Annotated in this window: 61 protein-coding genes and 4 tRNA genes (1 of these 65 running past the window's edge); 54 read left to right on the top strand and 11 right to left on the bottom strand. The window is 68.2% G+C overall.

Features of this window, described 5'->3' with window-relative positions; genetic code table 11:
• The first annotated feature begins 229 nt into the window (after positions 1–229).
• From D9599_RS15285 to D9599_RS15270, 4 genes are all read left to right on the top strand, one after another.
• Complete coding sequence (locus tag D9599_RS15285; RefSeq protein ID WP_198382132.1) at positions 230–595, top strand: DUF423 domain-containing protein; 366 nt, start codon at positions 230–232, stop codon at positions 593–595.
• A gap of 7 nt (positions 596–602) precedes the next feature.
• Positions 603–1,577, top strand: a complete 975-nt coding sequence (locus tag D9599_RS15280) for an SAM-dependent methyltransferase (protein WP_198382131.1) — start codon at positions 603–605, stop codon at positions 1,575–1,577.
• 98 nt (positions 1,578–1,675) lie between these two features.
• Positions 1,676–2,167, top strand: coding sequence for a hypothetical protein (locus D9599_RS15275; protein WP_198382129.1), 492 nt, complete (start codon positions 1,676–1,678; stop codon positions 2,165–2,167).
• Positions 2,168–2,245: 78 nt separating this feature from the next.
• The gene (locus tag D9599_RS15270; protein WP_232480527.1) at positions 2,246–3,175 is read left to right on the top strand and encodes an NAD(P)-dependent oxidoreductase; all 930 of its coding nucleotides are present in this window, start codon (positions 2,246–2,248) and stop codon (positions 3,173–3,175) included.
• 18 nt (positions 3,176–3,193) lie between these two features.
• On the opposite strand, the gene D9599_RS15265 is transcribed toward D9599_RS15270, so the two are convergent.
• Positions 3,194–4,087 carry a YihY/virulence factor BrkB family protein gene (locus D9599_RS15265; RefSeq protein WP_198382120.1) on the bottom strand — a complete coding sequence of 298 codons (894 nt, stop codon included), beginning with the start codon at positions 4,085–4,087 and terminating at the stop codon, positions 3,194–3,196.
• Positions 4,088–4,289: 202 nt separating this feature from the next.
• On the opposite strand from D9599_RS15265, the gene D9599_RS15260 reads away from it, so the two are divergent.
• The gene (locus tag D9599_RS15260) at positions 4,290–4,805 is read left to right on the top strand and encodes a hypothetical protein (RefSeq protein WP_198382118.1); all 516 of its coding nucleotides are present in this window, start codon (positions 4,290–4,292) and stop codon (positions 4,803–4,805) included.
• A gap of 49 nt (positions 4,806–4,854) precedes the next feature.
• On the opposite strand, the gene D9599_RS15255 is transcribed toward D9599_RS15260, so the two are convergent.
• The 5 genes from D9599_RS15255 to uvrB form a co-directional block, all read right to left on the bottom strand.
• A complete protein-coding gene (locus D9599_RS15255; RefSeq protein WP_198382116.1) occupies positions 4,855–5,763 on the bottom strand; it encodes an SGNH/GDSL hydrolase family protein in 909 nt (302 codons plus the stop codon).
• Positions 5,764–5,985: 222 nt separating this feature from the next.
• Positions 5,986–7,629 (bottom strand): bifunctional 3-(3-hydroxy-phenyl)propionate/3-hydroxycinnamic acid hydroxylase, encoded by a 1,644-nt coding sequence (locus tag D9599_RS15250; protein WP_198382115.1) that lies wholly within the window; start codon positions 7,627–7,629, stop codon positions 5,986–5,988.
• A gap of 23 nt (positions 7,630–7,652) precedes the next feature.
• Entirely contained in the window at positions 7,653–8,483 is an 831-nt protein-coding gene (locus tag D9599_RS15245; protein WP_198382113.1) for a VOC family protein, read from the bottom strand.
• A gap of 70 nt (positions 8,484–8,553) precedes the next feature.
• Positions 8,554–9,345 (bottom strand): IclR family transcriptional regulator, encoded by a 792-nt coding sequence (locus tag D9599_RS15240; RefSeq protein ID WP_198382111.1) that lies wholly within the window; start codon positions 9,343–9,345, stop codon positions 8,554–8,556.
• A 114-nt stretch (positions 9,346–9,459) separates the two neighbouring features.
• Positions 9,460–11,703, bottom strand: coding sequence for an excinuclease ABC subunit UvrB (uvrB, locus tag D9599_RS15235; RefSeq protein WP_198382109.1), 2,244 nt, complete (start codon positions 11,701–11,703; stop codon positions 9,460–9,462).
• 115 nt (positions 11,704–11,818) lie between these two features.
• Here uvrB and D9599_RS15230 point away from each other — a divergent pair.
• Positions 11,819–11,890 (top strand) — tRNA-Thr (locus D9599_RS15230).
• Between the two features lie 642 nt (positions 11,891–12,532).
• On the opposite strand, the gene D9599_RS15225 is transcribed toward D9599_RS15230, so the two are convergent.
• The 3 genes from D9599_RS15225 to D9599_RS31370 all read right to left on the bottom strand — a co-directional run bounded on the left by D9599_RS15225 (position 12,533) and on the right by D9599_RS31370 (position 14,839).
• A complete protein-coding gene (locus D9599_RS15225) occupies positions 12,533–12,799 on the bottom strand; it encodes a hypothetical protein (protein WP_232480526.1) in 267 nt (88 codons plus the stop codon).
• A 145-nt stretch (positions 12,800–12,944) separates the two neighbouring features.
• The gene (locus D9599_RS15220) at positions 12,945–13,709 is read right to left on the bottom strand and encodes a 2-keto-4-pentenoate hydratase (RefSeq protein ID WP_198382108.1); all 765 of its coding nucleotides are present in this window, start codon (positions 13,707–13,709) and stop codon (positions 12,945–12,947) included.
• On the bottom strand, positions 13,706–14,839 hold the full coding sequence (locus D9599_RS31370) for an RNA methyltransferase (RefSeq protein ID WP_232480525.1): 1,134 nt from the start codon (positions 14,837–14,839) through the stop codon (positions 13,706–13,708). Before D9599_RS31370 ends, D9599_RS15220 begins: the two co-directional genes overlap by 4 nt.
• A gap of 194 nt (positions 14,840–15,033) precedes the next feature.
• On the opposite strand from D9599_RS31370, the gene D9599_RS15210 reads away from it, so the two are divergent.
• From D9599_RS15210 to D9599_RS14985, 46 genes are all read left to right on the top strand, one after another.
• Positions 15,034–15,116 (top strand) — tRNA-Tyr (locus D9599_RS15210).
• Positions 15,117–15,187: 71 nt separating this feature from the next.
• Positions 15,188–15,261 (top strand) — tRNA-Gly (locus D9599_RS15205).
• A 138-nt stretch (positions 15,262–15,399) separates the two neighbouring features.
• Entirely contained in the window at positions 15,400–16,587 is a 1,188-nt protein-coding gene (gene tuf, locus D9599_RS15200; RefSeq protein WP_198382097.1) for an elongation factor Tu, read from the top strand.
• A 145-nt stretch (positions 16,588–16,732) separates the two neighbouring features.
• The gene (locus D9599_RS15195; RefSeq protein ID WP_198382106.1) at positions 16,733–17,161 is read left to right on the top strand and encodes an RDD family protein; all 429 of its coding nucleotides are present in this window, start codon (positions 16,733–16,735) and stop codon (positions 17,159–17,161) included.
• A gap of 81 nt (positions 17,162–17,242) precedes the next feature.
• Positions 17,243–17,319 (top strand) — tRNA-Trp (locus tag D9599_RS15190).
• 169 nt (positions 17,320–17,488) lie between these two features.
• Positions 17,489–17,683, top strand: a complete 195-nt coding sequence (gene secE / locus D9599_RS15185) for a preprotein translocase subunit SecE (protein ID WP_198382105.1) — start codon at positions 17,489–17,491, stop codon at positions 17,681–17,683.
• Between the two features lie 89 nt (positions 17,684–17,772).
• Positions 17,773–18,309: a transcription termination/antitermination protein NusG gene (gene nusG, locus D9599_RS15180; RefSeq protein ID WP_043839678.1), complete on the top strand. Its 537-nt coding sequence runs from the start codon at positions 17,773–17,775 to the stop codon at positions 18,307–18,309.
• 105 nt (positions 18,310–18,414) lie between these two features.
• Positions 18,415–19,182, top strand: a complete 768-nt coding sequence (gene allE, locus D9599_RS15175; RefSeq protein ID WP_198382104.1) for a (S)-ureidoglycine aminohydrolase — start codon at positions 18,415–18,417, stop codon at positions 19,180–19,182.
• Positions 19,183–19,378: 196 nt separating this feature from the next.
• On the top strand, positions 19,379–19,813 hold the full coding sequence (gene rplK / locus D9599_RS15170) for a 50S ribosomal protein L11 (RefSeq protein ID WP_043839680.1): 435 nt from the start codon (positions 19,379–19,381) through the stop codon (positions 19,811–19,813).
• Between the two features lie 4 nt (positions 19,814–19,817).
• Positions 19,818–20,513 (top strand): 50S ribosomal protein L1, encoded by a 696-nt coding sequence (gene rplA, locus D9599_RS15165; protein WP_198382102.1) that lies wholly within the window; start codon positions 19,818–19,820, stop codon positions 20,511–20,513.
• 275 nt (positions 20,514–20,788) lie between these two features.
• Positions 20,789–21,325 (top strand): 50S ribosomal protein L10, encoded by a 537-nt coding sequence (rplJ, locus tag D9599_RS15160; protein ID WP_043839682.1) that lies wholly within the window; start codon positions 20,789–20,791, stop codon positions 21,323–21,325.
• A gap of 90 nt (positions 21,326–21,415) precedes the next feature.
• Positions 21,416–21,799 carry a 50S ribosomal protein L7/L12 gene (rplL, locus tag D9599_RS15155; RefSeq protein ID WP_043839683.1) on the top strand — a complete coding sequence of 128 codons (384 nt, stop codon included), beginning with the start codon at positions 21,416–21,418 and terminating at the stop codon, positions 21,797–21,799.
• Positions 21,800–21,994: 195 nt separating this feature from the next.
• A complete protein-coding gene (gene rpoB / locus D9599_RS15150) occupies positions 21,995–26,188 on the top strand; it encodes a DNA-directed RNA polymerase subunit beta (protein WP_198382101.1) in 4,194 nt (1,397 codons plus the stop codon).
• Between the two features lie 99 nt (positions 26,189–26,287).
• Positions 26,288–30,535, top strand: coding sequence for a DNA-directed RNA polymerase subunit beta' (gene rpoC / locus D9599_RS15145; RefSeq protein WP_198382099.1), 4,248 nt, complete (start codon positions 26,288–26,290; stop codon positions 30,533–30,535).
• A gap of 375 nt (positions 30,536–30,910) precedes the next feature.
• Positions 30,911–31,282, top strand: coding sequence for a 30S ribosomal protein S12 (gene rpsL / locus D9599_RS15140; RefSeq protein ID WP_043839686.1), 372 nt, complete (start codon positions 30,911–30,913; stop codon positions 31,280–31,282).
• Positions 31,283–31,293: 11 nt separating this feature from the next.
• Positions 31,294–31,770 (top strand): 30S ribosomal protein S7, encoded by a 477-nt coding sequence (gene rpsG, locus D9599_RS15135; RefSeq protein WP_043839687.1) that lies wholly within the window; start codon positions 31,294–31,296, stop codon positions 31,768–31,770.
• A gap of 95 nt (positions 31,771–31,865) precedes the next feature.
• Entirely contained in the window at positions 31,866–33,053 is a 1,188-nt protein-coding gene (gene tuf, locus D9599_RS15130; RefSeq protein WP_198382097.1) for an elongation factor Tu, read from the top strand.
• Between the two features lies 1 nt (position 33,054).
• The gene (rpsJ, locus tag D9599_RS15125; protein ID WP_043835383.1) at positions 33,055–33,369 is read left to right on the top strand and encodes a 30S ribosomal protein S10; all 315 of its coding nucleotides are present in this window, start codon (positions 33,055–33,057) and stop codon (positions 33,367–33,369) included.
• 20 nt (positions 33,370–33,389) lie between these two features.
• A complete protein-coding gene (gene rplC / locus D9599_RS15120; protein ID WP_198382096.1) occupies positions 33,390–34,076 on the top strand; it encodes a 50S ribosomal protein L3 in 687 nt (228 codons plus the stop codon).
• 10 nt (positions 34,077–34,086) lie between these two features.
• Positions 34,087–34,707 (top strand): 50S ribosomal protein L4, encoded by a 621-nt coding sequence (gene rplD, locus D9599_RS15115; protein ID WP_043835386.1) that lies wholly within the window; start codon positions 34,087–34,089, stop codon positions 34,705–34,707.
• 41 nt (positions 34,708–34,748) lie between these two features.
• A complete protein-coding gene (locus D9599_RS15110) occupies positions 34,749–35,030 on the top strand; it encodes a 50S ribosomal protein L23 (RefSeq protein ID WP_198382148.1) in 282 nt (93 codons plus the stop codon).
• A gap of 3 nt (positions 35,031–35,033) precedes the next feature.
• Entirely contained in the window at positions 35,034–35,870 is an 837-nt protein-coding gene (gene rplB / locus D9599_RS15105) for a 50S ribosomal protein L2 (protein WP_043835388.1), read from the top strand.
• A gap of 5 nt (positions 35,871–35,875) precedes the next feature.
• On the top strand, positions 35,876–36,154 hold the full coding sequence (rpsS, locus tag D9599_RS15100) for a 30S ribosomal protein S19 (RefSeq protein ID WP_043835390.1): 279 nt from the start codon (positions 35,876–35,878) through the stop codon (positions 36,152–36,154).
• A gap of 1 nt (position 36,155) precedes the next feature.
• A complete protein-coding gene (rplV, locus tag D9599_RS15095) occupies positions 36,156–36,554 on the top strand; it encodes a 50S ribosomal protein L22 (protein WP_043835391.1) in 399 nt (132 codons plus the stop codon).
• A 1-nt stretch (position 36,555) separates the two neighbouring features.
• On the top strand, positions 36,556–37,236 hold the full coding sequence (gene rpsC, locus D9599_RS15090) for a 30S ribosomal protein S3 (protein ID WP_198382094.1): 681 nt from the start codon (positions 36,556–36,558) through the stop codon (positions 37,234–37,236).
• Between the two features lie 24 nt (positions 37,237–37,260).
• On the top strand, positions 37,261–37,683 hold the full coding sequence (gene rplP / locus D9599_RS15085; protein WP_043835395.1) for a 50S ribosomal protein L16: 423 nt from the start codon (positions 37,261–37,263) through the stop codon (positions 37,681–37,683).
• Positions 37,684–37,686: 3 nt separating this feature from the next.
• The gene (gene rpmC, locus D9599_RS15080; protein WP_043835397.1) at positions 37,687–37,893 is read left to right on the top strand and encodes a 50S ribosomal protein L29; all 207 of its coding nucleotides are present in this window, start codon (positions 37,687–37,689) and stop codon (positions 37,891–37,893) included.
• An 18-nt stretch (positions 37,894–37,911) separates the two neighbouring features.
• On the top strand, positions 37,912–38,217 hold the full coding sequence (gene rpsQ / locus D9599_RS15075; RefSeq protein WP_043835399.1) for a 30S ribosomal protein S17: 306 nt from the start codon (positions 37,912–37,914) through the stop codon (positions 38,215–38,217).
• Entirely contained in the window at positions 38,214–38,582 is a 369-nt protein-coding gene (gene rplN / locus D9599_RS15070) for a 50S ribosomal protein L14 (RefSeq protein WP_043835401.1), read from the top strand. Before rpsQ ends, rplN begins: the two co-directional genes overlap by 4 nt.
• Positions 38,582–38,896, top strand: a complete 315-nt coding sequence (gene rplX, locus D9599_RS15065; protein WP_198382091.1) for a 50S ribosomal protein L24 — start codon at positions 38,582–38,584, stop codon at positions 38,894–38,896. Before rplN ends, rplX begins: the two co-directional genes overlap by 1 nt.
• Entirely contained in the window at positions 38,893–39,480 is a 588-nt protein-coding gene (gene rplE / locus D9599_RS15060) for a 50S ribosomal protein L5 (protein WP_052402210.1), read from the top strand. The genes rplX and rplE overlap by 4 nt, the downstream gene beginning before the upstream one ends.
• Positions 39,481–39,546: 66 nt before the next feature.
• On the top strand, positions 39,547–39,852 hold the full coding sequence (rpsN, locus tag D9599_RS15055) for a 30S ribosomal protein S14 (RefSeq protein WP_198382090.1): 306 nt from the start codon (positions 39,547–39,549) through the stop codon (positions 39,850–39,852).
• 15 nt (positions 39,853–39,867) lie between these two features.
• Positions 39,868–40,266 carry a 30S ribosomal protein S8 gene (gene rpsH / locus D9599_RS15050; protein ID WP_043835406.1) on the top strand — a complete coding sequence of 133 codons (399 nt, stop codon included), beginning with the start codon at positions 39,868–39,870 and terminating at the stop codon, positions 40,264–40,266.
• Positions 40,267–40,281: 15 nt separating this feature from the next.
• A complete protein-coding gene (rplF, locus tag D9599_RS15045; protein WP_043835408.1) occupies positions 40,282–40,815 on the top strand; it encodes a 50S ribosomal protein L6 in 534 nt (177 codons plus the stop codon).
• Positions 40,815–41,177, top strand: coding sequence for a 50S ribosomal protein L18 (gene rplR, locus D9599_RS15040; RefSeq protein WP_043835410.1), 363 nt, complete (start codon positions 40,815–40,817; stop codon positions 41,175–41,177). Before rplF ends, rplR begins: the two co-directional genes overlap by 1 nt.
• Before the next feature lie 12 nt (positions 41,178–41,189).
• Complete coding sequence (gene rpsE / locus D9599_RS15035; protein WP_198382083.1) at positions 41,190–41,840, top strand: 30S ribosomal protein S5; 651 nt, start codon at positions 41,190–41,192, stop codon at positions 41,838–41,840.
• Positions 41,833–42,021, top strand: coding sequence for a 50S ribosomal protein L30 (gene rpmD, locus D9599_RS15030; protein WP_043835414.1), 189 nt, complete (start codon positions 41,833–41,835; stop codon positions 42,019–42,021). The genes rpsE and rpmD overlap by 8 nt, the downstream gene beginning before the upstream one ends.
• A gap of 3 nt (positions 42,022–42,024) precedes the next feature.
• On the top strand, positions 42,025–42,513 hold the full coding sequence (gene rplO, locus D9599_RS15025; protein ID WP_198382073.1) for a 50S ribosomal protein L15: 489 nt from the start codon (positions 42,025–42,027) through the stop codon (positions 42,511–42,513).
• A 95-nt stretch (positions 42,514–42,608) separates the two neighbouring features.
• Positions 42,609–43,994 (top strand): preprotein translocase subunit SecY, encoded by a 1,386-nt coding sequence (gene secY / locus D9599_RS15020; RefSeq protein ID WP_198382072.1) that lies wholly within the window; start codon positions 42,609–42,611, stop codon positions 43,992–43,994.
• The gene (locus D9599_RS15015) at positions 43,991–44,653 is read left to right on the top strand and encodes an adenylate kinase (protein ID WP_198382071.1); all 663 of its coding nucleotides are present in this window, start codon (positions 43,991–43,993) and stop codon (positions 44,651–44,653) included. Before secY ends, D9599_RS15015 begins: the two co-directional genes overlap by 4 nt.
• 187 nt (positions 44,654–44,840) lie before the next feature.
• Entirely contained in the window at positions 44,841–45,218 is a 378-nt protein-coding gene (rpsM, locus tag D9599_RS15010; protein WP_198382070.1) for a 30S ribosomal protein S13, read from the top strand.
• A gap of 1 nt (position 45,219) precedes the next feature.
• Positions 45,220–45,618, top strand: coding sequence for a 30S ribosomal protein S11 (gene rpsK / locus D9599_RS15005; protein ID WP_043835425.1), 399 nt, complete (start codon positions 45,220–45,222; stop codon positions 45,616–45,618).
• A gap of 19 nt (positions 45,619–45,637) precedes the next feature.
• On the top strand, positions 45,638–46,663 hold the full coding sequence (locus D9599_RS15000) for a DNA-directed RNA polymerase subunit alpha (protein WP_198382063.1): 1,026 nt from the start codon (positions 45,638–45,640) through the stop codon (positions 46,661–46,663).
• Between the two features lie 25 nt (positions 46,664–46,688).
• On the top strand, positions 46,689–47,114 hold the full coding sequence (rplQ, locus tag D9599_RS14995) for a 50S ribosomal protein L17 (RefSeq protein ID WP_198382061.1): 426 nt from the start codon (positions 46,689–46,691) through the stop codon (positions 47,112–47,114).
• A complete protein-coding gene (locus D9599_RS14990; RefSeq protein ID WP_198382059.1) occupies positions 47,111–47,590 on the top strand; it encodes a hypothetical protein in 480 nt (159 codons plus the stop codon). Before rplQ ends, D9599_RS14990 begins: the two co-directional genes overlap by 4 nt.
• 83 nt (positions 47,591–47,673) lie before the next feature.
• Positions 47,674–47,856 (top strand): hypothetical protein, encoded by a 183-nt coding sequence (locus tag D9599_RS14985; RefSeq protein WP_198382056.1) that lies wholly within the window; start codon positions 47,674–47,676, stop codon positions 47,854–47,856.
• A gap of 8 nt (positions 47,857–47,864) precedes the next feature.
• Here the strand turns inward: D9599_RS14985 and D9599_RS14980 are convergent, their stop codons facing one another.
• Positions 47,865–48,833, bottom strand: a complete 969-nt coding sequence (locus D9599_RS14980) for a tripartite tricarboxylate transporter substrate binding protein (RefSeq protein ID WP_198382054.1) — start codon at positions 48,831–48,833, stop codon at positions 47,865–47,867.
• A gap of 138 nt (positions 48,834–48,971) precedes the next feature.
• On the opposite strand from D9599_RS14980, the gene D9599_RS14975 reads away from it, so the two are divergent.
• Together D9599_RS14975 and D9599_RS14970 are read left to right on the top strand one after the other, a co-directional pair.
• Entirely contained in the window at positions 48,972–49,835 is an 864-nt protein-coding gene (locus D9599_RS14975; protein ID WP_198382053.1) for a carbon-nitrogen hydrolase family protein, read from the top strand.
• Positions 49,832–50,659, top strand: coding sequence for an NAD kinase (locus D9599_RS14970; protein ID WP_198382052.1), 828 nt, complete (start codon positions 49,832–49,834; stop codon positions 50,657–50,659). Before D9599_RS14975 ends, D9599_RS14970 begins: the two co-directional genes overlap by 4 nt.
• Here D9599_RS14970 and D9599_RS14965 read toward each other — a convergent pair.
• Positions 50,649–51,060, bottom strand: the 3' end of a protein-coding gene (locus D9599_RS14965) for a methyl-accepting chemotaxis protein (RefSeq protein ID WP_309228635.1). The gene runs 479 nt beyond the window's last position; only the last 412 of its 891 coding nucleotides appear in the window; its start codon lies off the right edge, out of view; it ends in the stop codon at positions 50,649–50,651. The genes D9599_RS14970 and D9599_RS14965 overlap by 11 nt on opposite strands.

The following is a 51,060-nucleotide window of genomic DNA, read 5'->3' as shown; positions in this document are numbered from 1 at the left end:
GGAAAGTCCGGCTGCCCCTGGGAGAGGCCGATCGCGCGCTTGCCCGTCGCCGCCAGCTCGCGCGCGCTGCGTCATCGTGGCGGAGACCGAGGGGCGACCCCGTCCAGGCGGCTCGCGAGCGTGATCGTCGGGAAGGGGCCTCCCTGAGGGAGGGCGCATAGGATTGTGCCAGCCCGCCCCGAGCAACCTGCGGTTCCCCGCCAGCCCTCGCCTCTGCTAACCCGAGCCCATGTCACGCATCCTGATCGCGGCCGGCGCCCTCGCCGGCCTGCTCGCCGTCGCCCTCTCGGCCTGGGCCGCCCACGGGCTCTCGCTCGACCCCGCCCGCACGCGGATGATCGACAACGCCCTTACGCAGCAGGGCTGGCACGCGATGGCGCTGATCGCGGCCGGCATCCTCGCGGATCGCTGGGGCGGCTGGGCGACGGGCGGGGCAGGGATCGCCTTCCTTCTCGGGATGATCCTTTTCTGCGGCGCCGTGTGGAACGTGGCGCTCACCGGGCGCAGCCTTGGCGGCGTCGCACCGACGGGGGGGATGCTGCTCATGCTCGGCTGGCTCCTCCTCGCCGTCGCCGCCCTGCTGCACCGGCCCTGAACACGTGATGACTGAGCGGGTGATCCGCGCCGCCTACCTCGCCGCGGAGGGTTTCGAGGCGGAGCTGGCCGAGGACCTCCGCCGCGCCGGCCGCCGCATCGGGGGGTGGCACGGCCCGCTCGCCCTTTCGCCGGACCCGCCGACGGAGGGGCCCGCCGCAATCCCGTGGTCCCTCGATACCTGGACGGCGCCGCAGGAGATCGAAGTGCCCTCCATCAAGGCCGCCGCGAACGCGCTGCGCGCCATCCAGCGCAACTGGGCGCTGCTGGACGTGGCGCACCACCGCCGCGCCGCCCTCATCCAGGACGCGCTGCCGCCGCTGCGGCCGAAGCCGATCGTCTTTCCCCAGCCCCGGCCGACTTCCCATCTCGGCGCCTGGACGCTGCTGGCGCCGGACCGGCTGCTGGCGAGCCCGACGAAGACGAGCCCCTTCGTCAACGGCGCCCCGGCCTTCACGGAGGACCGCGAGGGCCCGCCGAGCCGCGCCTATCTCAAGCTGTGGGAGGCACTGACCCGCCTCGGCCGCTGGCCCGCGCCAGGGGAGACCTGCCTCGACCTTGGCGCGGTTCCGGGAGGATGGAGCTGGGCGCTGGCGCAACTGGGCGCGCAGGTCACGGCCGTGGACAAGGCGGAAATGGACCCCGGGGTCGCCGCGCTGCCCAATGTGACCGTGCGGCGGGAGAGCGCCTTCGGGCTTGACCCCTATCCCGTCGATTGGCTGTTCTCCGACATCATCTGCTACCCCGCGCGCCTGCTCGGTCTCGTGCGCCGCTGGATGGAGGCGGGGGCGGCGCGGAACATCGTCGTGACGATCAAGTTCCAGGCCGAAACCGATCACGAGACCGCCGCCGCCTTCGCGGCCATCCCCGGCGGGATGCTCTTCCACGGTGCCCACAACAAGCACGAGCTGATGTTCGCTTGGTTGGGCGACGAAGGCGGGAAGGTGTTGTCTCATAAAAAATACGATGACAACGAATTGTAAGGAATTGGCGAGATTTCGGGGTCTAGAAAAAGCCGCCCCGCCCCGCGGGGCCGCGCCCAGCGCGCCGGGCGCGTCACCTCCAACAAGGGAACCGTGCCGTGCAGGTCTCATCGGCCACCGGCGTGCAAGCGGCGGACATGGTCAGGCAGCTGCGGGAAAGAAGCTTTTCGCGCGCTGACAGGGACGGCAATGGAGGGCTGAGCCTGGAGGAGTTCGCCGCCCTGTCGCCGGGCAAGCCCGGCGACAGGGTGTCCGAGCCCTCTCAGGTGAAGGAGGCCGCCAGCTTCTCGGCGGCAGTCTTCGCGCGGGTGGACGCCAACGGCGACGGGTTGATCACCGAGGCGGAAATGGAAGCCATCCAGCCGGGCGCCCCGGTGACGTCGCCAACCCTTTCCTCCGCCACCATGACCGCGCTGCTCTCGGGGCAGGAAGCCCTGGCCAGCCGAGATGGCAACCACACTGTCGCCCCGAAAGAAGGGAACACCACTGCCGGCCCGTCTGGACCAACGGCCAGGCTGGTCGAAGCACTGGATAGGTACCTCTCATTCAGTGCGAGCCAGCCCCCCGCCGGTGATCCGGCAGGTGGCTGATGCAGGGAGCAGCCGGCAAAACGCCGCCCTCCCGTTGGAGGGGCCCCCGGCCCCGGCTACCATCCGGCCGAGTTCACGATGGAGATCCGCCGCATGCGCGCCTGTTTCGTCGATGCCGGGGGCGCCCTGGCGGAGGTTATGGAGCGTCTCCACCGCCCGGCCGACATGCCCGTCACCGTCAACCGCAACCCGGATATCAAGCCGGAGGGGTTGCCGGCCGTGCTCGCCGGGCACGACATCGCCATCATCGACCACACGCACCTGCCGACTGGGATCGCGAAGGCCGTTCCCGGGCTGAAGCACGTCGTCTTTCTGGGCACGGGCGCGCGCAGCTACATGAACCCGGAGGAGCTGGAGGCCGAGTGCGGCATCCAGGTCCACATCATCAAGGGCTACGGCGATACCGCGGTGGCGGAGATGGCCTTCGCGCTGATGTGGGCCTCGGCCAAGGGCTTGGCGGGGATGGACCGCGGCATCCGCGCCGGCGGCTGGCCCCGCACAGACGGAATCGAGCTGACCCGCAAGACCGTGGGCCTCATCGGCTTCGGGGGCATCGGGGCGGAGATGGCCCGGCTCTGCAACGGCGCGGGGATGCGAGTCCTCGCCTGGAACCGCACGCCGCGGGAGGCGAAGGGAGTGGAGTTCACCTCCCTCGACACCCTCCTCGCCGAGAGCCACGTCGTCTCGATGCACCTCCTGCTGAACGACGAGACACGCGGGTTTCTCTCAGAGGAGCTGATCGCAAAGATGCGGCCGGGCGCAATCTTCGTGAACACCGCCCGTGGAGCGCTCACGGACGAGGCCGCGCTGGCCCGCGCGGCGGAGAGCGGCGCCATCCGCCTCGCGCTCGACGTCTATGCCGAGGAGCCGCTGCCGGCCGAGCACGCGCTCTCGAAGGTGGAGAACGCCACCCTCTCGGCCCATTCGGCCTTCCGCACGCCGGAGGCGAGCGATAACCTCATCGAGGCGGCGCTGGAGCACTGCCGGCGGATTGCGCGGGAGGGGTAAGGAAAGCGGCGGCGCCCGTCAGGGCGCGTCGGCCCCGATCGGCGCGGGGGCGCTGCGGAGCGGGAGAGCCCCGCGCCAGCCGCCCTCCCGCGCCGCCCAGGCGCGGGTGAACTCTGCCCCCAGCAGGAAGACCTGCGCGGAGTAGTAGACCCAGATGAGCACCACGACGAGCGCCCCGGCGGCGCCGTAGCTCTCGGCCATGCCACTGCCGCCGATGTACCAGCCGATCACGGTCTTACCGACGGTGAAGAGGAAAGAGGTGATCAGGGCCCCTACCGCCACGTCCCGCCAGGTGAGGTGCCGGTCCGGCAGAATCTTGTAGATCGCCCCGAACAGCACCGCGACGAGCCCGATGCTGACGAAGAAGTTTACGATCTTCAGCAGGATCTCCAGCACGGGCAGGAAGCCGGTGATCCAGCCTCCGAAGGCAGAGAGCACGGCGCTGACGAGAAGGGAGACGAGCAACAGGAAGCCGGTCGCGCCCACGAGGCCGATCGAGAGCGCGCGCGCCCGGACGAGGGCACCGACCGATACCGGCTTGGCCTCCGCCTGCCAGATGACGTTCAGCGCCCCCTGCAGCTCCGCGAAGACGCCGGAGGCGGTGACGAGCAGGATGCCGGTTCCGATCAGGGCGGCGATGCCCTTGCTGCCCGTGTCGTGCGAGCTGCCCTTCATCATCGCTTCGATGGCCTGGCCGCCCTGAACCCCGACGAGGCCCGTGAGCTGGCCCGAAACCGCCTCACTCACCGTGTCCCGCCCGAAGAAGAAGCCGGCGATCGCGACGGAGACGACGAGCAGGGGCGCGATCGAGAAGAGGGTATAGCAGGCGATCGCGGCCCCCCGCGTCATGGCCTCGTGCTCCACGAAGCCCGAGATGGCGTCCTTGATGAGCTTCCAGGCTCTACCGAACATGCACCCGCCCTGCGCTTGCCTGCGCTGCGGCTACAAAGCAGGTGGAGGCGGCGGGTTGCAGCCTCGGCCTGGCCGCGCGCAAGCTTCTTGCGACCGTGGCCGGCAATCACCGGCCATTCGCGCCGGCATTTCCTCCGGCGCAACACCGCGGCCTCTGCCGCGTGCGGGTCGAACCCGCTAATCTCCTGGTCGGAGGATGGGGATGGACATGCGCCTGCCGGGTTCAATCGCGGTGCTCTGCACCGCCGCGTTGCTCCTCGCCGAACCGGCCGCGGCCCAGCTTGGCTCCCCCGGCGGCCCGGGGGCCGGCATGGTCGGGGGCGGAATGGGCGGCGGCATGATGGGTGGCCCGGGAATGGGCATGGGCGGGGGTGGCGCAGCCCGGGAGCGGGCCGTCGCCCCGCCGCCGCCACGCCTCACGGCCACCGGTCCCCGCCTTGAGCCCGGCGCGCTGTTCTGCCGCACGCTGGAGGATCTTCATCGCCGAATCGCGCTGCAATCTGGCGCAGTTGCCCCTAGTGGACCTGCACCGAACTGCCGGACCCTGCCAGGCGTGCTGCCTATCACCGTCGTCAGTCGCGCCGGCCCGGGTGCGACGCAGGTGCAGACCGCGGGCACCCAGCCGGAGACGGGCTGGACCGACGCCTGGCTGCCCGAGCGGGCTGGCGGCGCGGCGACACCCGCACAGGCGGCGCCGGGCGGACGCCGCGGTCCCTGAGCGCCACCCGTTGACCGCCGCCCTGTGGGGGGGGCGGCGGCGCGCGGGTTCAGGCCGCCCGCTTGCGGCGCACCAGCCCGAGGCCGGCCAGGCCGACGCCGAACAGCGCCAGCGAGGCGGGCTCGGGCACGGTGACCGTCGGGAGGGCGAGCGCCTCCTGGTAGAGCCGGTCTCCGACGATGCGGTGAGCGGCATCGGAGGGATGTGCCGAGACGAAATAGAAGTAGCTGTTGGGCGTAGCGCAGACGGTCGCATTCGCGCCGAACCCGCTCTGGCAGGCGTCGGTCGTGTTCGTGATCCCGTAGCGGCCGGGGTTGTTCAGGATGTCGTCGTAGTAGGCGCCCCAGTTGCTCAGGCGGATCACCGCGTCCGAGAATTGCGCCTGCAACTGCGGGACGAGCGCCGTGTAGACGGGGTTGAGGAAGTTGGCGCTGTCCGTGAACGCGGGGATGCCCGCCGGCAGCAACGCGATCTCGAAGTAGCGGGCGCCGAGCGAGTAGAGCGTCGACACCTGGTTCGTCGTGGCCTGCGCGATGGATGCCTGCGTGGCGCGGGTATGGTCGTTCAGGCCGCCGGCGAGGAAGAAGAGGCTTGAGGACGGGTTGAATGATGCCGCCCCCGAGTTCACGAGGCCCTGGAAGCTCGCGACCTGCTGGGTGAGGCTTTGCGGCTGAGTGGCGGGTGCTGTCGGGCCGACATCCACGCGGGCGCCGCTCTGGGCGAAGTTGATGCCGCTCGTGCCGGGACTGGCATTCCGAGGCGTCGTCAGGGGAATGCCGTAGTTCTGCGCGAGATATCCGGTGGCCGTCGAGCCGTTGGTCAGCGGGATGTAAGCGCCCGTGTCGGAATAGCTGTCACCGAACACGTAAAGGCTGGTGAAGGTGGCGGCCTGCGCCATCGAGGTCAGGGCAATGCTGCCCAGAACCGCGAAGGCGGCCGCTTTGATGAACGGTCTCAAGATGGAACGTCTCCCGATGAGGACGGCCACGTTCGTGGTCCGAGGCTTTCTCGCCTAATATTCACCGAGCAAAAAACGCACCAAACAAAAGTGTATGTTGGATCAGAAAGATGGACATTTGATCTACGGCCGTGATGAGTATTTCGTAAAGTTTAACGACATTACATGCTCCTTATCCGTTACGATTGTGCCGCTTTGCGTGGGGATATTGTCGGGCGATGTTCAACCCGGCGCGTTCTCAGAAATAGTGGTCAGAATGCCCGCATGAACTGGTGCCGCCTTGCCGGTGGCCGCCAGCAGGGCCTCCACGGCAAGCACCGCGCTCTTTGAATCGACAAGTGGAATGCTGGCCGCGACGTAGTGGTCCGGCCGTAGCAGCAGGGCACAGCCGGCATAGGGGGCGAGGGCCGCGCGGAAGCCGTTGCCCGCTTCGCCCGCCGGCTCCGACACTGTGCCAGGGGAGTCGGTCGCACCCGGCGTCACGACCAGCCGCACGGCCCCGAGCCGCTCCCAGAGGGGCTGGTTGAGATTTGCCAGGGCGGCCGGATCGTCGGCCCGTGCGAGCAGGGCGAAGCGGTTGCCCAGCACCTCGTCCAGCAGCACCTCGCTGCCATCGGGGCGACGCACCCGCGGTTGGGGCAGAAGCCGGCCGATGAGGGAGGCGCGGCCGCGCCCGTCCGGCAGCAGGAAGCCTTCGTGGAAGCGCGGCGGCGGCTTGTAGCGCATCTGTGCCACGTAATCGCGCGCCGGCGGCCAGATGTTCAGCGCGAGGAAGGCGCCCTGCGTCAGGGCGCCGTGCAGCCAGCTGCGTGGGGCCATCACCTGCCCCATGCGGAGAGCCAGCCGAACCATCTGCCAGATATGGTCCTTGCGCTCCCGCTCGTAGCTGTCGAGCAGGCCCGGGCCGAGCCGTCCTTCCAGCACCGCGGCCATTTTCCAGGCGAGGTTCTGCGCGTCTCGGATTCCGCTGTTCATCCCCTGGCCCGCGAAGGGCGGCGTGAGGTGCGCGGCGTCTCCCGCTAGGAAGACGCGGCCGAAGGACCAGCGCGGCGCGACCCGCGCGTGGAAGCGGTAGACCACCTTTCGCCGGAGCGTCGCCCGCGGGTCGGCGCCGTGGGTGCGGAGAAGGCGCTCCACCATCTCTGGCGCCAGCAGGTCCGCATCGGTCTCGCCCGGCAGCAGCTTGAACTCGAAGCGGCGCGTGCGGTCGGGGCCGGGCAGGGTGATGCAGGGCCGGTGGCGGTCGCAGAAGACTTCGGTGTGCTTCGTGGTGTTCTCGTTGTTTTCGAGATCGAGGATGAGCCAGCGCTCGTCGAAGGTCGTGCCCTCGAGCCCCACGCCCTGGACCTCCCGCACGCGGCTCGCGGCGCCGTCGCAGCCGACCAGGTAGTCGCAGGTCACGTCCTGCCGCGCGCCGTCCGGCCCCTCCAGTGAGAGGGTGACCCGCGCCTCGTCCTGCGCGTAGTCGAGAAGCTTCCAGCCGAAGCGCGCCTCCACATGGGGGAAGCGGCCGAGGGCCTCGCGAAGCTGGCCCTCCAGCACCGGCTGGCGGAAGGCGTTCCGGCGGGGATAGCCGTAGGGCTGGCCTGTGGGCTCCACCCGCGCGAAGCGGGTACGGCGGCGCGTGTAGTAGTGGGAGCCGTAGCCGGCTACGACGCCGCCGAGCACCGTCTCCACCACGCCCGCGGCCTGCATCGTCCGCAGCGATTCGTCGTCGATGGAAACCGCGCGCGGCTCCTGCACGGTCGTTGGATTGCGCTCCACCAGCAGCACCGCGATGCCGAAGCGCCCGAGCAGGTTCACCAGCGTCAGCCCGATCGGGCCCGCGCCGATCACCGCGACGGGGTAATGCCGCACCGCCTCCATCGCCGTTCCCTCCACCTTGCCGGTCAGCTTCTAAGGATTCCGCGGCCCCAGGAATTGAGGCTGTGCTCCTCGTGCGGCCAGTCCATCGGTGCGCGGTCGCGCATCACCTCCAGCTCCGCGCTGATCTCGATCCAGTTGCCGTCCGGATCCTCGATAAAGATGAAGATGTTGTTCCCCGGACCATGCCGGCCAGGGCCCCAGATGATGCGGATGCGGCGATCGCCCATCCGGTCGCACCAGTCCTTGATGAGAGCCCAGTCACCGGCCTCGTAGCTGTGGTGGTCGATGCCCCGGCGGCTGTGGCGGAAGCAGGCGAGGGTGTGGTGCTCGTGGTTCGAGCGCATCCAGCAGGTCTGCACCGCGCCGGTCTCGTTCCGCACGTAGTCGCTCGTCAGGAAACCGAGCGTGCCGGTGTAGAAGGCCTCGATCGCCTCCGGGTCATGGGTGGCGAGAGTCAGGTGCTGCAGGGGCGCACGCAGGCCAGGCCGTCGCACTTCGCCCCCGCTCATCCCAAAGAGGATGAGGTTGCCATCGGGGTCTCGCACCCCGAAGGCCTCGGCGCCGAAGAGGGGACTGGGGGAGGAGAGAATGGCCGCGCCCCGCGTCTCCGCCCGCGCCCGGATGGCGGCCAGCCCCTCCGTGTCGCGGCAGGCGAAGGCGGCGTAGCCGAGCCCCTTGTCCGGCCCCTCGGCAAAGAGAACCTGCCGGCCCGGTCCCTCGGCGATCCAGCCGCCCTCGATAGGCCGTGCGGCCATGTCCATGGCGTCCGCGTAGAAGCCGGCGAGCCGTCCGGGGTCACTGCTCAGCAGTTGCATGTGGTGAAGGTAGGCGCCTGCGCCGACAGCCGTGGACATATGAACCAACTCCTCTCCTGTTCACAGGATTAGAGAATAGCTCAAGCCATAACAAGGCGAATTTCTCTTATTATGATAAAAATGTATGTTCGGGTGCCTCTTGGAGCTTGTGCTCCACCGCTCCTGCCAGCCCACCTTCGATCCCCCGGGCAGCGGCTGTCAGCAGGGGAACCAAGCGGGGGACCGAGGCACTTTCCCGCGCGGCGATCACGTAGCTGAGGCTGCCGAGCGCGCGCCGGCTGTCATCAAGAATGGGCACGGCGACGCCGATACGGCCGGAGTCCAACTCGCCCCGGCTTACCTCATGGCCTGCCCGGCGGATGCGCACGAGGCTGGCGCGGAAGGAAGGCCAGTCGCGCCCAAGGCCGCTGGCGGCAATCTCGGCCCGATGCGCCTCGAAGATGCGCCGCAGGTCGCGCGAGGGGAGCCAGGCGAGGATCGCCTTAGATGTGGCTCCTTTGAACAGGGGCATCGGCCGCCCACGCTCGTAGCTTACGGGGTCACCGGCCATGCGCCCGGCCACCTGATGGATGCAGAGGACCGTCTCCCCGAATAGGCGGCAGAGCAGCACCGTGCTGCCGAGGGGCGCGAAGCGGAGGATCTCCTCCATCACGGGGCGGGCGACCTGCAGCAGCGGATCGGTCAACTGGATCTGGCGGTCGTACTGGATGAAGGCGGGGCCAAGAACGTAGGCACCGCCACCGGCGGACGTCAGCAGCCCGGCTTCGGTCAGAACGGCGACGTAGCGATAGGCGCTGCTAGCAGAGACGCCAAGCGCCGCCGCCGCCCGCTCCACGGTCCAGGCCGGACTCTCCAGCGTGAAGAGCTTCAGAACGCTGATGGTGCGGTCCGGACCCGCCATCGGGAGGCCTCATGAGGAAGGGGAGGCGACCAGGGGTCGCGCCCTCCTCATAGGGCCGGGCGGGTACTTTATGGCAACCCCTTTGGCCTACCCAGGGTCTCGTCCGGCGCGGACCTATCCGGCCCGGCGCCGCGGCGCCCCGCGCGAGGCCGTGCGGGTGCTGCGCTTGTCGGGATCGTAGCCACCGCCCCCCGGACCCAAGGGCTTGGGCTTCCAGTCGCCCTTGGCCCGGCCCTTCGGCGAGCCCGGCGCTGCCGGGGTGCCCCGGGCCGGAGCCCGTGCCTCGGTGCCGGAGGGTGGCGGGGCGTCCAGGCCCAACTCCAGCGCCTCCAGCCGCTTGATCTCGTCGCGCAGCCGGGCGGCGGTCTCGAACTCCAGGTCGGCCGCGGCGGTGCGCATCCGGCGTTCCAGCTCGGCGATGCTGGCGCGTAGGTTGTGGCCGATGAAGTTGGCGCTCGCATCGTCCTCCACCGCCTCCACCGTCACATAGTCCTGCTCGTAGACCGATTGCAGCACGTCCGCGATGTCGCGGCGGATCGTCTGCGGCGTGATGCCGTGCGCCTCGTTGTAGGCCACCTGCTTCGCCCGGCGCCGGTCGGTCTCCTCGATGGCGCGGCGCATGCTGTCGGTCATGCGGTCGGCGTAGAGGATCACGCGGCCCTCGGCGTTGCGCGCTGCGCGGCCGATCGTCTGAATGAGGGAGGTGGTGGAGCGGAGGAAGCCCTCCTTGTCGGCGTCGAGGATGGCGACCATCCGGCACTCCGGGATGTCCAGCCCCTCGCGCAGGAGGTTGATGCCCACCAGCACGTCGAAGACGCCGCGGCGAAGGTCACGGATGATCTCGATCCGCTCCAGCGTGTCCACGTCGGAGTGGAGGTAGCGGACCTTGATGCCCGTCTCCGTCATGTACTCCGTCAGGTCCTCGGCCATGCGCTTGGTCAGCGTCGTGGCCAGCACGCGGCCGCCCTGGGCGATTACGTCGCGGCACTCGGCCAGCAGGTCGTCCACCTGGCGCTCCACGGGGCGGATCTCGACGGGCGGGTCGATGAGGCCGGTCGGGCGGATCACCTGCTCGGCGAAGACGCCGCCGCTGCGCTCCATCTCCCAGGGGCCGGGGGTGGCCGAGACGAAGATGCTGGAGGGCCGGAAGCTCTCCCACTCCTCGAAGCGCAGCGGGCGGTTATCGAGGCAGGAGGGCAGACGGAAGCCAAAATCGGCGAGCACGGACTTCCGGGCGGCGTCACCGCGCGCCATGCCGCCGATCTGCGGCACGGTGACGTGGCTCTCGTCCACGATCAGCAGCGCGCCCTCGGGCAGGTACTCGAAGAGGGTCGGCGGTGGCTGGCCGGGGCCGCGGCCGGAGAGGTAGCGAGAGTAGTTCTCGATGCCCTTACAGACGCCCGTCGTCTCCATCATCTCGATGTCAAAGGTGGTGCGCTGCTCCAGCCGTTGGGCCTCCAGCAGCTTGCCCTCGGCATTCAGGCGGGCGAGCGTCTCGCGCAACTCGATCTTAATGTCGCGGATGGCCTGGATGAGCGTCGGACGCGGCGTGACGTAGTGGCTGTTGGCGTAGATCGCCACGCGCTCCATCTCGCCCGCCACCTCGCCCGTCAGTGGGTCGAACTCGCGCAGCCCGTCCACCTCGTCCCCGAAAAGGGAGATTCGCCAGGCGCGGTCTTCGAGGTGGGAGGGCCAGATATCGACGGTCTCGCCGCGCACGCGGAAGGTGCCGCGCTGGAAGGCGGCGTCGTTGCGGCGGTACTGCAGTTCGACCAGGGCCTTCAGCAGCAGCTCGCGCGCGATGTGCCCGCCCAGTTCCAGCTTCACGGTCATGTTGCCGTAGGTCTCGACCGAGCCGATGCCGTAGATGCAAGAGACCGAGGCCACGATGACCACGTCCCGCCGTTCGAGCAGGGACTGCGTGGCCGAGTGGCGCATGCGGTCGATCTGCTCGTTGATCTGGGCGTCTTTCTCTATGTAGGTGTCGGTGCGAGGGACATAGGCTTCCGGTTGGTAGTAGTCGTAGTAGGAAACGAAGTACTCAACCGCGTTGTCGGGAAAGAAGGACTTCATCTCCCCATAGAGCTGCGCCGCCAGCGTCTTGTTGGGGGCCAGGATGAGCGTGGGGCGCTGCACCGACTCGATCACCTTGGCCATGGTGAAGGTCTTGCCCGAGCCGGTAACGCCGAGCAGCACCTGGTCCCGCTCGTCACGGTCCTTCAGGCCCTGAACGAGATCCGCGATGGCCTGGGGCTGGTCGCCCGCGGGTTCGTAGGGGGAGACGACCTTCAGAGGCTTGCCCCCGGCGGGCACCGGCCGGCGAATGGGGGCGAAGAGGGCAGGTGGCAGGGTATCCATGTCCTATCGAACATAGGACGCCGCCAGCAGATTTTCAGCGGGAATCGAGGGTGCGGCAAAGGAGCGAAGCTGCCCCGAGACACCCGCGCGCGGCTTTGCTATAGGGCGGCCGCGGGCCGGGTTAGCACAGCGGTAGTGCAGCGGTTTTGTAAACCGAAGGTCGGGGGTTCGATCCCCTCACCCGGCACCGCGGGCCTACTGTCAATTGACGCCGAGGGCTGCCTGCCAGCAGGCCGATCGGGGGCTGTCCGGACCGGTCCGTATCCAGCCCCCCTCGGCCACCATGGGCACTAATTTCCGAAAACAGAACGCGGAAGGTTGCGGAAGCCGGCGAAACGGTCCTGCGCCAAGCGCGTGGTAATCTGCGCCGCGACGATACCGGCGAGAAGAACCGAGAAGACAACGAACATCAGGGATATCCTACCTTTGTTCCCCCCTAATCCTCTCGGCTAACATGAATGGTGCGATGCAGCATTTCTAGTCGTTCATGTCGTTTCTATGTGTCGGTGATGTTCCGTGACATGGAACTTAAAGGCCCTGCCGCCTTCAGGAAGCGGTCGCGACGTTCGTCCTGGCTTAGCTGAGTATTCCCGATACTTCCGTATCCTCGGGCAAGAGGGTGACGGTTGCCTCGACCGCGCGAAGGGCTGCGCCTTCCGGGCTCCATGAAAAGCGCCTCGTGGCGGCGCGCATCCCACCAATCAGGTGGGAGCGGCTTTCAGCAGAGCTTCCGCCGCTTCCTGCCGCTGACCCTCTGCCTAGGGAAGCGAGGCGAGGAAATCCCGGCGGCGGCATTCCTCGAGTCGCAGGAGGGGCGCGGCGGGCTTAGTCAGGCATTTCCGACCGTGGCGAAACCGTCCTGGTTGGTAGCCCGCACCACAGCAGCGAACAGGCGCAGCGCTTCTGGCCCGCCCTGGTCAAGCAGCGCCCCCGCCTCGATCTCCGTGGCCAGGAGCTCCGCGTGCTCGGCGAGGGTTTCAGCGGCCCGCCGCAGCGCCTCGCGTGACAGAACGAGCTGAAGCTCCTCAGGCAGGTTGTGCCATGCCCCCGGCGTCACCGGCACGGCATCGGCGGACAGGGTTGAGGAACGGTACATCGAAAGATTCCTTGGCCGACGCCCTCCTGGCCTGGTCATGCCCCATCCGGGTGCTGAGCCAAGTTTCGCTGGATGGAGTTAATGGGTCGTAATGATCGGCCTTTCAGCGAAGCACGAGATCGTCAGATGGGCGTGCGGCCGCCCCTCACACGAAGCGTGCGGAGACCTCGCCGAGAAGGTCGAAGGCGACCACTACCTCACCAGGGCCGTCAAGCCAGATCGGCGGTGTGACGGAGCCCAGGAAGACGACCTGTCCCGCCCGCAACCCGCCGAAAACCTCGGCCAGGGGCGATCCCGCCAACCAGGCGAGCGCGTCCAGCGGATGCCCGAGTAGCTCAGCCCCGAGGCCTGCGGCGCGTTCCACCCCATCCACCAGCAACCGGCCCCGTGCGGCCGGCAGGTCGAGTCCTGGCCAGCCGGAGGCGGGCGCCCCGATGACGCCGCCCGCATGGAAGACTGAATCCGCGATCAGGGAGGGCGCGCCGAGGGCCGCGAAGTCACCGTAGCGGTTGTCCACCACCTCGATCGCCGCGAAGACCTGCTCCACCGCGCCCGCCACCGAGTCCCGGCTGTGCTCGCCGTGGGAGAGGTCGTGCGCGAGGCGGAGGCCGATCTCGCACTCCACGCCCGGGCGGACATAGTCGGCGAAGCGGAAGCGGCCGACCCGGTCCTGGATGCCCTCCGCCGGGCAGAAGCCGGCGCAGGGATGGGCGAGGCCAAGATAGGCGCGCATCGACTCGGTGGTGGCGCCAATTTTGAAGCCGGCGGGCGGCACGGCGCCTATCGCTTCGGCCACTGCGCGCTGCATCGCGTAGCCGGCCGCAACATCCGGCGGTGCTTCCGGCTCGAGGTCGGGGAAGGGCTGCCCCGCCCGTCGGGCCGCCAGGATACGCTCGACGGCCGCGGTCATGCGCGGGCCAGCTCGTAAAGGGCGACGGCGGCAGCGGCGGCGACGTTGAGGCTCTCCACGTCCTCCGCGATCGGCAGGCGCACCATCTCGTCCACGGTCTCGCGCTGGAGCCGGCGCAGGCCGCCGGCCTCGGCGCCGAGCACGAGCCCCACGCGGCGGTCGGCCGGCTTGGCCTCGGCTAGGGTGCGCGTTGCCTCGCCGGCGAGGCCGAGCACCCAGATGCCCCGGTCTTGCATCCCCCGGATGGTGCGGGCGAGGTTCACCTCCCGCACCATCGGCACGAGCTCCAGTGCGCCGGACGCCGCGCGGGCGAGGGCGCCGGTCTCGGGCGGGGCGTGCCGGTCCTGCACCACCACCGCCGCCGCCCCGAAGGCGGCGGCCGAGCGGAGGATGGCGCCGACATTGCGCGGGTCCGTCACCTGGTCGAGCAGCAGCACGGGGCCGGTCGAGGCCTCCAGCACGTCCTCAAGCCCGACGCCGGGCAGGGGTTCCACCAGCATGGCGGCGCCCTGGTGCACGGCATCCTCCGGCAGGAAGCTGTGGAAGCGGACCCGGTCCTCCACCCGCTCCACGCCGAGCTTGCGCGCGGCGAAGGTGCCGGGCGGCAGACGGGCGGCGAGCGCGGCCTCGGCCTCGGCGGTCAGCAGCAGGCGGCGCAGGCGGCGCTTCGGGTTCAGCAGCGCAGCGCCGACGGCGTGCAGTCCGTGCATCCAGAAGGTGTTGGCGGGGGCCCGGTCCTCGGCGGCATCGCGGCGGGGGGCCTCGGCCGCGCGGGGCGGGCGGGGACCGCGGGGCGCCTCGGGCTCGGCGCCCGGGCGGCCAGGGCGCGCGTCGCCGGGCGGGCGGCTCCAGGACTTGCCCGGCGGTTTCGCCCAGGGCTTGCCGCCCGGGGACGGGCTACCCGCCGGGCCGGCACCGGGCTTGGGGAAGGGCGGGCGCCCGCCGCGCCCCTCGGACGGTGCCTCGCTGCCGCTCCAGCCGCGCTTTCCGTCGAAGGCGCGCGGGCGAGGCGGCTGCCCGGAGGCTGAGCGCGCGCTGGGTCCGAAGCCCGGACCCGCATGGGGGCCGGACTGGGGGCCATTGCCCGGGCCGGAGGAGCGTGGGCCATGCGGCCGTCGAGGGGGAGACATGGCCGCATCCTGCAAATCGCGGGGCCTGCCGCAAGGCCAATGCACCGCCGTCTGCCATGCACCGCCCCGGGACAATGCCTTGGCGCGATCCATAATGGCTGAAGGCGCACTCAGATGCGGCCACTCACGTTGACAGGCGCGCCGCTTCTCGGATAGTCCGCCGGCTCCCGCCCGTCAGGGTGGGGACACCCTGTGGAGGGGTGCCCGAGTGGCTAAAGGGGGCGGACTGTAAATCCGCTGGCTTGCGCCTACGTTGGTTCGAATCCAACCCCCTCCATGTGTCCCAGCCCGCCGGAGCGGTGCGCATCTGTGTGACCGGTCTGCTCGGCAGGCCATGGCTCTGGCTCAGCGGGTGTAGCTCAATGGTAGAGTTCCAGCCTTCCAAGCTGGCTGTGCGGGTTCGATTCCCGTCACCCGCTCCAGCCGCCACCAGTGGCGGCCCAGCCTGAAAAAAGCCGCCTTCAGCACCATATTGGTCCCATCTCATCACGGGTGGGTAACACAGCCTGCATGGCAGGCGGGGGGCGCATGCCCCCGGCAGGGACAGGACGGGACGCGACATGGGTAAGGCGAAGTTCGAGCGGACGAAGCCGCACTGCAACATTGGCACGATTGGCCATGTGGACCACGGCAAGACGTCTTTGACGGCGGCGATCACGAAGGTTCTGGCCAAGACGGGCGGTGCGTCGTTCACGGCGTACGACCAGATTGACAAGGCGCCGGAGGAGCGGGCTCGCGGGATCACGATCTCGACGGCGCACGTGGAGTACGAGACGGCGAACCGGCACTACGCGCACGTGGACTGCCCTGGCCACGCTGACTACGTGAAGAACATGATCACGGGTGCGGCGCAGATGGACGGCGCGATCCTGGTGGTGTCGGCGGCTGACGGCCCGATGCCGCAGACGCGCGAGCACATCCTGCTGGCGCGCCAGGTTGGCGTTCCGGCGCTGGTGGTGTTCCTGAACAAGGTGGACATGGCGGACCCCGACCTGCTGGAGCTGGTCGAGATGGAGGTTCGCGAGCTGCTGTCGTCCTACCAGTTCCCGGGCGACGACATTCCGATCATCCACGGCTCGGCGCTGATGGCGCTCGAAGACAAGAACCCCGAGCAGGGCGAGCAGGCGATCCTGAAGCTGATGGAGGCGGTGGACGCCTACATTCCGCAGCCGGAGCGCCCGAAGGACCTGCCGTTCCTGATGCCGATCGAGGACGTGTTCTCGATCTCGGGCCGCGGCACGGTGGTGACGGGGCGCGTTGAGCGCGGGATCGTCAAGGTGGGCGAGGAGGTCGAGATCGTCGGCCTGAAGGACACCGTGAAGACGACGGTGACGGGCGTCGAGATGTTCCGCAAGCTGCTCGACAGCGGCGAGGCGGGCGACAACATCGGGGCCTTGCTGCGCGGCACGAAGCGCGAGGACGTGGAGCGCGGGCAGGTTCTGTCCAAGCCTGGCGCGATCACGCCGCACACGCAGTTCAAGGCCGAGGCCTACATCCTGACGAAGGAGGAGGGCGGTCGCCACACGCCGTTCTTCACGAACTACCGGCCGCAGTTCTACTTCCGCACGACCGACGTGACGGGCGTGGTGCAGCTGCCCGAGGGCGTGGAGATGGTGATGCCGGGCGACAACGTCGCGATGACGGTGGAGCTGATCGCCCCGATCGCCATGGACCAGGGCCTGCGCTTCGCCATCCGCGAGGGTGGCCGCACCGTCGGCGCCGGCGTCGTCGCGAGCATCGAGAAGTAAGACGAATCGCCTCTCGGGGCAGGAAGGGAAGGGCGGGCCTCCGGCAAGGGGGGGGCCGCCCTTTCTGTTTCTGGCGCCCTGGCGCGGGGCTGGACAAGCCCCTCGCCGGCACGGACAACCGGCCGCTCAGGGTGAGGAGAGCGGCATGTCCGGACAGGGCGGCGTGGAACTGGCCGGGTTCTGGCCGCGGGTGGCAGCGCAGATCCTGGACGCCGCCTGGATGATCCCTGTCGGCCTCGTCCTCGTGCTTCTCGGCGATTTCGTGCGCGGGGGGAGGGGGCTCTCGCCGGGTTCGGATGTCCTGCTCCAGCTCATCTCCGCGCTGCTGATCATCCTCTTCTGGGCCAGCCGCCAGGCCACCCCCGGCAAGATGCTCATGCGGCTGCGGGTGATCGATGCGGAAACGGGCGGCACGCCGCCCTGGCCGCGTCTCGTGGCTCGGTATTTTGGCTATATCCTCTCCAGCATTCCGCTCGGGCTGGGCTATCTCTGGATGCTTTGGGATCCGCGCCGGCAGTGCTGGCACGACCGCATCGCCCGGACGCTGGTGGTCCGAGACCCGCTGCCGCGGTAGCGGCGACGCCTTCATTGTCCCGCACCCTCTCGACAGCCGCCGCGCCTTGCCGTAAGGCACGGCCCCTGCGTGGCCTGCCCTAGGGGCGTAGCTCAATTGGCTAGAGCGCCGGTCTCCAAAACCGGAGGTTGGGGGTTCGAGACCCTCCGCCCCTGCCAGCGCACCGAATTCGGGCCGAAAGCCCGGTCCGGCAGCCGGGGCGGGCCGTGCATGACCCGTTTCTGAGCATCCTGCTCGCCGATCACCGCGCTGCGGCGTCCAGCCATCCTCCCCCAGGCTTCATCCCGGGGAGACCGTTCTGGACCCGGCGCCTGGAGGGGCCCCGACGTGGCCGGTTTCAATCCCGCAGGCTACCTGCGCGACGTGCGGCAGGAGATCAGCCGGGTCACCTGGCCGAGCCGGAAGGAGACGCTGATCACCACCGGGCTGGTGCTGGCGCTCTCGGCCCTGGCCGCCATCTTCTTCCTGGTGGCGGACTGGCTGATCCAGCTCATGATGCGGCTGCTGTTCGGATTCGGTTGACCTCGTAAGATTTCGCGCCGCGCCGGAGGCCGGGGGTTATTGCCCCAAGGGCCGGAGGCCAGCGCCACAGGATTGGGAGCGTCGCCGTTATGGCCGACAAGAAGTGGTACGTGGTCCACGTCTACTCGGGCTTCGAGAAGAAGATCGCGAGCCAGATCAAGGAGCAGGCCGCCCAGAAGGGCCTGGCCGACCGGATCGAGGACGTGCTCGTGCCCTCCGAGGACGTGGTGGAAGTGCGCCGCGGCCAGAAGGTGAATACCGAGCGGAAGTTCTTCCCCGGCTACGTGCTGGTGAAGATGGAGATGACGGACGAGGCCTGGCACCTCGTGAAGGACACGCCGAAGGTCACCGGCTTTCTCGGCGCCCGCAACAAGCCCAGCCCGATCCCGGAGCGCGAGGCGATGCGGATGCTCCAGCAGGTCCAGGACAACGCGGAGAAGCCGCGCCGCCCCTCCATCACCTTCGAGGTCGGCGAGAACGTCCGCGTGGCCGACGGCCCCTTCACCAGCTTCAACGGCGTGGTGGAGGAGGTGGACGAGGAGAAGGGCCGCGTGAAGGTTTCCGTCTCCATCTTCGGCCGCGCGACGCCGGTCGAGCTCGAGTACGGGCAGGTCGAGAAGGCCTGATCCCGGGTTCCCGGGCAAGCCAGCCCGGGAAGGTCGCCTGCCGGTGGGTTGACGGCAGCCGGTCGGCATGGTGCGGGAAGGTCGTTCCCGCACCGAGGCCATAGCATGCGCGTTCCGACACCCAATCCCCCGCCGGGCATTATCGGCCACAACCGGTCCATGCTGACGCCCAACTACTGCGTCTTCCCACCGGAGGGGATCATGGACAGCCTGCTGCCGAACTGGCCAGGCTGCATTGCCCGCTTTCAGGCCAGCCGGAGGATGGGGGCGGGCTTCACCCAGGCCCTGCTGATCGTGCCCGCCGGAGCGGGCAGCGCGGACGCGGTGGATGAGGGGGTGCAGGCCTTCCTCTATGTCCGGGCCGGGGCGCTGGAGGTGACGGTTGAGGGGCAGGCCCATTCGCTCGCGCCCGGCGGCTACATCTATGTTCCCCAGGGCGTGCCCTATGGCGTGCGGAACGCCGGTATCGAGGAGGCGCGGGCGATCTGGGTGCGCAAGGCTTACCAGCCCGCCGCCGGTGTTCCCGTGCCGAAGGTGATCGTCGGGCACCGGGACACGGCGCAGCGGGAGGATAGCGGGCCCCGCTGGCGGCTCCTGCTGCTCGGGCTGCGCGAGATGCCCATGGACTTCGAGATGAACATCATGTGCTACGCGCCCGGCGCCCACTTCTGGTGTGTCGAGACGCATGTGATGGAGCACGGCATGGTCATGCTGCAGGGACAGGCCTTGCAGCTCCTCGGGCGGGACTGGCACGAGCTCTGGACCGACGACTTCGTTTGGATGGGCCCTTACGTGCCGCAGCAAATCTATGCCACCGGGAACGAGGTCTGCGAGTACCTACTCTACAAGGACGTGAACCGCGACGTGATCTGACGGGGCGAGGCGCTGGGGCGGGAATTACGCTGGACTCGGGCCCCGCAGCCTCTTATATGCCGCCTCCGCGCCGGCCGGGCTGGGGTTCACCTCGCCCGGCCGCCGCGCGTTTTCAGGAACGCGGGAGGTCCGGCCCCAGCCTATCGGGGCGGGCCGCAGGCACCGCGGGCCTCCGAAGTATAGGAGAGTGCCAGCAATGGCGAAGAAGATCGTCGGCTACATCAAGCTGCAGATCCCGGCGGGCAAGGCCAATCCTTCCCCGCCTGTGGGCCCCGCGCTCGGTCAGCGCGGCCTGAACATCATGCAATTCGTGAAGGAATTCAACGCGGCGACCCAGGGCATGGAGCCCGGGACCCCGACGCCGGTGGTCATCACCGCCTATTCGGACCGCACCTTCTCCTTCATCACCAAGACGCCCCCGAACACCTACTTCCTGCTCAAGGCGGCCAAGCTCGAGAAGGGCAGCCAGACCCCGGGCAAGGGTGGCGCGGTCGGCCGCGTGACGAAGTCCCAGCTTGCCGAGATCGCCAAGGTGAAGATGAAGGACATGAACTGCGTGGACGAAGCCGCCGCGGTTCGGATGCTGGCCGGGTCCGCCCGCGCCATGGGCATGGTTGTGGTGGAGGGCTGAGAAGATGGCCAAGCAGGGCAAGCGTCTCCGCAAGATCAACGAAGGCCTGGACCTCGATAAGTCCCTCGCGCTCGCCGAGGCGATCTCGACGGTGAAGACCGCCGCCAACGCCAAGTTCGACGAGACGATCGAGATCTCGATGAACCTCGGCATCGACCCCCGCCACGCCGACCAGATGGTCCGCGGCGTGGTCGGCCTGCCGAACGGCACGGGCAAGACCGTCCGCGTCGGCGTCTTCGCCCGCGGCCCGAAGGCCGAGGAGGCCCAGGCCGCCGGGGCCGACATCGTCGGCGCCGAGGACCTGATGGCCGCGGTGCAGGAGGGCAAGATTGACTTCGACCGCTGCATCGCGACCCCGGACATGATGGGCCTCGTCGGGCGCCTCGGTAAGATCCTTGGCCCGCGTGGCCTGATGCCGAACCCGAAGCTCGGCACCGTCACCATGGACGTCCGCGGCGCCGTGACGGCGGCCAAGGCCGGCCAGGTGGAGTTCCGCGCCGAGAAGGCCGGTATCGTCCATGCTGGCATCGGCAAGGCGAGCTTCGAGGCGGACAAGCTGCTCGAGAACGCCAAGGCCTTCGTGGACGCCATCCAGCGCGCCCGCCCGGCCGGTGCCAAGGGCACCTACGTAAAGAAGGTGGCCGTGTCCTCCTCCATGGGCCCGGGCATCAAGGTGGATGTGAGCTCGCTCTCCGCCTGAGTGAATTCGCGCCGGTCCTGAGGGCCCGGCGCGGGCAGGGCGGGGAAACCCGTCCGACCTGTCCGAGACCCGATGTGCCCTTCCGGGGGCTTAAAGCGAGAGCGCAACGGGGAGACGGGGTGCCAGAGACGACGTTCCGGGGCCTGTCCCCGGGCTTGGCTTGGCTTCCGGCTTTCATCTGACAGGCGAACCAGGGCGTCCCCGGCCGGGGACGCTCTTGCGTGAACCGGCCGGCGCCCCTCCACCAGGTGCTGGTTATTCGTAGGAGACGGGAATTGGACCGTACGGAGAAGCGTGAGTTCGTCGCCTCCCTCGGTTCGGTGTTCGCCGACACCTCCTTCGTGCTCGTCGCCCGTAACAACGGGCTGACGGTCGCGGCGGTGGATGATCTGCGGCGCCGGATGCGGGCAGCGGGCGCGACGTACAAGGTCACGAAGAACCGGCTGGCCACTCTCGCCCTCGACGGCACCCGCTTCCAGGGCATCGCGCCGCTGCTGAAGGGTCCGACCGCGCTCGCGTGGTCGACGGATCCGGTGGCGGTGGCGAAGACTGCCACGGAGTTCGCCAAGGGTAACGACAAGTTCGTCATCCTGGGCGGGGCGCTCGGCACCCAGACCCTCGACGTCAACGGCGTCAGGGCTCTGTCCGAGCTTCCCTCGCTCGAAACGCTGCGGGCGCAGCTGCTGGGTCTCATCCAGACCCCGGCGACGCGCATCGCGGGCGTGCTGCAGGCTCCGGCCGGGCAGCTGGCGCGGGTGTTCAAGGCCTATTCCGACAAGGATGGGTCGTCAGAGGGCGCGGAAGCCGCCTGAAACGCCATGACCCCCGGCGGGTTGCGGGAGCCGCTTCCGCCAGGGGTTGCAAACTTCAAGCCAAGCCACTAGATCAGGGAACACAAAGACATGGCCGATCTTGCCAAGCTCGTTGACGAGCTCTCGACCCTCACCGTCCTGGAGGCTGCCGAGCTCTCCAAGATGCTCGAGGAGAAGTGGGGCGTTTCTGCCGCCGCTCCCGTCGCCGTGGCTGCCGCCCCGGCCGGCGGTGGTGGCGCCGCCGCTGCCCCTGCCGAGGAGCAGACCGAGTTCACCGTGACGCTTGCCGCCGCCGGCGACAAGAAGATCAACGTGATCAAGGAGATCCGCACCATCACTGGCCTCGGCCTCAAGGAGGCCAAGGACCTCGTCGAGGGCGCTCCGAAGGTCGTCAAGGAGGGTGTCTCCAAGGATGAGGCGGAGAAGATCCGCAAGGTCCTCGAGGAGAACGGTGCGAAGGTTGAGGTCAAGTAAGACCCCAACCACAATCTCCCGGCCTTCCAGGCCGGGGGAACAAGTTGTGTAAAGGGCCGGGCGGGAACCTCTAGGTTTCCGCCCGCGCCTGCTTTTCGCCGGATGGCCCGTGCCGTCCGGTGGCTAACGGGGGATCGGGGGCGCGCGGCGGCGCTCAGGATCGCCTGGCAAGGTTGAAGAGGACGCAGGGCTGGCATGAACGCGATCTCGAAGGGTTTTGAGGGCAAGGGCTTCACCGGGCGCAAGCGCATCCGCAAGTCCTTCGGGCGTCTGCCCGAGGTGGCGCCGATGCCGAACCTCATCGACGTGCAGCGCGCCTCCTACGAGGGGTTCCTGCAGGCCGAGGTGGCGCCGGAGATGCGGGCGAATGCCGGCCTTCAGGAGGTCTTCAAGGGCGTCTTCCCGATCAACGACTTCGCTGGCCGCGGCTCGCTCGAATTCGTGCGCTACGAGTTCGAGGAGGCGAAGTACGACGTGGAGGAGTGCATCCAGCGCGGGCTGACCTATGCCGCCCCGCTGAAGGCCCATCTGCGCCTGATCGTCTGGGACATCGACGAGGACACCGGCAGCCGCTCCATTCGCGACATCAAGGAGCAGGGCGTTTACATGGGCGATATCCCGCTCATGACGGACAACGGCACCTTTATCGTCAATGGCACCGAGCGCGTCATCGTCTCGCAGATGCACCGTTCGCCGGGTGTGTTCTTCGACCACGACAAGGGCAAGACCCACTCCTCGGGCAAGTACCTCTTCGCCGCCCGCGTGATCCCCTATCGCGGCTCCTGGCTCGACTTCGAGTTCGACGCGAAGGACATCTGCTACGTTCGTATCGACCGGAAGCGAAAGCTGCCGGCGACGACGCTCCTCTATGCCCTCGACTCTGCCGAGACCCAGGCCAAGCGCGGCGAGCGCGACACGCCGCTGGAGCCGGGCGAGGTGCGCGGCATGGACTCGCAGGAGATCCTGTCCACCTTCTACAAGCAGGTGATCTTCACCCGCGGCAAGCAGGGCTGGTCGCGTCCCTATGAGCCCGACGCTTTCCGCGGCCTGAAGCTGGCCGAGGATCTGGTGGATGCCGCCACCGGTCAGGTCGTCGCCGCCAAGGACACGAAGCTCAACCCCCGCGCCGCCCGCAAGATTGCGGAGGAGGGCACCAAGGAGGTGCTCGTCTCCCGCGCCGACCTGCTGGGACGCTACGTGGCCGAGGATCTGGTGGACATGTCCACCGGCGAGATCCATGCCGAGGCTGGGGAGGAGCTGACCGAGCCGAAGCTCGCGGCCATCGAGGCCGCGGGCTACGACACGCTGCCCACGCTGGCGATCGACGCCTCCGTCGGACCGTGGATGCGCAACACGCTCGCCGTGGACAAGAACACGAACCGCGACGATGCGCTGATGGACATCTACCGGGTGATGCGCCCGGGCGAGCCGCCGACGCCGGAGACGGCCGAGACCCTCTTCCGTGGCCTCTTCTTCGACGGCGAGCGCTACGACCTCTCGGCCGTGGGCCGCGTGAAGATGAACATGCGCCTCGGCTTCTCCCTCGAGGAGGCGCCGGACACGCAGCGCACGCTCCGCAAGGAGGATATCCTCGCCACTGTCCGCACGCTTCAGGAGCTGAAGGACGGCAAGGGGCAGATCGACGACATCGACAACCTCGGCAACCGCCGGGTGCGCTCCGTCGGCGAGCTGATGGAGAACCAGTACCGCGTCGGCCTGCTCCGCATGGAGCGCGCGATCAAGGAGCGGATGGGGTCGGTCGATATCGACACCGTCATGCCGACCGACCTGATCAACGCGAAGCCGGCCGCCGCGGCGGTGCGCGAGTTCTTCGGCTCCTCGCAGCTCTCGCAGTTCATGGACCAGACCAACCCGCTGTCCGAGGTAACGCACAAGCGCCGTCTCTCGGCGCTTGGCCCGGGTGGCCTGACGCGCGAGCGCGCCGGCTTCGAGGTGCGCGACGTGCATCCGACGCACTACGGCCGCATCTGCCCGATTGAGACGCCGGAAGGGCCGAACATCGGCCTGATCAACTCGCTGGCCACCTTCGCCAAGGTGAACAAGTACGGCTTCATTGAGACGCCGTACCAGATGGTGCGCGACGGCAAGATCACGGGCGAGCCGCGCTATCTCTCCGCCATGGAGGAGGAGCGGCTCGTGGTCGCCCAGGCTGACGCCGAGGTGGACCGCGAGAGCGGCGAGTTCCGCTCGGACCTCGTCTCCGTCCGCCAGGGCGGCGACTTCCGCCTGGTTAAGCCTGAGGAGGTGACGGCGATCGACATCTCCCCGAAGCAGCTCGTCTCCGTCGCTGCGGCGCTTATCCCGTTCCTCGAGAACGACGACGCGAACCGCGCGCTCATGGGCTCGAACATGATGCGGCAGGCCGTGCCGCTGGTGAAGTCGGACGCGCCGCTGGTCGGCACCGGCATGGAGGCTGCGGTTGCGCGGGACTCCGGCGCCAGCATTGTCGCGCGGCGTGACGGCGTGGTGGACAGCATCGACGGCGCCCGCATCGTGGTGCGCGCGACGGCTGAGGACGGCACGACCCAGGGCGTGGACATCTATCGCCTGCGGAAGTTCCAGCGGTCCAACCAGTCCACCTGCATCAACCAGCGTCCGCTGGTGCGAGTGGGCGATCAGGTGCAGGCCGGCGACATCATCGCCGATGGTCCCTCCACGGAGCTGGGCGAGCTTGCCCTGGGCCGGAACGCGCTCGTCGCGTTCATGCCCTGGAACGGTTACAACTTTGAGGACAGCATCCTCATCAGCGAGCGGATCGCGCAGGACGACGTCTTCACCTCCATCCACATCGACGAGTTCGAGGTGGCGGCCCGCGACACGAAGCTCGGTCAGGAGGAGATCACCCGCGACATCCCGAACGTGGGTGAGGAGGCGCTGCGCAACCTCGACGAGGCCGGCATCGTCTATATCGGCGCCGAGGTGCAGCCGGGCGACATCCTGGTCGGCAAGGTGACGCCGAAGGGCGAGAGCCCGATGACGCCGGAGGAGAAGCTTCTCCGCGCCATCTTCGGCGAGAAGGCCTCCGACGTGCGCGATACGTCGCTGCGCCTGCCGCCGGGCGTCTCCGGCACGATCGTGGACGTGCGCGTCTTCTCCCGCCGCGGCGTGGACAAGGACGAGCGTGCCATGGCGATCGAGCGCGCCGAGATCGAGCGCTTGGCCAAGGACCGCGACGACGAGCGGCTGATCCAGGAGCGGTCCTTCACGGGGCGGCTGCGCGAGGTGCTGCTCAACCGCAAGGCGGGCGGCGGCTTTAAGGGGATCAAGCAGGGCACGGTTATCACCGACGAGGTGCTGTCCGAGTTCAACCGCATGACCTGGCGCCAGATCAGCGTCTCGGACGACGCCGCCCAGGCGCAGCTCGAGGCCCTAAAGCGCGAGTTCGACGCCGCGGTCGAGCGCCTGCAGAAGCGCTTCGAGAGCAAGGTCGAGAAGCTGCAGCGCGGCGACGAGCTGCCGCCCGGCGTGATGAAGATGGTCAAGGTCTTCGTTGCGGTGAAGCGGAAGCTCCAGCCCGGCGACAAGATGGCCGGCCGCCACGGCAACAAGGGCGTGGTCTCCCGCGTCGTGCCGATCGAGGACATGCCGTTCCTGGAGGACGGCACCCCGGTCGACCTCGTTCTGAACCCACTGGGCGTGCCCTCGCGCATGAACATCGGCCAGATCCTGGAGACGCACCTCGGCTGGGCCTGCGCCAATCTCGGCAAGCAGGTCGGCGAGGTGGTGGAGGACTACCGCCGCGCCGGCGCCGCGCGCGACGCGCTGATCGAGAAGCTGCGCGAGGTCTATGGGGACGAGATCACGGATCGTGACATCGTCAACATGAGCGAGGACCAGCTGCTCGAGCTCGGCGAGAACCTGCGGCGCGGCATTCCGATCGCAACGCCGGTCTTCGACGGCGCCCGCATCTCGGACATCGAGGGGATGCTGACCAAGGCGGGGCTCGACACCTCCGGCCAGGTGCAGCTCGTCGATGGCCGCACGGGCGACCTCTTCGAGCGGAAGGTGACGGTGGGCTACATCTACATGCTCAAGCTGCACCACCTGGTGGACGACAAGATCCACGCCCGCTCCATTGGCCCCTACTCGCTCGTCACCCAGCAGCCGCTGGGCGGCAAGGCGCAGTTCGGCGGCCAGCGCTTCGGCGAGATGGAGGTCTGGGCGCTGGAGGCTTACGGCGCCGCCTACACGCTGCAGGAAATGCTGACGGTGAAGTCGGACGACGTGTCCGGCCGCACCAAGGTCTACGAGGCGATCGTCCGCGACCAGGACAGCTTCGAAGCCGGCATCCCCGAGAGCTTCAACGTTCTCACCAAGGAGCTGAAGTCCCTTGGCCTGAACGTGGACCTCGAGAACCGCGGCAGCTGATCGCCCTCTGACAGGATCGCGCCGGCCCCATCCCAGCGGGGCCGGCCGCTGATGTTGCCACGTTCGCGCGTGGCAGGCTGGACGAAGAAGGAAGGCCCCATGAACGAGCTGATGAAGATCCTTGGCCAGACCGGCCAGGCCGTCACCTTCGATCAGATCAAGATCACCATCGCCTCCCCGGAGCAGATCCGCTCCTGGTCCTACGGCGAGATCAAGAAGCCCGAGACGATCAACTACCGCACCTTCAAGCCGGAGCGGGACGGGCTTTTCTGCGCGCGCATCTTCGGTCCGATCAAGGACTACGAGTGCCTGTGCGGCAAGTACAAGCGGATGAAGTTCCGCGGCATCATCTGCGAGAAGTGCGGCGTCGAGGTGACGCTGGCGAAGGTCCGGCGCGAGCGCATGGGCCACATCGAGCTCGCCTCCCCCGTCGCCCATATCTGGTTCATGAAGTCGCTGCCCTCGCGCGTCGGCCTGATGGTCGATATGTCGCTGAAGGAGCTGGAGAAGGTTCTCTACTTCGAGAGCTATGTCGTTCTTGAGCCGGGCTTGACCGACCTCAAGCTGCACCAGCTGCTGACCGAGGACGCCTTCCAGCAGAAGCAGGACGAGTTCGGCGAGGACGCCTTCACCGTCGGCATCGGCGCCGAGGCCGTGAAGCAGATGCTGACCGGCATCGACCTCGACAAGGAGAGCGCGCGCCTGCGTGCCGACCTGAAGGAGACGACCTCCGAGGCGAAGCGCAAGAAGCTCGTCAAGCGGCTGAAGCTGATCGAGTCCTTCTCCGAGGGCGGTGCCCGTCCGGAGTGGATGATCCTCGACGTCGTGCCGGTGATCCCGCCCGAGCTGCGCCCGCTGGTGCCGCTGGACGGCGGCCGCTTCGCGACCTCCGACCTGAACGACCTCTACCGCCGCGTCATCAACCGTAACAACCGCCTGAAGCGGCTGATCGAGCTGCGTGCGCCGGACATTATCGTGCGCAACGAGAAGCGCATGCTGCAGGAGGCCGTGGACGCGCTGTTCGACAACGGGCGCCGCGGGCGGGCGATCACGGGGGCGAACAAGCGGCCGCTGAAGTCGCTCTCCGACATGCTGAAGGGCAAGCAAGGCCGCTTCCGTCAGAACCTGCTCGGCAAGCGCGTGGACTACTCCGGCCGTTCGGTCATCGTCGTCGGTCCCGAGCTGAAGCTGCACCAGTGCGGCCTGCCGAAGAAGATGGCGCTGGAGCTGTTCAAGCCGTTCATCTACAGCAAGCTCGAGAAGTACGGCCACGCCACCACCATCAAGGCCGCGAAGCGGATGGTGGAGAAGGAGCGTCCCGAGGTGTGGGACATCCTCGAGGAGGTGATCCGCGAGCACCCGGTGATGCTGAACCGGGCGCCGACGCTGCACCGCCTGGGCATCCAGGCCTTCGAGCCGATCCTCGTCGAGGGCAAGGCAATCCAGCTTCACCCGCTGGTCTGCACCGCCTTCAACGCGGACTTCGACGGCGACCAGATGGCCGTGCACGTCCCGCTGAGCCTCGAGGCTCAGCTGGAGGCGCGCGTGCTGATGATGTCCACCAACAACATCCTCAGCCCCGCGAACGGCAAGCCGATCATCGTGCCGTCGCAGGACATCGTGCTCGGCCTCTACTACCTGAGCCTTGAGACGCCGGAGTTCCGCGCGGACAAGGCGCGGATCGAGGCGGTGCGCGTTCTCATCGACGGGCTGAAGGGCAAGGACCCGGCGAGCCTGACCGAGGAGGAGCGCGATGCGCTCGCCTTCCGCCCACACGTCTTCGACGGACTGGGCGAGGTGGAGCAGGCTCTCGCGGCCGGGCAGGTGAACCTGCACTCCGCGATCCTGGCCAGCGTCACCGGCTTCACGGCCGAGGGCAAGCCGAAGCGCGAGACGGCGATCACCACGCCGGGCCGCCTGATGATGGGCGCCCTGCTGCCGATCCACCCGAACGTGCCCTACTCCATCATCAACCGTCAGCTGACCAAGCGCAGCATCTCGGACGTGATGGACGCCGTGTACCGTCACTGCGGTCAGAAGGAGTCGGTGATCTTCGCCGACCGCCTGATGGGCCTCGGCTTCCGCAACGCGGCGAAGGCGGGCATCTCCTTCGGCAAGGACGACATGATGATCCCGGCCACCAAGGCCGCGATGATCGATCGTACTAAGAACGAGGTGAAGGAGTTCGAGCAGCAGTACCTCGACGGCCTGATCACGGCCGGCGAGCGCTACAACAAGGTGGTGGACGCCTGGTCGCGCGCGACGGAAGAGGTCGCGGGCGCCATGATGAAGGAGATCTCGCGCCAGGAAGCGGGCAAGCAGACCAACTCGGTTTGGATGATGTCCCACTCCGGTGCGCGCGGTTCGCCGGCCCAGATGCGCCAGCTCGCGGGCATGCGCGGCCTGATGGCCAAGCCTTCGGGCGAGATCATCGAGCAGCCGATCATCTCCAACTTCAAGGAGGGGCTGACCGTCCTCGAGTACTTCAACTCCACCCACGGCGCCCGCAAGGGCCTCGCGGACACGGCGCTGAAGACGGCGAACTCGGGCTACCTGACCCGCCGGCTCGTGGACGTGGCGCAGGACTGCATCATCGTCGACAACGACTGCGGCACGGAGCGCGGCATTACGGTTCGCGCCGTGATGGACGGCGGCGAGGTCGTCTCCTCGCTATCCGAGCGCATCCTGGGCCGTACGATCCAGCGCGACGTGCTGAACCCGGAGACGGGCGAGGTGGTCGCCGCGCGCGACACGCTGGTCGATGAGGTCACGGCGGACGCCGTGGAGCAGTCTGGGGCGGAGGAGGTCTATATCCGTTCCGTCCTCACCTGCGATGCGCGGCAGGGCGTCTGCGGCATGTGCTACGGGCGCGACTTGGCCCGCGGCACCCCGGTGAACACCGGTGAGGCAGTCGGCGTCATCGCCGCGCAGTCGATCGGCGAGCCCGGCACGCAGCTGACCATGCGCACCTTCCACATCGGCGGCGCCGCCCAGCGTTCGGCGGAGCAGTCCCATGTGGAGGCGACCAGCGACGGCTCGGTGAAGGTCCTGAACAAGGCCGTCGTCGTGAACAGCGAGGGCGCCAACATCGTCATGTCGCGTAACTGCGAGATCGTGCTGAGCGATGCGCAGGGCCGTGAGCGCGCCCGCTACCGCGTGCCCTACGGCGCGCGGCTGCTGGTGGACGATGCCGCCGAGGTCACCCGCGCGCAGAAGCTGGCGGAGTGGGACCCCTTCACCCTACCGATCATCATCGATCGCGCGGGTGTGGTGGAGTACACCGACCTGATCGAGGGCTTCACGCTCTACGAGGAGACGGACCCGGTGACGGGCCTCTCCTCGAAGGTGGTGCGCGAGCCGGTCGAGCGGGCCAAGAACGCCAATCTCCGCCCCAGCATTGTGCTGCGGGAAGGGGGCAAGGTGGTCCTCACCCTCGGGCTGCAGCCCTCCTCCATTCTGAACGTGGAGAACGGCGCGACGGTCCACGCCGGCGACGTTATCGCCCGCCTGCCGCGCGAGTCCTCCAAGACCCGCGACATCACGGGCGGTCTGCCCCGCGTCGCGGAGCTGTTCGAGGCCCGCCGGCCGAAGGACGCCGCCATCATCAGCGATGTCGATGGGCGAGTGGAGTTCGGGAAGGACTATAAGGCCAAGCGCCGGATCGTCGTGGTACCGGACGCCGTCGGCGACGAGCAGCCGGCCTCCCGCGAGTACCTGGTGCCCAAGGGCAAGCACGTCTCGGTCCAGGAGGGTGACTATGTCCGGGCCGGCGACCCGCTGGTCGACGGCCCCCGCGTGCCGCACGACATTCTTCGGGTACTGGGCGTCGAGGCTCTCGCGAACTACCTCGTGAACGAGATCCAGGACGTCTATCGACTGCAGGGCGTGAAGATCAACGACAAGCACATCGAGGTGATCGTTCGCCAGATGCTGCAGAAGGTCGAGATCATCGAGCCCGGCGACACGACCTACCTGATCGGCGAGCAGGTGGACCGCATCGAGTTCGATATCGAGAACGAGAAGCGGCTGGCGGTGAAGGAGCGGCCCGCCCGGGCCGAGCCGGTCCTCCAGGGCATCACGAAGGCCAGCCTGCAGACCAACTCCTTCATCTCGGCCGCCTCCTTCCAGGAGACGACCCGGGTGCTCACCGAGGCGGCCGTGGCCGGTAAGGTGGACCGCCTGGAAGGGCTAAAGGAGAACGTCATCGTCGGCCGCCTGATTCCGGCCGGGACGGGCTCGGTGATGAACCGCCTGCGGTCGCTTGCCGCCCAGCGGGACAAGGGGCGCCTGCCGGCCAACCAGCCCGCCCTGCAGGATGGCAGCGGCGGCCAGCAAGCCGCCGAGTAGCGAACCAGTCCGGCGGCCCTGGGCCGCCGGCGCGCGGACGGCCGGCCGTATATGGCCGACCCGCGGATCGGTCGGGGTGGGGGTGCAACTCCCCCGCCCAGCCGGCTTCACAAACCCTAAAGCGCTTGACTCAGGGGTTGGGGGGGGGTAGGTCTCCGGCCCTCCACGACCCCCACCGGCAGCGCCAGGGGATCGAACGAGTTTGGACGACCCTTCCGCGTCCCCGGTGCCGCCGCTCCTTGAAACCCCTCGTGGTCTCTGGACGGTCTAGGCCGGAGACGAAGAGTGGCCCGCAGGATCGCAGACGCGGTCACGCGGGCGCCTTCGCTTGGATGCAGGGCGGTCAGCCACAGAGACGGGTCACGAAGGGGCGTCATGCCGACGATCAATCAGCTCATCGCGCAGGGGCGCGAGCCGAAGCCGAGCCGCAACAAGGTCCCGGCGCTGCAGAACTGCCCCCAGAAGCGCGGCGTCTGCACGCGGGTTTACACCACCACGCCGAAGAAGCCGAACTCGGCGCTTCGTAAGGTCGCCAAGGTGCGCCTCACGAACGGCTACGAGGTGGTGAGCTATATCCCCGGCGAGGGGCACAACCTCCAGGAGCATTCGGTTGTCCTTATCCGCGGTGGACGCGTGAAGGACCTTCCGGGCGTTCGCTACCACATCCTGCGCGGCGTGCTCGACACCCAGGGCATCGCCAAGCGCCGCCAGCGGCGCTCGCTCTACGGCGCCAAGCGGCCGAAGTGAGGAACTGAGAGATGTCGCGTCGTCACCGCGCCGAGAAGCGCGAGGTCCTGCCGGATCCGAAGTTCGGCGACGTCGTGCTCAGCCGTTTCATGAACGTGCTGATGTATGACGGCAAGAAGAGCACCGCCGAGGGCATCGTCTATGGCGCCATGGACACGCTGAAGCGCCGCGGCGGCCAGAACGCCGATCCGCTGCGTCTCTTCCACGAGGCGATGGACAACGTGAAGCCGGCCGTCGAGGTGCGCTCTCGCCGCGTCGGTGGTGCCACCTACCAGGTGCCCGTCGAGGTTCGCCCGGAGCGCCGCCAGGCGCTGGCGATCCGCTGGCTTATCGAGTCGGCCCGCAAGCGTGGCGAGCACACGATGGAGGATCGGCTCTCCGCCGAGCTGATGGACGCGGCGAACAACCGCGGCTCCGCGGTGAAGAAGCGCGAAGACACCCACCGGATGGCCGAGGCGAACAAGGCCTTCAGCCACTACCGCTGGTAAAAACGAATCAAGGTGCCGCCCCGGGCGGCTCCACTCCAGGCGCTGCTCCAGCGGCGACAACCCCTTTGAAGTCCCATCCGGGCAGAGGCTAGATCATGGGTAAGGCGAAGTTCGAGCGGACGAAGCCGCACTGCAACATTGGCACGATTGGCCATGTGGACCACGGCAAGACGTCTTTGACGGCGGCGATCACGAAGGTTCTGGCCAAGACGGGCGGTGCGTCGTTCACGGCGTACGACCAGATTGACAAGGCGCCGGAGGAGCGGGCTCGCGGGATCACGATCTCGACGGCGCACGTGGAGTACGAGACGGCGAACCGGCACTACGCGCACGTGGACTGCCCTGGCCACGCTGACTACGTGAAGAACATGATCACGGGTGCGGCGCAGATGGACGGCGCGATCCTGGTGGTGTCGGCGGCTGACGGCCCGATGCCGCAGACGCGCGAGCACATCCTGCTGGCGCGCCAGGTTGGCGTTCCGGCGCTGGTGGTGTTCCTGAACAAGGTGGACATGGCGGACCCCGACCTGCTGGAGCTGGTCGAGATGGAGGTTCGCGAGCTGCTGTCGTCCTACCAGTTCCCGGGCGACGACATTCCGATCATCCACGGCTCGGCGCTGATGGCGCTCGAAGACAAGAACCCCGAGCAGGGCGAGCAGGCGATCCTGAAGCTGATGGAGGCGGTGGACGCCTACATTCCGCAGCCGGAGCGCCCGAAGGACCTGCCGTTCCTGATGCCGATCGAGGACGTGTTCTCGATCTCGGGCCGCGGCACGGTGGTGACGGGGCGCGTTGAGCGCGGGATCGTCAAGGTGGGCGAGGAGGTCGAGATCGTCGGCCTGAAGGACACCGTGAAGACGACGGTGACGGGCGTCGAGATGTTCCGCAAGCTGCTCGACAGCGGCGAGGCGGGCGACAACATCGGGGCCTTGCTGCGCGGCACGAAGCGCGAGGACGTGGAGCGCGGGCAGGTTCTGTCCAAGCCTGGCGCGATCACGCCGCACACGCAGTTCAAGGCCGAGGCCTACATCCTGACGAAGGAGGAGGGCGGTCGCCACACGCCGTTCTTCACGAACTACCGGCCGCAGTTCTACTTCCGCACGACCGACGTGACGGGCGTGGTGCAGCTGCCCGAGGGCGTGGAGATGGTGATGCCGGGCGACAACGTCGCGATGACGGTGGAGCTGATCGCCCCGATCGCCATGGACCAGGGCCTGCGCTTCGCCATCCGCGAGGGTGGCCGCACCGTCGGCGCCGGCGTCGTCGCGAGCATCGAGAAGTAAGATGGCCGCCGACGCCCAGAATATCCGGATCCGTCTCAAGGCGTTCGATCACCGCGTGCTGGATGGCAGCACGCGGGAGATCGTGAACACCGCGAAGCGCACCGGTGCCCGGGTGCGGGGGCCGATCCCGCTCCCGACCCACATCGAGCGGTTCACCGTCAACCGTTCTCCGCACGTCGATAAGAAGTCGCGCGAGCAGTTCGAGATCCGGACTCATCGCCGCCTTCTCGACATCGTCGACCCCACCCCGCAGACCGTGGACGCGCTGATGAAGCTCGACCTCGCCTCGGGCGTGGACGTCGAAATCAAGATCTGAGTCTGAGGGGCGCATACACCATGGCCGCGAAAGATGGCCGCACTGGCCTGATCGCCCGGAAGCTGGGCATGTCCCGGCTCTTCAACGACGACGGCTCCACCGTGCCGGTGACGCTGCTGCACGTGGATGACGTTCGCGTCGTGGCGGTGCGCTCCGCCGACAAGGACGGCTACACCGCCGTGCAGCTGGGCGCTGGGCATGCGAAGGCGAAGAACGTCTCCAAGCCGAACAAGGCCCACTTCGCCAAGTCCGGCGTCGAGGCGCCGATGAAGGTGGTGGAGTTCCGCACGGCCGAGGACGCGGTGCTGGAGGCGGGCGCGAAGCTCTCCCCCGCGCACTTCGTGAAGGGCCAGAAGATCGACGTCACCGGCGTGACGAAGGGCAAGGGCTTTGCCGGCGCGATGAAGCGCTGGAACTTCCGTGGCCTCGAGGCGTCACACGGCGTGTCGATCAGCCACCGTTCGCACGGCTCGACCGGTAACCGCCAGGATCCGGGCAAGGTCTTCAAGAACAAGAAGATGGCTGGCCATCTCGGCGTCGAGCGCGTGACCACCCAGAACCTGGAAGTGGCCGCCGTGGACGTCGAGCGCGGCATCCTCTTCATCAAGGGCGCCGTTCCCGGCGCCGCCAACGGCTGGGTCATGGTGCGCGACGCCGTGAAGCGGAAGCGTCACGCTGACGCGCCGTACCCGACGGCCGCGGCCTGAGGATCGAGCGATGCAGATCAAGGTCATCACCCTCGATAACGCCGAGGCCGGCGAGATCGAGCTCCCGAACGAGGTCTTCGGGGCCCAGCCGCGCGCCGACATTATGGCGCGCGTGGTTCACTGGCAGCTCGCCAAGCGCCGTGCCGGCACCCACAAGGTGAAGGGCATGGGCGAGGTGTCGGGCACGACGAAGAAGCCCTATCGCCAGAAGGGCACTGGCAATGCCCGTCAGGGCTCGCTCCGCGCGCCGCAGTTCCGCACCGGTGGTGTGGTCCACGGCCCGGTCGTGCGCAGCCACGAGTACAGCCTGCCGAAGAAGGTCCGCCGCCTGGGCCTGATCAGCGCCCTCAGCCAGAAGGCCGCCGAGGGCAAGCTCTTCATCCTCGACGCGGCCGCCCCGGGCGAGAGCGCGAAGACGAAGACGCTTGCGGCTCAGCTCAAGGCGCTCGGCTGGACCAGCGCCCTGGTGTTCGACGCGACCCCGGACGAGGGCCTGGTGCGCGCCGCGCGCAACCTGCCGAAGTTCCAGGTGATGCCGACGGTGGGCGCCAACGTCTATGACATCCTCCACCACGACGTGCTCGCGGTCACGCGGGCGGGCGTCGAGGCCCTGAAGGAGCGCCTGTCGTGAGCGGCACGCAGACCCAGAAGCCGGTCGTCACGCCCGAGCGGATGTACCAGCTGATCGTCGCCCCGGTGATCACCGAGAAGGCGACTGTCCTGAACCAGACCGGACAGGTCACCTTTAAGGTGACGCTCGACGCGACGAAGCCTGAGATCAAGGCCGCCGTCGAGACGCTGTTCGGCGTGAACGTCACCGCCGTGAACACGGTGGTGGTGAAGGGCAAGTCCAAGCGGTTCCGCGGCCGTCCCGGCCAGCGCTCCGACTGGAAGAAGGCGATCGTCAGCCTGGCCGAGGGCCAGAGCATCGATCTGACGACGGGGCTCGCGTAAGCCATGGCGCTCAAGCAATTCAAGCCGGTCACGCCGAGCCTTCGCGGCACGGTGCTGGTCAACAAGTCCGAGCTCTGGAAGGGCAAGCCGGTCAAGCAGCTGACGGAGGGCAAGAGCCACTCCGGCGGCCGCAACAACCACGGCCGTACCACCGTTCGGTTCCGTGGCGGCGGACACAAGCAGTCCTACCGTTACGTCGACTTCAAGCGCCGCACGAAGTTCAACGTGCCGGCGACGGTCGAGCGGCTGGAGTACGATCCGAACCGCACGGCCTGGATCGCCCTCCTGAAGTATGAGGACGGCGAGCTCGCCTACATCATCGCGCCGCAGCGCCTAAAGGCGGGCGACCAGGTGATCGCCGGTGAGCGCGTGGACATTAAGCCTGGCAACGCCATGCCGCTGGCCTCCATCCCCGTGGGCACGATCGTGCACGCGCTGGAGATGAAGCCGGGTGCCGGCGCGAAGATCGCACGTTCCGCCGGAACCTACTGCCAGCTGGTCGGCAAGGACGCCGGCTATGCCCAAGTAAAGCTGATGTCGGGCGAAGTGCGGCTCCTCCGCGCCGAGTGCCTGGCGACGATCGGTGCGGTGTCGAACCCGGACAACTCCAACCAGCAGCTCGGCAAGGCCGGTCGTCGCCGGTGGATGGGCTTCCGTCCGCATAACCGCGGCGTCGTCATGAACCCGGTCGATCACCCGCATGGCGGTGGTGAGGGCCGGACCTCGGGCGGCCGTCACCCGGTCACGCCCTGGGGTAAGCCGACCAAGGGTTACAAGACCCGCACCAACAAGCGCACGGACCGTCTCATCGTCCGTCGCCGCACTGCGAAGAAGGGCTGATCGCGATGTCGCGCAGCGTATGGAAGGGGCCGTTCGTCGACGGCTACCTGCTGAACAAGGCGGAGACCGCGCGGAACTCCGGCCGGAACGAGATCATCAAGATCTGGTCCCGCCGCAGCACCATTCTTCCGCAGTTCGTCGGGCTGGTCTTCGGCGTCTACAACGGCAAGAAGTTCATCCCCGTCCAGGTGTCCGAGAACATGGTGGGCCACAAGTTCGGCGAGTTCTCGCCGACGCGGACCTTCACCGGCCACTCGTCGGACAAGAAGGCGAAGCGGGGCTGAGATGAGCAAGCCGAAGCACGAGCGCAGCCTCGCCGACAGCGAGGCTCAGGCCGTCACCCGGAACATCCGGGTGTCGCCGCGCAAGCTGAACCTCGCGGCCGGCCTCATCCGCGGCCGCCGCGCCCAGGATGCCGTCGCCACGCTGACCTTCAGCAAGCGCCGCATCTCAGACACGGTGAAGAAGACGCTCGAGAGCGCCATCGCCAACGCCGAGAACAACCACAGCCTCGATGTCGACAAGCTGGTGGTCTCGCGCGTCGAGGTGGGCCGTTCGATTGTCATGAAGCGCTTCCAGGCGCGCGGCCGCGGCAAGGCCGCCCGCGTGGAGAAGTGGTTCAGCCACCTGAAGATCGTCGTCGCCGAGCAGCAGCCGGCGCCGGTGGCCGAGGAGGCCGCGTAAGATGGGTCACAAAGTCAATCCGATCGGGCTCCGGCTCGGCATCAACCGCACCTGGGACAGCCGCTGGTACGCCGGCGATGCCGACTATGCCGGCCTGCTCCACGACGACCTGAAGCTCCGCCGCACGCTGCGCGACCGCCTCAAGGGCGCGGGCGTGGCGAAGGTGGTCATCGAGCGGCCGGCCAAGAAGCCGCGCGTTACGATCCACGCCGCCCGCCCGGGCGTCGTGATCGGTAAGAAGGGCGCGGACATCGAGCAGCTCCGCAAGGACCTGGCAAAGATGGCCGGGGCCGAGGTCTCGCTGAACATTGTCGAGATCCGGAAGCCTGAGCTGGACGCCACCCTGGTGGCCGAGAGCATCGCGCAGCAGCTGGAGCGCCGCGTGGCCTTCCGCCGTGCGATGAAGCGCGCCGTGCAGTCCGCCATGCGCCTCGGCGCCGGCGGCATCCGCATCAACTGCGGCGGGCGCCTGGGCGGCGCTGAGATCGCGCGGATGGAGTGGTACCGCGAGGGCCGGGTGCCCCTGCACACGCTCCGCGCCGATATCGACTTCGGCGTCGCGACCGCGAAGACCACCTATGGCACCTGCGGTGTGAAGGTCTGGATCTTCAAGGGCGAAGTCATGGCGCACGACCCGATGGCGCAGGACAAGCGCGCCGCCGAGCAGGCGCCGCAGCGCTGAGCGACGGACTGAGGAACACGCAACATGTTGTCGCCGAAGCGCACGACGTATCGAAAGGCCCATAAGGGCCGCATCAAGGGCAATGCCAAGGGCGGGTTCACGCTCTCCTTCGGCGGCTATGGCCTGAAGGCGCTTGAGCCGGAGCGGGTGACCGCCCGGCAGATCGAGGCGGCCCGCCGCGCGATCACCCGCGCGATGAAGCGCCAGGGGCGCGTGTGGATCCGGATCTTCCCGGATGTGCCCGTCTCCTCCAAGCCGGCCGAGGTCCGCATGGGCTCGGGCAAGGGCGCGCCCGAGTTCTGGGTGGTCCGGATCAAGCCGGGCCGCATCATGTTCGAGATCGACGGCGTCAGCCAGGAGACCGCGCGCGAGGCGCTGGCCCTGGGTGCTGCGAAGCTGCCGATCAAGACGAAGGTCGTGGCCCGTCTGGGCGCGGCGGAGGCCTGATCGATGACGAAGATCGCGGATGTCCGCGCCAAGACCGCGGACGAGCTGAAGACCATGCTGCTCGACCTTCGGAAGGAGCAGTTCAACCTGCGCTTCCAGCGGGCGACCGGCCAGTTGGAGGCCGTGGGGCGTATCCGGGCTGTGCGCCGGGACATTGCCCGTGTTAAGACCGTGCTGGGCCAGCAGGCCCGCACATCCCAGAAGTCCTGAGAGAGGAGACCGCGGCACATGCCGAAGCGCGTCCTCACCGGGCGGGTAACGAGCGACAAGCAGGACAAGACCGTCACGGTCCTGGTCGAGCGTCGCATCATGCACCCGCTCTACAAGAAGTTCATCCGGCGCTCGAAGAAGTACGCCGCGCATGACGACACCAACCTGTGCCGCGAGGGCGACACGGTCTCCATCGAGGAGTGCCGTCCGATCTCCAAGCGCAAGTCCTGGCTCGTTGTCCAGCGCAACGGTGAGGCGGTCGCCCGCCCGGCCGCCTATGAGCTGCTCGAGAACATCGTGCTGCCCGAGGAGCAGGGCGCATGATCCAGGTTGAATCCAACCTCGACGTCGCCGACAACTCCGGCGCGCGTAAGGTGCAGTGCATCAAGGTGCTCGGCGGCTCCAAGCGGAAGACGGCCTCGGTTGGCGACATCATCGTCGTGTCGATCAAGGACGCCATTCCCCGCGCGAAGGTGAAGAAGGGCGAGGTCCACCGGGCCGTGATCGTCCGCACCGCCTATCCCGTGCGTCGGGTTGATGGCACCGCCATCCGCTTCGACAACAACGCGGCCGTTCTGATCAACAAGCAGAACGAGCCGATCGGGACCCGGATCTTCGGGCCGGTTGTTCGCGAGCTGCGCGCCCGGAAGTACATGAAGATCATCTCCCTGGCTCCGGAGGTGCTGTGATGGCTGCGAAGATCCGCAAGGGCGATCGCGTCCAGGTTCTCACCGGCAAGGACAAGGGCAAGCGTGGGGAGGTCCTCTCCGTCCTTCCCGCCGAGAACCGCGCGGTGGTGCAGGGCGTGAACGTCGTTAAGCGCCACACGAAGCCGCAGGGCATGAACCAGCCCGGCGGCATCCAGGAGAAGGAGGCGTCCATCGACCTCTCCAACCTGGCGCTGATCGACCCGAAGAGCGACAAGCCGACCCGGGTTGGCTTCCGCATGGACGGTGACAAGAAGGTCCGGGTGGCGAAGGCCTCCGGCGAGGTGATCGCATGAGCGACACGCAGGAGAAGGTCCGCGGCGAGAACGTCGCGGGCGAGCAGCCCCGCCTGCAGCAGGAATACTTCGCCTCGATCCGCCAGGCGCTGATCGAGGAATTCGGCTACAAGAACCCGATGGAGGTTCCGAAGCTGGAGAAGATCGTCATCAACATGGGCGTTGGCGAGGCCGCCGGCGACCAGAAGAAGCTCGACGCTGCCGTCGCGGAGCTGACCGTCATCGCCGGTCAGAAGCCCGTCAAGACGAAGGCGAAGAAGGCGATCGCCGGCTTCAAGATCCGCGAGGGCCAGGCCATCGGCACGAAGGTGACGCTGCGGCGCGCCCGGATGTACGAGTTCCTGGACCGGCTGGTCACCATCGCGCTGCCGCGCGTCCGCGACTTCCGCGGCATTTCGGGCAAGGGCTTTGACGGCCGTGGCAACTATGCCATGGGCCTGAAGGAGCAGATCATCTTCCCCGAGATCGCCTACGACAAGGTCGAGGCTATCCGCGGCATGGACATCGTTTTCGTCACGACGGCGAAGACGGACAAGGAAGCGAAGGCCCTGCTGAAGGGCTTCCGGCTTCCCTTCGTCAACTAGTCTTGGAAAACCACCGGGCCGGCGCACTTCGCCGGGCCCGGACAGGTTCCGGAGGATACTGATCGAATGGCAAAGACTTCGTCAGTCGAGAAGAACAACAGGCGCAAGCACCTCTCGTCTACTCATGCGGCCAAGCGCGCTGCCCTGAAGAAGGTCGTGATGAACCGCGAGCTGCCGGTGGAGGATCGCTTCGAGGCGACCTTGAAGCTGGCGCAGCTGCCGCGCAACGGGGCGAAAGTCCGCGTGCGCCTGCGCTGCGAGCTGACCGGTCGTCCCCGCGGCAATTATCGGAAGTTCCAGCTCAGCCGGAACATGCTGCGGGATCTCGCGTCCAGCGGTCAGATTCCCGGCCTCACCAAGGCCTCGTGGTAAGGAGGGAAGGCACACATGCAGCTTTCCGATCCGCTGGGTGACATGCTCACCCGCATCCGTAACGGCCTGCGCGCGCGCCAGTCGCGCGTGGTCTCGCCGGCCTCCCGCCTGCGCTCCGACGTCCTCGACGTGCTGAAGCGCGAGGGCTACATCCGTGGCTACCGCGGTGAGGAGCTTCGTCCCGGCATCAAGGTGCTCGAGATCGAGCTCAAGTATGCCGAGGGCGAGCCCGCCATCAAGGAGATCACCCGCGTGTCCAAGCCGGGCCGTCGGGTTTACTCCAAGATCAAGGAACTGCCGAAGATCTACAACGGTCTCGGCATATCCATCCTCTCCACGCCCCGCGGGGTGATGAGCGACCTCGAGGCCCGCGCTGCCAATGTCGGCGGCGAAGTCCTCTGCCGCGTGTTCTGACGGAGGGCAGGGAACATGTCTCGCGTCGGTAAGTATCCGGTGAAGGTTCCTTCGGGCGTGACCGTCACGCTCGAGGCCGGCACCGTCGTGGCGAAGGGGAAGCTCGGCGAGCTGCGCCTGCCCGTCACGGAGAAGGTGGACGTCACCATCGAGAACGGCGAAGTGGCCGTGGCGCCCCGCGGCGATGATCGCGCGGCCCGGACGATGTGGGGCACCACGCGCTCTCTCATCAACAGCATGGTCACGGGCGTTTCCACGGGCTTCACCAAGTCCATGGAGATCACGGGCACGGGCTATCGCGCGGCGGTCCAGGGCAAGGAACTCGTTCTGAACCTCGGCTACAGCCACGAGATCCGCTACGCGATCCCGGAGGGCATCAAGATCACGACCGAGCGGCCGACGGCCATTAAGGTCGAGGGGGCCGACAAGCAGCGCGTCGGCCAGGTCGCGGCGGAGATCCGGGCGTACCGCGGTCCCGAGCCCTACAAGGGCAAGGGCATCAAGTACGACAACGAGACGATCCTCCGAAAGGAGGGTAAGAAGAAGTAATGTCGAACAAGCTCGCACTGACGCAGCGTCGCCGCTCGCGCACGCGCTACCAGATCAAGCTGAAGGGCGCGGGGCGCGTGCGCCTCTCCGTCCACCGCTCGGGCCGCCACATCTACGCCCAGGTGATCGACGACAAGGCGGGCCGCACGCTCGCCGCCGCGTCCACTCTGGAGAAGACGGTCCGCGAGGCTGGCCGGACGGGCGCCGACCTTGATGCGGCGTCGGCCATCGGCAAGCTGGTGGCCGAGCGCGCGCTCGCGGCCGGCGTGACCGAGGTGGTCTTCGACCGCGGTCCCTATATCTATCATGGCCGGGTCAAGGCCCTGGCGGACGGCGCCCGTGAGGGCGGGCTGTCGTTCTGAGGAGCCGATAGAATGGCATACGCACCGCGTTCCAACGCGCCGCGTCCGGGTGGCGAGGGCGGCGACGCCGACCGCCGCCGAGGTCGTGGCCGCCGCGACGACAACCGCGACAACCGTGGCGCCGATCGCGAGAACGACGAGTTCAAGGACAAGCTCGTCACCATCAACCGCGTCGCCAAGGTGGTGAAGGGCGGCCGTCGCTTCTCCTTCGCCGCCCTGGTCGTGGTCGGTGACGAGAAGGGCCGCGTGGGCTGGGGCGCCGGCAAGGCGCGCGAGGTCCCGGAGGCCATCCGCAAGGCGACGGAGCGGGCCAAGCGCGGCCTGATCCGCGTGCCGATGCGCGAGGGCCGCACGCTCCACCACGACGTGATCGGCGAGTTCGGTGCCGGTCGCGTCATCCTGCGGGCGGCGCCCGCCGGCACCGGCATCATCGCCGGCGGTCCGATGCGCGCCGTCTTCGAGGTGCTGGGCATGGGCGACGTCGTCGCGAAGTGCACGGGCACCACGAACCCGCACAACATGGTCAAGGCGACCTTCGCCGGCCTCGCCCGCTGCACCTCCCCGCGGGCGGTCGCGGCCCGTCGCGGCAAGAAGGTGGCCGACCTGCTCCCCAACCCGCCCCGCGGCGGCACGGAGACGACGGCGGAGGCCGCCAATGTCTGAGACGACGAAGCAGACCGTGAAGGTGACCCAGACCGGGTCGCCGATCGGCCGCAAGCCCGGCCAGCGCGAGACGCTGATTGGCCTCGGCTTGAACAAGATGAACCGGTCGCGTGAGCTCGAGGACACCCCCGCCGTGCGGGGGATGATCCGCAAGGTCGCGCACCTGGTGAAGGTGGGCTGAACCATGAAGCTCAACGAGCTGCGCGACAACGAGGGTGCCCGCCCGAAGTTCAAGCGCGTCGGCCGGGGTATCGGCTCCGGCAAGGGCAAGACCAGCGGTCGCGGCGTGAAGGGTCAGAAGGCCCGCACGGGCGTCTCCCTGAACGGCTTCGAGGGTGGTCAGCTTCCGCTGTACCGCCGCCTGCCGAAGCGCGGCTTCAAGAACATCTTCCGTATCGAGTATGCCGTGATCAACGTCGGCACGATCGAGAAGGCGCTTGAGTCCGGCACCCTCCCTGCGGGCGAGGCGGTGGACGAGGCGGCGCTGGTGAAGGCTGGCCTGGTTCGCCTCGGCAAGAAGGCGGGCGTCCGCCTGCTGGCCAAGGGCGCGATCAGCCGCCCGGTCACCATCTCCGTGGCCGGCGCCTCCGCCGCGGCGATCGAGGCGGTTCGGGCCGCAGGTGGCAGTGTCACGGTGCGCGAGGCGGCGACCGAGGAAGCCCCGGCTGCTTGATGCCGGTGGCTGCTGCCGCTAACTGATCATTGGACCTTTCTGCGGCGCCGCGGGTAAAATCCGCCGGCGCCGCAGTCGTAAGAGAGGGCATTCCCATGGCGTCCGCCGCCGAGCAGCTCGCGGCCAATCTCAACCTCGGCGTGCTCTCGCGAGCGACCGAGTTGAAGAGCAGGCTCTGGTTCACCCTGGGCGCCCTGCTGGTCTACCGCTTGGGCACCTACATCCCCGTTCCGGGCGTGGACGCGGCCGTCATGGCCGAGATCCTGTCCCAGCACGGCGGCGGCATCCTCGGGATGTTCGACATGTTCACCGGCGGCGCGCTCGGTCGGATGACCGTCTTCGCCCTCAACATCATGCCCTACATCTCGGCCTCGATCATCGTGCAGCTGATGTCGGCCGCCATCCCCTCCTGGGAGGCCCTCAAGAAAGAGGGTGAGTCCGGGCGGAAGAAGCTCAACCAGTACACCCGCTACCTGACCGTCGTGATCGCCTTCTTCCAGGCCTACGGCCTTGCGATCGGGCTGGAGGGAATGCGCGGCAACTTCGGGGCAGCGGTGCTCGATCCTGGCCTGTTCTTCCGCGCCTCCTGCATCACCACGCTCGTCGGCGGAACGATGTTCCTGATGTGGCTGGGCGAGCAGATCACCGCCCGGGGGGTCGGCAACGGCATATCGCTGATCATCTTCGCCGGCATCGTGGCCAACCTGCCGCACGCGCTGGTCTCCACGCTGGAGCTCGGCCGGACGGGCGCCCTCAGCCCCTTCTTCATCCTCTTCTTCCTGCTCCTCGCGCTCGCCGTCATCGCCTTCGTGGTCTTCATGGAGCGCGCGCAGCGGAAGATCCCGGTGCAGTACCCCAAGCGCCAGGTGGGCAACCGCATGTTCGGTGGTGACTCAACGCACCTGCCGCTGAAGCTCAACACGGCCGGCGTCATTCCCCCGATCTTTGCCTCCTCTCTGCTCCTGCTGCCGGCGACCTTCTCGGGCTTCGCGGCAAACCAGGGCGAGGACACCTGGGTGACCCGGATGGCGGCGCTGCTGGCCCATGGTCAGCCGCTCTACATGGGCCTCTACGTCGCCCTGATCATCTTCTTCGCCTTCTTCTACACGGCGGTCGTGTTCAATCCGCAGGAGACGGCCGACAACCTCAAGAAGTACGGCGGCTTCGTGCCGGGCATCCGCCCCGGCGCCTCGACGGCCGAGTATTTCGATCGCGTTCTCAGCCGGCTGACGCTGGTGGGGGCGATCTACCTCTGCATTGTCTGCCTCCTGCCGGAGTTCCTGATCAGCCAGTACGGCGTGCCGTTCTACTTTGGCGGCACGAGCTTGCTGATCATCGTCTCCGTGACAATGGACACGGTGGCCCAGGTGCAGTCCCATCTCTTCGCCCACCAGTACGAGGGGCTGATTCGCAAGTCCCGCGTCGCCGGGCGCGGCGGTCCTGCCCCCGTCACCCCCCGCGGAGGAAGCCTGCGCCGATGAATCTGATCCTCCTGGGCCCGCCTGGGGCCGGTAAGGGCACCCAGGCCAAGACCCTCCAGGACCGCTACGGCATCGCGCAGATTTCCACGGGCGACATGCTACGGGCCGAGGTCAAGTCCGGCTCGGCCATCGGCAACGAGGCGCGCGCGATCATGGAGCGCGGTGACCTCGTGCCGGATGCCATCATTACCGCCATGCTGGCGCTGCGGGTGCAGAAGCCCGACTGCGCCGGCGGCTTCATCCTCGACGGCTTCCCCCGCACGGTGCCGCAGGCCGAGGCGCTGGACGTGATGCTCGGCGAGATGGGCCTCGCGCTGAACCATGTGGTCGAGTTGCAGGTGGACGATGCCGCCCTGGTGGAGCGCATCGCTGGCCGCTTCACCTGCGCCTCCTGTGGCACCGGCTATCACGACCGTTTCAAGCCGACCCAGCAGGCCGGCGTCTGCGATGTCTGTGGAAGCCACGAGTTCATCCGCCGCGCCGACGACAAGGCGGAGACAGTGGCTGCCCGGCTGGACGCCTATCATCGCCAGACCGCGCCGCTGCTTCCTTACTACCAGGCGCAGGGCAAGCTGCGCCACGTGGACGGCATGGCCGATATGGGCAGTGTCGCCAAGCAACTCGCGGCCATCCTCGATGCTCCCGCAAGCATTGCTTGACTCAGCGCGGTCGGGCGCCTAAATCGCCCGTCTTCGCGGCCGGCCCTATCTGGCCGCGATCCCGCTTGCACGGACGGTTCCCGTCCTCCACCGATTGGCCCTGCCGCCGCCGCGGCCGGGCCAGGATCACCTCGCCGGGCGGCCTCGCCGACCGGCCCGAACGGAGCGAACGCTCCAGGAGAGCACCGTGGCGCGTATCGCCGGCGTGAACATCCCCGACAACAAGCGCGTGCTGATCTCGCTGCGCTACATCTACGGTATCGGCCCGAAGAACGCGGCCGACATCTGCGAGAAGCTCGGCATTCCGGCGGAGCGCCGGGTGAACCAGCTCTCTGAGGACGAGCTGCTTCGCCTGCGCGCGACGCTGGACAACGACTATCGCGTCGAGGGCGACCTGCGGCGCGAGGTCGCGATGAACATCAAGCGGCTGATGGACATGGCCTGCTACCGGGGCCTGCGTCATCGCCGTGGCCTGCCGGTTCGTGGTCAGCGCACCCACACGAACGCCCGCACCCGCAAGGGCAAGGCCGTCGCGATCGCCGGCAAGAAGAAGGTGACGAAGTAAGATGGCGCGTCAGCCGAACGCCGGGTCCCGCCCGCGCAAGAAGGAACGGAAGAACATCTCTTCCGGCGTGGCCCACGTCCTCGCCTCCTTCAACAACACGATCGTCACGATCACCGACAGCCAGGGCAACGCGATCGCCTGGTCTTCCTCGGGCTCCCAGGGCTTCAAGGGCAGCCGCAAGTCCACGCCGTATGCCGCCCAGGTCGCCGCCGAGGACGCGGGCAAGAAGGCTCGCGAGCATGGCATGGAGACGCTCGAGATCATGGTCTCGGGCCCCGGTTCGGGCCGTGAGAGTGCGCTGCGCGCTCTGCAGGCCGTCGGCTTCTACGTGACGGCCATCAAGGACGTGACGCCCATCCCGCACAACGGCTGCCGCCCCCGCAAGCGCCGCCGGGTCTGAGAGGGAGGGTATCACCACCATGAGTGGCGCGATGGACCGCAACTGGCGTTCCCTGATCAAGCCCGAGCGTCTCGACGTGGAGGGGGGCAACGACCCCTCTCGCACCGCGACCATCGTGGCGGAGCCGCTGGAGCGCGGCTTCGGCATGACGCTCGGCAACGCGCTGCGCCGCATCCTGCTGTCCTCCCTCCAGGGGGCGGCGGTCACGGCCGTGCAGATCGAGGGCGCGCTGCATGAATTCAGCAGCCTCCCCGGCGTCCGCGAGGACGTCACCGACATCGTCCTGAACATCAAGCGCCTGGCCATCCGCATGCAGGGCGAGGGCAGCAAGCGCCTCTCGCTCACGGCGACGGGTCCGGGCGAGGTGACGGCCGGCCAGATCCAGGTGTCCGGCGACATCGAGATCGCCAACCCGGAACTCGTCATCTGCACCCTCGATGACGGCGCGAAGCTCAACGCCGAGCTGACCGTCGCGACGGGCAAGGGTTATGTCCCCGCCTCTGAGAACCGCCCCGAGGACGCGCCGATCGGCCTGATCCCCGTGGACGCCATCTACTCGCCCGTTCGGCGCGTAGCCTATCGCGTGGAGCCGACCCGCGTCGGCCAGCGCACGGACTATGACAAGCTGGTGCTGACGGTGGAGACGGATGGCACGGTCACGCCGGACGACGCGGTGGCGCTCGCCGCCCGCATCCTGCAGGACCAGCTGCAGCTGTTCATCAACTTTGACGAGCCGCGCGAGGCGCGGGCCGCCGAGGTCGAGGACGACCTGCCGTTCAACCGCAACCTGCTCCGCAAGGTGGACGAGCTCGAGCTCTCCGTCCGCTCGGCGAACTGCCTGAAGAACGACAACATCGTCTATATCGGTGATCTCGTTCAGAAGTCTGAGCAGGAAATGCTGCGCACGCCGAATTTCGGCCGCAAGTCGCTGAACGAGATCAAGGAGGTTCTCACCTCCATGGGTCTCGGTCTCGGCATGAACGTCCCCGGCTGGCCGCCGGAAAACATCGAAGATCTGGCGCGGAAGGTGGACGAGCCGTTCTGACGGCCGTCCGGGAAAGGTAGAGACAATGCGTCACGGAATGGCCGGGCGGAAGCTTAACGTCACCTCCGCCCACCGGATCTCCATGTTCCGGAACATGGCGACCAGCCTGCTCAAGCACGAGCAGATCACCACCACGCTGCCGAAGGCCAAGGAGCTGCGCCCCTACGTGGAGCGTATTATCACCCTCGGTAAGCGCGGCGACCTGCACGCCCGCCGTCAGGCGGCCGCGCAGATCCGCGACGAGGCGGTGGTCCGCAAGCTGTTCGACACGCTGGCGCCGCGCTACGCGGCCCGTAGCGGCGGCTACACCCGCGTACTCCGCGCCGGCATCCGCTACGGCGATGCCGCGCAGATGGCGGTGATTGAGCTGATCGAGCGCGACGTGGCCGCCAAGGGGCTCGACAGCGGCCCGCGGCCCGAGGTGGCTGAGGAAGAGACCGCCGAGGCGTGAAATCGCCTCCACAGAAAATCGGCAGGAGGGCGGGTGGGCGACCACTCGCCCTTTTCCTTTTGTTCCTGCTCATCGGGCCAGCCCAGGCCCAGCCCGATCGCGCTCCTTCGGCTCTTGAACTCGCGGGGCAGCCTGTCCCGTCCCTCGCGGCCCATCCGGACGTCACGGTCCTGCTGCGCTCCGTCGCGCGCGGGCGCCAAACCTATGTGCTGCGCCACCTCCGTGCCCCCGAGCCCGGCACGCTCAGGGTGGCGGAAGACCGATATGTTTTCGGCTGGACCTGCGACGGCGGCGAATGCGCGGAGGCCGGCCTCTTCCTGGGTTACGACACGCGCACGGAGCGCCTCTACCTCCTTCTCCTCGATGAGGGCGTGGCGACCCTTACCGTCCCCACCCGCCGCTCGCCCTGGCCGACGCCAATGGCAGAGGCGGTTCTGGCGATGAAACCAGACCTCCAGCATTTCCACTCGGAGTGAACGAGGGGGCAGTCCGGTGCTGCCCCGCAACGCCCGTCCGTGCTGGCCGTTCCCTTCATGATCTCTGGAAGGAAACCTCTGCGATGGTGCGCTGGACAATCGGCCTTGCCGTGCTCTTTGCCCTGCTGGCACTCCTCGCGCGGGTGCTGCAGTTCGGCTTTTCTCTCGCCTTGCTGGCCGTAGCCGGCGTTGCACTGGTGGTGGCGATCGTCGCGGGCCTCGGTGCCAAGGCGACCGCCAGCAGCCCGCCCGACCGCACACCTTGAGCCCGCGTCTACTCCGCGCGGATGCCGGCTTCGCGCACCAGCGCGGCCATTGACTCGCGTCCCTCCCGCACGAAGCGTGCAAAATCGGCGGGGGAGGAGCCCACAGGAAGTGCGACGATCTGATCCAGGCGTGCCCGCACCTCGGGATCCCCCAGCGCGCCGGAGACCGCTTCGTGCAGCCGGGTCGCCACCGTCATTGGTGTGCCGGCCGGCGCGAAGAGGGCGCACCACTCGGCGATGGTCAGTCCAGGCAGCCCGGCCTCCGCGAAGGTGGGCACATCGGGCCGGGAGGGTAGCCGCGTCTCGGTCGCCACCGCCAGAATCCTCGCCCGCCCTGAGTCGGCGATCGGCCCTGCTGAAAGCGCGGTGATGAAGGTGCCGTCGAGCACGCCCGCCGCGAGGTCGCGTGCCGCGTCCGCGCCTCCACGATAGGGCGCATGGGTCAGCTCGATGCCCGCGAGCCGTTGCAGCTGCGCCAGTGCCAGGTGGCCTGCCGTCGCATTCCCCTGCGTGCCGATGTTCAGCGCGCCGGGCCGCGCCTTCGCCAAGGCGACAAACTCCCCAAGGTTGCGCGCGGGGCTCTCCGCCTTCACTGCCAGCACCTGCGGGAAGGTCGTTGCGAGCGTCACCGGAAGAAAGGCGGTCGCGTAGTCGAAGGAGAGGCCCTTCAGCAGGCTTGGGTTCACGATGTGCGAGGAAGCGTCCCAGAGCAGCGTATGCCCGTCCGGCGCAGCCTGAGCCACCGCCGCGCCGCCATTGGAGCCGCTGCCGCCCGTGCGGTTCTCCACCACCACGCTGACGCCGAGCCGCTCTCCCATCTTCGGAGCGAGCACGCGCGCGGCACTGTCCGCCGCACCGCCGGCCGCGAAGGCCACGATCAGGCGGATGGGCCGGGTGGGATAGGCTGCCTGCGCCCGGGCCAGACCCGGCAGCGCAAGCCCCGCTGCAACTCCCGCCAGCGCCCGACGATGCAACATGGACAGCCCTCCTTCGCCCTTGCCGCGGATGGAGGCTGCGCCGGGCGTCCTCGTCAAGTCCTACGGCCTGCCCTTGCCGCGGCGCGCCCGCGCGCGCTTCATGCAGACCACCACGGATTTGGCCAACCGGAGCCCCGAATGCGCGTCAGCGTCGTGCAGATGAATCCCGGCGCCGACAAGGCCGCCAACATCGCCCAGGCCGAGCGCCTCGCCGCTGCGGCGATCAAGGCCGATCGGCCCGACATCATCGCTCTGCCGGAGATGTGGACCTGCCTCGGCGGGGACCGCGCCACGAAGCTTGCCGCCGCCGAACTCCTCCCCGACCCCGGTTCGAATGCCCCGGGCGGGGAGGTCTACGAGGCGTTGCGCGCCATGGCGGTCGCCAACCGCATCCATGTCCATGGCGGCAGCATCGGCGAGCGCATGGGCGACCGGCTGCGCAACACAAGCCTTCTCTTTGCGCCCGATGGCCGCGAGGTCGCGCGCTACAGCAAGCTCCACCTCTTCGACATTACCGCCCCCGACGGCACCGGCTATCGTGAGAGCAGCACCTACGACGCCGGTAGCGCTATCGTCACCGCCAGTGCCGGCGACACCCAGTGCGGCTTGGCCATCTGCTACGACGTGCGCTTTCCCGAGCTTTTCCTCTCCCTCCGTCAGGCTGGCGCTGAGCTGATCTTCCTGCCCGCCGCTTTCACCCTGCAGACCGGGAAGGACCACTGGGAGGTGCTTATCCGCGCCCGCGCCATCGAGACCCAGTGCTGGATCGCGGCCCCTGCGACATGGGGGCAGCACATGGAGCCCAAGGGCCCCCGCCACACCTACGGCCACTCCCTCGTCTGCGATCCCTGGGGCCATGTCGTCGCCCGCTGCTCCGACGGCACCGGCTGGGCAACCGCGCGGATCGACCGTGCGCTCACTGCCCGTGTCCGCGCCGATATGCCCGTGCTCGAGCACCGGCGCCTGCCGCTCGAAGCCCCGCAGGCCCCCTCAGCGGCATGACGGCCGCTCTTCTCGGGGGCACCCCCGATCCGGACGCCCCGCGCGAGCTTCCATCCAACCTTCATGGCCGTATCACCTTCCACGCCGCCGCCACGGCCGAGGCGGCTGCGGCCTATTCGCGGCTCGCGGCGCTCTACGGGGACGCCCCGGTGGAAGAGGCAGCGGTAATCGTTGCGTTGGGTGGGGACGGCGCCATGCTGGAGACCCAGCACCGGTTCCTCGGCCGCAACCTGCCCGTCTATGGCATGAACCGCGGCAGCGTTGGGTTCCTGATGAATCCCTACCGCGAAGAAGGCCTGCCGGAGCGCCTGCGCGCCGCTCAGGCCGCGCTCCTCCAGCCGCTGCGCATGCGGACGAACAGTGCCAATGGCACCACGGCGGAGGCGCTGGCGATCAACGAGGTCTCCCTGCTCCGCGAGACCCGCCAGGCCGCCAAGATCCGCATCCTCGTGGATGGAAAGGTCCGCCTGCCGGAGCTGATCTGCGACGGCATCCTCGTCTCCACCCCCGCCGGCAGCACGGCCTACAATCTCTCGGCGCACGGGCCGATCATCCCCCTCGGGACGAACCTGCTGGCGATGACGCCCATCTCCGCCTTCCGCCCGCGACGGTGGCGCGGTGCCCTCCTGCCGGGCAACGCCTCCGTCACCTTCGAGATCCTTGAGGCCGAGAAGCGTCCCGTGGCCGCAGTGGCTGACTACACGGAGATCCGCGACATCCGGCGGGTGGAGATCTGCGAGAGCACGAGTCATCGGCTGACGATGCTCTTCGACCCGGACCAGGGATTGCCGGAACGCATCCTGGCCGAGCAGTTCACTGTCTGACGCGGGCTGCCCGGATTGATCCGGGCAGCCGCCCGCTCAGGCGGCCTTCCACAAGCTGGCCACCAGCGCACCGATTTCCCGTGCGCAGTGCCTCGCCACTTTCGGCCATCTCGCCGCTCGTGCGCTGCAAGCCGACGACGGCGAGGCGCGAATCCTCCGCGGCACCGGCAATATCGCTCATCGTCCGGTCTGCCGCGGAAGCTCGCTGGGCCGCACCCGCGACGCTGCGGGCGATCTCCTGCGTCGCGGCGTGCTGCTGCTCCACGGCCGTGGCGATGCTTCTGGCAATGTTCGAAAGCGTATCGATGGTGCCGCCGATACCCTGAATCGCTTCAACCGCCGCCGTGGTCGAGACCTGCATCCCGGTGATCTGCGCCTCGCTCTCCTCGGTCGCCTTGGAC

The sequence above is a fragment of the Roseomonas sp. KE2513 genome (assembly GCF_016107305.1).
Taxonomy (GTDB): domain Bacteria; phylum Pseudomonadota; class Alphaproteobacteria; order Acetobacterales; family Acetobacteraceae; genus Roseomonas.
The sequence above is the reverse complement of the archived record's forward strand: the minus strand, read 5'-3'. Positions and strand labels throughout refer to the sequence as shown.

Coding starts and splice junctions, on each gene's coding strand:
- D9599_RS15195 (WP_198382106.1), top strand. CDS start 16,733: ATGTCCGGACAGGGCGGCGTGGAACTGGCCGGGTTCTGGCCGCGGGTG.
- rpsE (WP_198382083.1), top strand. CDS start 41,190: ATGGCATACGCACCGCGTTCCAACGCGCCGCGTCCGGGTGGCGAGGGC.
- rplQ (WP_198382061.1), top strand. CDS start 46,689: ATGCGTCACGGAATGGCCGGGCGGAAGCTTAACGTCACCTCCGCCCAC.
- D9599_RS15280 (WP_198382131.1), top strand. CDS start 603: ATGACTGAGCGGGTGATCCGCGCCGCCTACCTCGCCGCGGAGGGTTTC.
- rpsJ (WP_043835383.1), top strand. CDS start 33,055: ATGGCCGCCGACGCCCAGAATATCCGGATCCGTCTCAAGGCGTTCGAT.
- D9599_RS15000 (WP_198382063.1), top strand. CDS start 45,638: ATGAGTGGCGCGATGGACCGCAACTGGCGTTCCCTGATCAAGCCCGAG.
- rpsQ (WP_043835399.1), top strand. CDS start 37,912: ATGCCGAAGCGCGTCCTCACCGGGCGGGTAACGAGCGACAAGCAGGAC.
- rplV (WP_043835391.1), top strand. CDS start 36,156: ATGAGCAAGCCGAAGCACGAGCGCAGCCTCGCCGACAGCGAGGCTCAG.
- rplD (WP_043835386.1), top strand. CDS start 34,087: ATGCAGATCAAGGTCATCACCCTCGATAACGCCGAGGCCGGCGAGATC.
- rplE (WP_052402210.1), top strand. CDS start 38,893: ATGAGCGACACGCAGGAGAAGGTCCGCGGCGAGAACGTCGCGGGCGAG.
- rpsG (WP_043839687.1), top strand. CDS start 31,294: ATGTCGCGTCGTCACCGCGCCGAGAAGCGCGAGGTCCTGCCGGATCCG.
- rpsS (WP_043835390.1), top strand. CDS start 35,876: ATGTCGCGCAGCGTATGGAAGGGGCCGTTCGTCGACGGCTACCTGCTG.
- D9599_RS15015 (WP_198382071.1), top strand. CDS start 43,991: ATGAATCTGATCCTCCTGGGCCCGCCTGGGGCCGGTAAGGGCACCCAG.
- rplN (WP_043835401.1), top strand. CDS start 38,214: ATGATCCAGGTTGAATCCAACCTCGACGTCGCCGACAACTCCGGCGCG.
- D9599_RS14980 (WP_198382054.1), bottom strand. CDS start 48,833: ATGTTGCATCGTCGGGCGCTGGCGGGAGTTGCAGCGGGGCTTGCGCTG.
- D9599_RS15285 (WP_198382132.1), top strand. CDS start 230: ATGTCACGCATCCTGATCGCGGCCGGCGCCCTCGCCGGCCTGCTCGCC.
- allE (WP_198382104.1), top strand. CDS start 18,415: ATGCGCGTTCCGACACCCAATCCCCCGCCGGGCATTATCGGCCACAAC.
- rplB (WP_043835388.1), top strand. CDS start 35,034: ATGGCGCTCAAGCAATTCAAGCCGGTCACGCCGAGCCTTCGCGGCACG.
- nusG (WP_043839678.1), top strand. CDS start 17,773: ATGGCCGACAAGAAGTGGTACGTGGTCCACGTCTACTCGGGCTTCGAG.
- rpsH (WP_043835406.1), top strand. CDS start 39,868: ATGCAGCTTTCCGATCCGCTGGGTGACATGCTCACCCGCATCCGTAAC.
- rpmC (WP_043835397.1), top strand. CDS start 37,687: ATGACGAAGATCGCGGATGTCCGCGCCAAGACCGCGGACGAGCTGAAG.
- uvrB (WP_198382109.1), bottom strand. CDS start 11,703: ATGGATACCCTGCCACCTGCCCTCTTCGCCCCCATTCGCCGGCCGGTG.
- rpoB (WP_198382101.1), top strand. CDS start 21,995: ATGAACGCGATCTCGAAGGGTTTTGAGGGCAAGGGCTTCACCGGGCGC.
- D9599_RS15225 (WP_232480526.1), bottom strand. CDS start 12,799: ATGTACCGTTCCTCAACCCTGTCCGCCGATGCCGTGCCGGTGACGCCG.
- rplX (WP_198382091.1), top strand. CDS start 38,582: ATGGCTGCGAAGATCCGCAAGGGCGATCGCGTCCAGGTTCTCACCGGC.
- rpsN (WP_198382090.1), top strand. CDS start 39,547: ATGGCAAAGACTTCGTCAGTCGAGAAGAACAACAGGCGCAAGCACCTC.
- D9599_RS15265 (WP_198382120.1), bottom strand. CDS start 4,087: ATGTTCGGTAGAGCCTGGAAGCTCATCAAGGACGCCATCTCGGGCTTC.
- rplA (WP_198382102.1), top strand. CDS start 19,818: ATGGCCAAGCAGGGCAAGCGTCTCCGCAAGATCAACGAAGGCCTGGAC.
- rpsK (WP_043835425.1), top strand. CDS start 45,220: ATGGCGCGTCAGCCGAACGCCGGGTCCCGCCCGCGCAAGAAGGAACGG.
- rplF (WP_043835408.1), top strand. CDS start 40,282: ATGTCTCGCGTCGGTAAGTATCCGGTGAAGGTTCCTTCGGGCGTGACC.
- D9599_RS15260 (WP_198382118.1), top strand. CDS start 4,290: ATGGACATGCGCCTGCCGGGTTCAATCGCGGTGCTCTGCACCGCCGCG.
- D9599_RS15245 (WP_198382113.1), bottom strand. CDS start 8,483: ATGTCCACGGCTGTCGGCGCAGGCGCCTACCTTCACCACATGCAACTG.
- rplO (WP_198382073.1), top strand. CDS start 42,025: ATGAAGCTCAACGAGCTGCGCGACAACGAGGGTGCCCGCCCGAAGTTC.
- rplC (WP_198382096.1), top strand. CDS start 33,390: ATGGCCGCGAAAGATGGCCGCACTGGCCTGATCGCCCGGAAGCTGGGC.
- D9599_RS14970 (WP_198382052.1), top strand. CDS start 49,832: ATGACGGCCGCTCTTCTCGGGGGCACCCCCGATCCGGACGCCCCGCGC.
- D9599_RS14985 (WP_198382056.1), top strand. CDS start 47,674: ATGGTGCGCTGGACAATCGGCCTTGCCGTGCTCTTTGCCCTGCTGGCA.
- D9599_RS31370 (WP_232480525.1), bottom strand. CDS start 14,839: ATGTCTCCCCCTCGACGGCCGCATGGCCCACGCTCCTCCGGCCCGGGC.
- tuf (WP_198382097.1), top strand. CDS start 15,400: ATGGGTAAGGCGAAGTTCGAGCGGACGAAGCCGCACTGCAACATTGGC.
- D9599_RS15270 (WP_232480527.1), top strand. CDS start 2,246: ATGGAGATCCGCCGCATGCGCGCCTGTTTCGTCGATGCCGGGGGCGCC.
- rpoC (WP_198382099.1), top strand. CDS start 26,288: ATGAACGAGCTGATGAAGATCCTTGGCCAGACCGGCCAGGCCGTCACC.
- rplL (WP_043839683.1), top strand. CDS start 21,416: ATGGCCGATCTTGCCAAGCTCGTTGACGAGCTCTCGACCCTCACCGTC.
- rpsL (WP_043839686.1), top strand. CDS start 30,911: ATGCCGACGATCAATCAGCTCATCGCGCAGGGGCGCGAGCCGAAGCCG.
- rplK (WP_043839680.1), top strand. CDS start 19,379: ATGGCGAAGAAGATCGTCGGCTACATCAAGCTGCAGATCCCGGCGGGC.
- rpsC (WP_198382094.1), top strand. CDS start 36,556: ATGGGTCACAAAGTCAATCCGATCGGGCTCCGGCTCGGCATCAACCGC.
- D9599_RS15240 (WP_198382111.1), bottom strand. CDS start 9,345: ATGGCGGGTCCGGACCGCACCATCAGCGTTCTGAAGCTCTTCACGCTG.
- rpmD (WP_043835414.1), top strand. CDS start 41,833: ATGTCTGAGACGACGAAGCAGACCGTGAAGGTGACCCAGACCGGGTCG.
- D9599_RS14975 (WP_198382053.1), top strand. CDS start 48,972: ATGCGCGTCAGCGTCGTGCAGATGAATCCCGGCGCCGACAAGGCCGCC.
- D9599_RS15110 (WP_198382148.1), top strand. CDS start 34,749: ATGTACCAGCTGATCGTCGCCCCGGTGATCACCGAGAAGGCGACTGTC.
- rplP (WP_043835395.1), top strand. CDS start 37,261: ATGTTGTCGCCGAAGCGCACGACGTATCGAAAGGCCCATAAGGGCCGC.
- tuf (WP_198382097.1), top strand. CDS start 31,866: ATGGGTAAGGCGAAGTTCGAGCGGACGAAGCCGCACTGCAACATTGGC.
- D9599_RS15220 (WP_198382108.1), bottom strand. CDS start 13,709: ATGACCGCGGCCGTCGAGCGTATCCTGGCGGCCCGACGGGCGGGGCAG.
- secY (WP_198382072.1), top strand. CDS start 42,609: ATGGCGTCCGCCGCCGAGCAGCTCGCGGCCAATCTCAACCTCGGCGTG.
- D9599_RS15250 (WP_198382115.1), bottom strand. CDS start 7,629: ATGGAGGCGGTGCGGCATTACCCCGTCGCGGTGATCGGCGCGGGCCCG.
- rplR (WP_043835410.1), top strand. CDS start 40,815: ATGTCGAACAAGCTCGCACTGACGCAGCGTCGCCGCTCGCGCACGCGC.